Origin of the sequence: Pseudomonas donghuensis (genome assembly GCF_000696345.2) — a bacterium.
In the GTDB taxonomy this organism is placed as follows: Bacteria; Pseudomonadota; Gammaproteobacteria; order Pseudomonadales; family Pseudomonadaceae; genus Aquipseudomonas; species Aquipseudomonas donghuensis.
Genome location: NZ_CP071706.1, coordinates 1525318 through 1581542, shown reverse-complemented (window position 1 = coordinate 1581542; position 56225 = coordinate 1525318). Strand labels below are relative to the sequence as shown.

Sequence of the window (56225 nt, the reverse complement as noted above, 5' to 3'; positions counted from 1 at the left end):
TCAGCCGTGGCTGCAAATCAGCGGCCATGGCAGGTTGCAGGCTGGCACAGATCAATACCGCAATGATCGCGTAACGCATGCACAGGCTCCTTGAGGGTCCTGGCTACAGGCTACTCCCACCGCGCACGGTTTGCCTGTCCGAATTGCCCGCCATCGGGCTAAACTTCAAGGCATAACCGTAACAAGCCCGAGAAAAGGTAATCCCATGAGTTCGTCATCCTCTGCCGCCGCCACCGCACGGCTAGACCGCATCCTCGCCGACGCCAAGCGCGACAAGGAAATGGGCTACCGTGACAAGGCCCTGCGCATGTACCCGCACGTGTGTGGCCGCTGCGCCCGCGAGTTCGCCGGCAAGCGCCTGAGCGAGCTGACCGTGCACCACCGTGACCACAACCACGACAACAACCCCCAGGACGGCTCCAACTGGGAGCTGCTGTGCCTGTACTGTCACGACAACGAACACGCCCGCTACACCGACCAGCAGTACTTCAGCGAAGGCTCGACCAGCAGCCCGACCATCGCCAAGGCCACCCACAACCCGTTCGCGGGCCTGGCCGGCATGCTGAAAAAGGACTGACTGCCCAAGCGCGCCCCCACAGGTGCCGGCAAGCCCGTATAATCGCGTCTTTTTTGCGAAGGGCCCCGGCACGTGGCGAACAAACGGTACAGCTGCATTGGTCTGTTCAACCCCAAGTCAGCAGAGAACGTAGGTTCGGTGATGCGCGCTGCGGGTTGCTACGGCGTCAACTCGGTGTTCTACACCGGCAAGCGCTATGAGCGCGCCCGCGACTTCGTCACCGACACCAAGCGTGTGCACTACGACATCCCGCTGATCGGCATCGACGACCTGCAGAAGATCATCCCCCTGGGCTGCACGCCGGTGGCGGTGGAGCTGGTCGACGGCGCCCGGCCGCTGCCCGAGTACACCCACCCGGACCGCGCGATCTATATCTTCGGCCCTGAAGACGGCTCCCTCGACCCGAGCGTGCGTGCCTGGTGCGAAGAGACCATCTACATCCCGACCAACGGTTGCATGAACCTGGCCGCCACCGTCAACGTGGTGCTCTATGACCGCCTGGCCAAAGGCCTGAACACCCGCTCCGGGCCGAAGTTCAAGTAACTCGACTGAACAGCCCGGCCTGCCCGGCGGTCTGCTGTAGACCATCGCCCCTACTGGAGAATGACCATGTCCGAGAAACAGACGCTTATCCCGGCCAACTCAGCGCAGATGGCCAGTGAACATAACGTCCACGGCTGGGAACGCGCAGGTTCCGTCGCCACCGGGGTAATCATGGTCGGCAAGGGCCTGCGCCGTGGTGGCTTGCTGGGGATGATTCAGGTGGCGGTCGGCGGGGTTGCCCTGGCCCGTGGCATTACCGGCCACAGCTCGGTGAAAAGCCTGATCGAGCGCGGCCGCAGCGATCTGGACAACCTCCGCGCCAAGGTCGAACGCAGCGGTGCCGAGCTGCAAGCACTCAAGGCCAACGCCGCAGCCGCCCCCCGTGGCACCACGGTGACCGGCAACGACGCCCTGAAAGACCCCAGGCCTTAACGCAACAGCGGGCTCTGCAGCACCTCGGAGGATTTGCCCAGCACGCTTTCGCTGAGCTGGATGAACTCCGCGGTGCTAACGCTGTTCAGGCGCATCATCGCCCGGGTGACATCATCCAGTGAACGCTGGTTGTGGGTGTGCAGGCGGATTTCCTGGTCCAGCGCCCGCAACAGCAGCACGCCACGGGCGATCACCGCGCTGTCGACCTGCTCGCCGCGCAAACTGCTGACCTTCTTGCCACTGCGCTCAAGGCTCGCCTGCTGGGCCTGATAGCGCTCCTCGGTCATGCCACCGGCACGGCGCAGCAGTTCGCTGGCGTAATACTCGGCCAGGCTCTCGCCAATCCAGTCGCTGTCCTCGCGGTCGTTGATCTGCGCAAACACATGCACCAGTTCGCGCAGCACCGGGCTTGAGCCGTTCTCGCCAACCAGCGGGCGGCTGCTGTGCAGGTAAATGGAGTGATGCCCGGCGCGGGCGCCACGCCACAGCTCATCCCGGGCGCCGACCAGCAACAGCTTGGGCGGATTGCGCGGGAACACCGCCTGCAGCTGCGGCCAGACAAAGGTCAGCAAGGTCAGGTTGTCCAGGCGGCGCATGGCCTGGCCTTGCGGCGCGGCGACGCTGACGTCGGTTTCGCCCAGGCGCGCGCGACGGGTACCGATGGTGCCGGCGAGCATCCAGCCGGTCGGGCGGTCGAACAGCCGCGAGACGTTGTCGATGCGAAAACGGTGCTTGCCAATGCGCGGCCACGGCGTCTCGACGCTTTTCCAGCCCTTGGGCAGCTCGAAACTCAGGCGCGCCACCAGTTCGGTACCGTCGTGCTGGTCCAGGCGCGCCGGCGGCACCAGGTCGTCACCGCGAAACAGCGCCCAGCCCGGGGTCATGCGGGTTTCATAGGCGCCGCCCTTGAGCCGCTGGCTCAGGCGCACCTTATAGCTCAGCTGGCTCTTGCCTGGCGCCGGTTGCCAGTGGCCGCGCTGATCGCCGCCCTGCAACTGCCATTGGCCGTCGGCCTTGAAGTCGCTGTAGGCGCCGTCCTTGCCCAGGTCGAAGTCCAGGCTGCGCACGCTGGCGCCGTCTGCCAGGGTCAGGCGCACTTCGGCCTGCTCGCTTTGTGGCAGCAAGCGCACGTGGTAATCCAGATCGACTTTTTTCGCCCAGGCCGGCGAACTGGCCAGCAGGCCCAGCACCAGCCACCCATGGCAACGCACACGCATACAGAAACTCCTCGTTCCCCCAAACGCGATCCCCGACAAGCCTCTGCAGCTCAACCGGCGCGGAAAATCAGATAGTCTTCCCAGTCGTCCTCATCGACGCTGTCTTCGCTGAGCATGCGCCCGGATTGTGAAATCCGTTGCTTGTGCACCTGCTCACGGTCACCACACACCAGGTGGTGCCAGTCGGGCAGGTCCTTGCCCTCGCTGACCAGGCGGTAGCCGCAAGTGGTGGGCAGCCATTTGAACTGATCGGCCTTGCCCGGCGTCAGCTGGATGCAGTCAGGCACGATCTGCATCCGCTTCGGGTAGTTGCTGCACTGGCAGGTCTTCATGTCCAGAAGTTTGCAGGCGATACGCGTGTAATAGACGCTGTTGTCGTCTTCATCTTCAAGCTTTTGCAGGCAGCACAAGCCACAGCCGTCACACAGCGACTCCCACTCCTGCGGGTCGAGTTGCTCGAGGGTTTTACGCATCCAGAATGGAGCGGCGTTGGCAGTCATGTAGCGGGTGTCCTGTTTCAATTCGTGCGCGGCGGCGCGGCGGCGCCAGTCTAGGGCCTGTCACCGGCCATTGCCAGACCGCTTGTCAGCGCTCATATGACACAGTAGTTTGACCAGCGGTCACCACCCCAACCCTCAGGAACTCAAGATGAGTGCAAATCCTCGCGTTGCCGATCACGCCATCAACGAACAGTTCATCCAGCGCTGGTCGCCGCGCGCCTTCACCGGCGAGCCGATCGACCAGGCCACCCTGCTGAGCTTCCTTGAAGCCGCACGCTGGGCCCCTTCGGCCTACAACTCGCAGCCCTGGCGCTTTCTCTACGCCCGCCGCGACACGCCGAACTGGGAACGCTTCCTCGGCTTGCTCAACGAATTCAACCGCAGTTGGGCCCAGCACGCTTCGGCGCTGGTGATCATCATGTCCAAGACCACCTTCACCGCGCCTGGTGCCAGCGAAGAAACCCCGGCGTTGTGGCACACCTTCGACACCGGCTCGGCCTGGGGCCACCTGGCGTTGCAGGCCAGCCTGAGCGGCTGGCACACCCACGGCATGGCCGGTTTCGACCAGGAACTGACCCGCAGGGAGCTGAAGATTCCTGAAGGCTATGCCCTGCACGCGGCGGTGGCGATCGGCAAGCTGGGCGACAAGTCGACCCTCGCTGAAGGCCTGCAGGCGCGGGAAGTGCCAAGCCCGCGGCGGCCATTGAGCGAGTTGGCGGCGGAGGGTGATTTCAGCCTTTGATTTTCAGGGCTGCTCTGCAGCCCATCGCTGGCAAGGCCAGCTCCCACAGGGTCAGCGGTGCCTACAAAACCTGTGGGAGCCGGCGACGCTTTTAATAGCCGCGCTGAAAGTCCACTTCCCCGCGTAACGCTTCACCCGCCTGATACGCTCGCAGATTCTCGACAAACACGCGCACCATCGCCGCCGGCGAGGTCGGTGCCGAGCTGTGCCCGGTCAACAGCAAGCCCCAGGCGGTCCAGAACGGATGGCGCTGGGGCAACGGTTCCTGGCGGCAGACATCGATCACCGCGCCGGCCAGATGGCCCTTCTTCAAGGCTTCGACCAGGTCGGCATCGACCACCGCGACGCCGCGCCCGGCATTGATGAACAAGGCCTCGGGGTTGAAGCGCTGGAACAGCGCGGCGTCATACAGGTCATGGGTCGCCGGGGTGTCGGGCAGCAGGTTGATGACATAATCGACCTGCCCGACCAGACGGCCAAGGTCCTCAAGGCCTGCCACTTCGATAAACGGCGCCTGCTCGCGCGCTTGGCTGGCAATGCCGTACAACTGTACGCCAAACGGCAGCAGGAACTCCGCCACCCGCTGACCGATATCGCCGGTGCCGACGATCAGCGCCCGGCGCCCTTCCAGGCTGCGCCCGGGGCGGTCATCCCACTTGCGCTCGACCTGGCTGACCAGCCGTGCCAGCACCTCGCGCTCGTGGCCAAGCATGTAGGTAAGCACGTACTCGGCCATGACCTGGCCAAAGATCCCCACCGCCCGGGTCAGGCGATAATTGCGCTGCAGGCCGTCAGCCAGCAACGGCGTGATCCCGGCCCAGGTCGATTGCAACCACTGGGGCTGATGGCCCTGGCGCAACAAGGTCGCCAAGAGGTCCGGCTGGCCCAGCCATACCGGGCTGTCAGCGGCCAGCCGCGCAAGTTCCGCCGAGTCGCCACTGTTCAGGACCTCCAGGTCCGGTGCCGCTTCGCGCAACAGGCGAGCGTAGAGGGCATGATCCTGTTCAGCGATCAAAACACGCATGTTCATAACAACCTTGGGTAACGGCGAAAGCCGCCAGGGGCTGGCGGCGTATCAGATAGGGAGGTCAGACCGGATCGTTGCGGCGCAGCAGCTCTTCGGGCAGGTGCTCGATGTACTCGTCCTCGGCGGGCGGCATCTGCAGGTGGTAACCCTGCTGCTCGAGGTTTTCCAGAACCTTGGCGATATCTTCGCGGGCCAGCTTGCGCTCCGGGCTCAGCACCAGGTCGAAGGCATGCACTGGGGTACCGAAGAACGGCAGCAGGCCTTCGGGCACACGCTCCAGGCCGTCAGCCTTGAGCACGTACAGATACATTTCGTTCTTGCGGGGGCTCTTGTAGATCGAGCAGATACGTTTCATGAAGGGTCTCCGGCGCCCGCCAGGCAATCGAGCAGCGCCTGCCCCATGCGCTCACGGCGCCAGCCGCGCAGCGACTCGGGGAGTTGATAGGGTCCGTTGGGGTAACCGCTCTTGAGCAGCAGTTCCAGGGGTTTCTTGCGCAGCATCAGCTCGGGGGCGATGCTCAGGCGTTCGGCCTCGGCCTGGCCGATGGCGCGCAGTTGCTTGAGCAGCGCCGAGGCTTCGATCGGCAGCGGCTCGGGCACCGCTGGCGGCCATTGCTCCGGCGGCAGGCTGGCAGCCTGCTTGATCAGGCCGAGCAGGAACTCGCCATCCTGACGGATGGTGCGCGGGTGCATGTCTTCGATCTTGGCCAGCGCCGACAGCGAATCCGGCTGGGTGCGGGCCATGGGCCACAAGGCGTTTTCGCGGACGATGCGGTTACGCGGCAGGTCGCGGGCACGGGCTTCGCGTTCGCGCCAGGCGCACAGCTCGCGCAGTACCGCCAGTTGCGCGCGCGACAGCTTCCAGGCCAGCTTGGCCTCGCGGTACAGCTCGTACGGGTCGGTTTCGCGGCGCAACTGGGCAACCAGCTCGGCACCGTCCTCGAGGACCCAGGCGTGTTTGTCGGCGGACAGCTGCGGGCGCAGGCGCTCGTACAGTTCGGCCAGGTGCACGGCGTCTTCGGCAGCGTAGCTGACCTGGGTTTCCGACAACGGGCGTTGCAGCCAGTCGGAACGGGTTTCGCCCTTGGGCAGGTCGATGCCGAGCACCTCCTGAACCAGGCGCGAATAGCCCATGGAGAAACCCAGGTTGAGGTAACCGGCGGCCAGCTGGGTGTCGAACAATGGCGCCGGCAGGCTGCCGGTCAGGCGCGACAGCACTTCGAGGTCTTCGCTGCAGGCATGCAGGACCTTGATCACCTGCGGATCTTCAAGCAGTCCGGCCAGCGGCTGCCAGTCGCCGATCCGCAGCGGGTCGATCAGGTAGGCCCGCGCCCCGTCACCGACCTGGATCAAACCGGCTTTCGGATAGAAGGTATCGACCCGCATGAACTCGGTGTCGAGTGCCACGAAGGGCAGCGTGCGCCACTGCTGGCAATGCTCTGCCAGGCTGCGGTCGTCACAAATCCAGTGAATATCGATGGCCACAAGGCTCTCCCACAAACAATGGCGCGCAGTATATACGGCGCAGGCCATCGTCGGGAAACCACTCGACCGCTATCCCTGCCGCCGTTACCGCGCCTGTGATCAGTGTCTGGCCAGCATTGGCCGACAGCTGGCGAACAGGTCCAGCTGCGGCTTGTACAGGGCGGTGTGCACCTGCAGCAGGCCGAGCATGGAGTGGAACAGGTTGTCCTGGCTCAACGGCGCATTGCGGGCCTTTTGCAGGCAGTCGCTATCGACGCCGAAGCTGGCCTTGTAGCTGTCGGAAAACCACGCCAGCAGCGGCACGTGCTTCTGCTGCTCCGGTGCCAGCATGTAGGGCGTGCCGTGCAGGAACAGGTTGTATTCCCCAAGGGATTCGCCATGGTCGGACAGGTACAGCATGGCGGTGTCGACCTTGTCCTGCTTGCTGCGCAGGATGTCGATCAGCGACGCCAGGACATGGTCGGTATACACCAGGGTGTTGTCGTAGGCATTGACGATGCTGTCCTGGCTGCACTGGTTCAGGGCATTGCTGCGGCATACCGGGGTGAAGCGCTCGTATTCTTTCGGGTAACGTTTGTAGTAGTCCGGGCCGTGGCTGCCCATCTGGTGCAGCACCAGCACGGTGTCCTGTTGCAGGTTGTCGATGAAGCTGTCCAGGCCCTTGAGGAGGATGTCGTCGCGGCACTCGTCATCGGCGCACAGTGCCGGGTCCTTGACGTTGCTGACATTCTCGAACACAACCCGGTCGCAAGTGCCCTTGCAGCCGGATTGGTTGTCGCGCCAGCGCACCGCCAGCCCGGCCCGCTGCAGCACATCGAGCAGGCCTTCCTGGTTTTTGGCGGTGCTGGCGTCGTAATCCTTGCGGGTGAAGCCAGAGAACATGCACGGCACCGACACGGCGGTTTCGGTGCCACAGGAGTGCACGTCGGTGAAGGCGATCAGGCCCTTTTCCTTGCTCAGCTGTGGGGTGGTATCGCGCCCATAGCCGAGCACCCCGAAGTTCGGCGCGCGGGCGCTCTCGCCGACCACCAGCACGGTCAGCGACTTGCGCGTGCGTTGTTGCCAGGCCACGTCCAGTTTCGCGTCCTCGCCGATCTTGCGAAACGGCTTGGCGGCGCTGCCGACCCGCTCGCCCACATACCCCAGGGAAGCGCCGACGACATTGCTCGGCACCAGCAACAGGCGGATTTCATGGTGGTTGCGAAACAGCGAAGCCAAGCCTTGATAGTTCACCAACGCCACCGCCGCCAACACGACAATGCAGGCAACGCTGACGAGCAACTTGCCGACTAACTCACGCACCCAGTTACGGTACAGAACCGGGGTGCTATACAACAATAAAGAAGGCAATACACCTAACACTACGATATATAAAAAAAGTTTCATCGAGAGCAGGTCACGTACTTCCGTGGCATTGGTCTCCATGGCATTACGGAGCATGCCCACATCAACCATCACGCCGTACTGGCTCATGAAGTAAGCCACCCCGGCGCTGACCATGAACAGGCTGATCAACAGCGGTTTGAGCACGGGCCTGAAGGCCAGCAGGGTCAACACCAGGTTGAACGCACAGAGGATCAACACGCCAAACGCCACGCGCAGCAGCAGGCCATGGCCATCGTTGGAAAGCACCGACGCCAGGTGTTGCCACAATAATGAGTTGAAGCCGATCAACAGGTACAGGCTGGCAAGCAACGTGACCCATTCGGCCCGCAGGGGTTTGACCTTGAACATGATAATTCGCTTAGTTAAACGTCGGGAACAGTGCCCTTGCGGCACGGCCTGGAAACTGCCCGAACTGTAAGTAGCGAGTCATCAATTTTTTGTGAAAAAGACGCCAACAATTAGTCGACTGGCGTCTATTTAATACGCCTGTTCAGCCTGTGTTCAGCCCGGCGTCTGTTTACCCCGGCAGATGCACTTTTGAATAAGAATCGCGATCAATATCGATCACCTCGACGCACAGCTGGATGTCCAGCCCCGGGGCGCCCGGCAGCGCGTCCTTGAGCACCTCCAGCAGGCTCGCCGACAACTGGCGTTTGATCTCGGCCGAGCGGCCGCTGAGGATCGCCAGCTTGATGTGGGCGAACCCGCGTTCCACCGGCGCCACGCCGACGCGAAAGCTGGCCAGGGCCACGGCGCGGCTCTTGATGTCGAGCTCTTCAGCAAACTGGCCGCTGCCCACCAGGGCATGGTTAAGACGCAGCAGCAGGCGATCGACCTCAAGGTTTTTCAGGTTGTCGCTGTATTCCACATGAAGGTGAGGCATTGCACAAAGTCCTGGGGTGGGCAAATGTTGCAACAGACTACCCCAGCCGCGAAACCCGGCAAAGACGACTATCCTCTAAGTTCATGACTTCCACCCCACACCCCCGGAGAGGTGAAGAAATGCCGGTCAAGCACGATTTACTCGCAGACCTGAATCTGACCAAGGATCAATTTCTCGCGAAGAAACAAAGTGACCCGCGGCTGAGTCAGCTGCATGAAGAGTACAACCGCAAAGACGCCGAAGTCGTCGATGCCGAGAACAAAAGCGCCGCCGATGACACGGTCACCCGGCTACGCAAGGAACGCCTGAAGATCAAGGACGAGATCGTCGCCCACCTGAAGTAGCCCCTGTGGGAGCGGGCTTGACCCGCGATTGCGATCTACCTGCCCCATCGCATCGCGAGGCAAGCTCGCTCCTACGGGCAGCCCTTATGGCTGCGCCCACACCACCGGAAACCAGTCCTCGCGCATGCGATCGCCGGTCTTCAGGTCAATCCCCGGAAACGGCGGCGAGGTCCGCCCAGGGCGCTGGATATAGCGCACATCATCGCCCATGAAACGGGTCGAGAAGGCTCGCCGGCGATTGCTGCCGATGTTGCCGGCGGCGCCATGCACGGTACGAAAATCGAACACCACCGCGTCCCCCGGTTCCAGCTCCGGCGAGAGGATCTGGTACTCGCCGTTCTCTACATCCGGCATGTCCATGAACAGGCTTTCCCCGGACCCTGCATCGCTGGCGCCATAAAAATCCTTGTTGCTGGCCCAGCTCTTGGGCCGCACCGGCTTGGGCCAGCGATGGGAGCCAAGCACCACGCTCAGGGTGTTGTGGCGGGTGACCGGATCCAGCGGTATCCAGTAGCTGGCGGTCTGCAGGCCGTCGACGCAGTAGTACGGCAGGTCCTGGTGCCAGGGCGTGGGCTTGGAGGTGCCCGGCTCCTTGACCAGAATGTGTTCATGGAACACCTGCACTTGCCGTGACTGCATCAACGCTCCGGCAATCGCCGCCGCCGGCGAATTGAGCACGAAATCCTTGAACGCCGGGATGCGCTGCCAGTTGCAGTAATCCTCGAAAAAGCGCCCGCCTTCACCACTGCCGACGTTCTCGATGGCAAAGGCACTGGGCGCGGCCAGGTTCTGTTCAAAACCTTCGCGCAGCGGTTCGATCCAGTCACGGAACACACCACGCAGCACCACGGCACCGTCACGCTGGAACTGTTCGATATCGGCCTTCATCGCGATCACCCTCTCTTGTTGTAATGAACAAAAGTATTGGGCGGCCCCACGCAGCCGGTAAACCACAGATTACCTATTCGCCACTATAGGCAATCTGTATGGCGCGCGGGTTGTCAGCCTCCTGCCTTTGGCCGGTTAATGGCCCTGCCTGTGTCCTACGGCGCCTTGCTATCCAAGAATAAGAACAACGAGGAGTTACCTGGGATGAACGAAAACAGCACCGCCATGCGGCGCGGTCTGAGTACCCGCCACATTCGCTTCATGGCGCTCGGTTCTGCCATCGGCACCGGGCTTTTCTATGGTTCGGCAGCGGCCATCAAACTGGCCGGCCCGTCGGTGTTACTCGCCTACCTGATCGGTGGCGCGGCGATCTACATGATGATGCGCGCCCTGGGTGAAATGGCCGTGCGCAACCCGGTGTCCGGCTCCTTCGGGCAATACGCCAGCCAGTACCTGGGGCGCTTCGCCGGTTTTCTCACCGGCTGGAGCTACGCCTTCTCGATGCTGGTGGTGTGCCTGGCGGATGTCACCGCCTTCGGCGTCTACATGAGCTTCTGGTTCCCCGATACGCCGCGCTGGATCTGGGTGCTGGGCATCGTCTTCTTCATTGGCGCCCTGAACCTGTGCAGCGTGCGGGTGTTTGGCGAACTGGAGTTCTGGCTGTCGCTGCTGAAAGTCACCGCCATCGTCTCGATGATCCTCGCAGGTGCCGCCGTGCTGATGTTCGGTATCCAGCTGGGCGGCGCCGGCGAGCCGCTGGCGGCAGTGAGCAACCTGTGGAGCCATGGCGGCTTCTTCCCCAATGGCGTGGGCGGCATGATCGCTTCGTTCACCGTGGTGATGTTCGCCTTCGGCGGCGTCGAGATGATCGGTATCACCGCCGGCGAAGCCAAGGACCCGCAACGGGTGATTCCCCGGGCGATCAATTCGGTGCCGCTGCGCATCCTGCTGTTCTATGTGTTCACCCTGTTGGTGCTGATGTCGATCTATCCCTGGACGAAGATCGGCAGCGAAGGCAGCCCCTTCGTGCAGATCTTCAGCGGCCTGGGGATCGGCTCGGCAGCCACACTGCTGAACATCGTGGTGATCTCGGCGGCCGTGTCGGCGATCAACAGTGACATCTTCAGCGCCGGGCGGATGATGTACGGCATGGCCCACAACGGCCAGGCGCCCGCCAGCTTTGCCCAGCTGTCGCGCTTTGGCGTGCCGTGGATGACTGTAGTGGTAATGGCCGTCGCCCTGCTGCTGGGGGTGGTGCTCAACTACCTGGCCCCGGACAACCTGTTCCTGATCCTCGCCGCCGTGGTGACCTTCTCGATCGTCTGGGTGTGGCTGATGATCCTTCTGTCGCAGATCGTCATGCGCCGTGGCATGAGCGCCGACGAGGTCGCCAGGCTGCACTTCCCGGTACCGTTCTGGCCGGTCGGCCCGGCGTGTGCGGTGGTGTTCATGCTGTTCATCTTCGGCGTGCTGGCCTGGTTCCCGGACACACGCATGGCCCTGTACGTGGGCATCGGCTGGCTGGCCTTGCTGTCGTTGGGCTACTGGCTGTTCGTCGCCCGCCAACCGCTGGCAACCCTGGCAGATCCGGTCAGCCGCTGATCAGGCCGGAAACTGCTCGCTGGCCCAATCGAGGAACGCCTGCGCCGCAGGCGACGGGCGCATGGCGCTGGACTGGGCCAGCACCACCGGCTGCGGGCTGACCGTTTCCAGCAGCGGCCTGCAAGCCAGGGGTTGGCCGTCGTAGCTGCAATCGGCCACCGGCCGGGTACAGGACAGCGCCACGCCATAGCCATGGGCGACCAGCCCGCGCTGCATCTCGAAGGTCTGGGTCAGTTGCAGGCTTGCCGGTTGCAGGTCATGGGCCCAGAACAACGACAGGAAATATTCGCGGGTCCGGGCGATGTCTTCGAGGATCAGGCATTCATTGGCCAGGTCCACCAGTGAGACCCGCTCCTGCAGCGCCAGTGGATGGTCGGCCGGTAGCAAGGCATAAGGCGTCAACTGCGCCAGCACGCGTTTTTCGATCGGCGCATCGAGCCCCACGTCATAGGTCAGCGCCAACTCCGCCTTGCCATCGGCCAGACGTCGATTGACCTCGGCAAGGTCAGCCTCGAACAGGGTGATAGTGACTTCCGGATGGCGCCGGCGAAAGCCGCTCAGCAGCCGTGGCGCGTAATACGGCCCCAGGTCCTGGAAGCAGATCAGGCTCAAGGCCCCGCGCACCACCTGTTGCTCTTCGCCCTTGCCGCTGATTGCCGAGGCCAGGTTGAGCATCTCCCGCGCCTGCTCCAGCAAGGTGCGCCCGGCCGGAGTCAGCTCCAGGCCACGGCTGACCTGGCGATGAAAGAGCTTCTCGCCCAGACTCGCCTCCAGCTGCGACAGCGCCAGCGATACCGACGGCTGGGAAATATGCTTGGTGCGCGCCGCCGCACTGACGCTGCCCTGCTCGGCGGCAGCGACGAAATACTCCAACTGGCGAAAGGTGAAGCCGATCATCGCAATGCCCCTCTGGAATGCTGAAACCAACAGTCGCGCAGTTACCCCGCCAGCGCCGGGCTCAACGCCGCGGGCGTATGCCAGGGGATATCGGCCCAGGCACCGCTGCCGGGGGCCAGCAACTGGCGCAGATGCTGCTCGTGGAACGCTTCGCCCAGCGAGTCGACGCGAAACGCCGCGACCCACTGCTCGCGCCCCAGCTTATAGGCTTTGCCGAAATCTTCCCAACTGTCGAAACAGTCTTGCGCCCGCTGCGCATTGAGCAGCAGCACACGCCAGGCAAGATCAGGTTCGAGCCAGCGCATCAGCAGCGCGCAACGGGCCACAAACGCCACCCGCGCACAGGCAAAGGCCATCGCCGCACGCGGCTCATCGCTGGCCGTCAGCGCCTGCAGGTCGAGGCTGTACCATTGCTGTTCGAGGGTCGCGCTGAAGTGCGCGCGCACCGCCTCATCATCGCAGTTGCTGCGAACCCCGGCCTGGTGCAGCAACGCTGCCCGCACGATCTTCTGCGCTTGCTCGTTGAAGTGATCGCAGGCCGGCGAGTAGAAGCCCTCGACGCCCATCGCATCGGCCATGGGCCTGGCCAGCAACAGCGACCAGTGCTTGCGCTGACTGAACAACGGCGCGGCGCGCGGTCGCAACGCCCGCCACAACAACCAGGCTGAAACAACCGCCGCGATCAGTAAAAACATGCGCTTCTCCTTACCTTGCCCGGGCTTGCCAGGCCTGGATTTCCTCGCCCTCGGCCGGCGTCATGTCCGGCCACGGCACACCTTCGGTCTGATACAGAGGATCATTGAGCTGACGCTCAGCGCGCTTGCTGAGGATATGCCGGGTGGCGTACTTGACCGACACCGCTTGCGGGGCAGCCTGCAAGAACTGCTGCGGCTGACGCCCGGCCACCAGCCACTCGACCATGGCCGACGGTGCATCGAGGCGCTCGTACAGTTGCGGGTAGCGGGCTACCAGACGGGTCTGGGCGGTAGCATCAGTGACCTCTTCGATACGCAGCCAGGCGGACTCGGTGCGCACGATGCCGATGGCGAGACAGTCAGCGGGGGTCTGCTGGTCGGTGCCCAGAGCATTCAGGCACTGCAGCAGGTCCTGGTAGTAACGCTCGACCGGCGGCCGGTTCTGCTTGCCCTTGACCTGCTCGACCGTCAAGGTGCCGTCGGCCTGGACAATCAGGCTGATGGTGATGTGCGGCTGGCCCTGGCCGTCGCGAAAACTGAGCACACGCATGCGCCGCTGTTCCACCGCTTCGGCATAGCGCTCGCCGTAGCCACCGCTCAGGGCGCGGCGGTCGGCGAACTGGCCGAGGCAATGGCGCATCACATAGCTTTCAAAGGCCATTTCGGCGCGCAACAACGGGCTGTCGGGCCGCAGCTCCTGCAATACATGTTCGCCGGTAGTCACGACCGTGGCCAAGGCCTCAGGCTGGCTCTGACGCCAGCCCTGGTCAACCCGCGCGGCCATCTGCGCGTGTTCTTTTTCCCACAGCGCCAGCGCCTGCGGGCAGTTGATCCGATCAAGCTTGCCGGCCAGCGCAGTGCCCTGGCGCGAGGTGAGAAACTCCACCAGCAAGGCCTCCTGCGCCAGCAGTGAGGCTTGCTCCGGGTCGACCCATACCAGGGGGGCAAGCACCTGCTGCGACACTTTACCGACGTCGCTCAAGTGCCTGGCCACCCATGGCGGTGGCTCCGTTCCCAGTACCTCGACGGCCTGCTCCAGGGTCAGGATCCGGCGCGCCGGCTCGAAGTTGCCGACCAGATGACGGTAGAAATGGTTGAGCAACCATTTACTCACCTCTGGGGCATCACTGCGGGCCTTGCTGCGCTCGGCAATACCGCGTTTGAGCTGATCGGCATTGAGCGCATTGCGCGGGGCGTAACCGGACTGTCGCAGCTCCGGTGTCACTTCCATATCTGCCACCAGGCCTTGCCTGCCGGTTTTTGCGGTGCCTGCAGCTCGGCGATCATCTCGTTGAAGACTTTATTGTTTCTCTGGTCGACGGCGTTGTCCGGATCGCTGCGCAGGATGGCGCGCTGATAATAGGCCAGGGCCTCTTCCTTGCGCCCAAGGTCCTTGAGCACATCGCCAGCGCAGCCCAGCAGCGAGCTTTCGTCCCTTTCGTTGACCTGCGACGCGTAACGCTGCCACAGGCCGGTGGCCGCCTCAGGCAGGCTGTGAGCCAGGTACATGGCGACTTTCAGCCGGGCGAACAGCGGCGAGTATTCCAGGTCCTTGTCACTGACCCCGCGCTCTTCCTGCCACTTCAAGATACGTTCCAGCCAGATCAACATTTCCCGGTCGCGATCCAGGCGATACAGCGCAAACGTGACGTCTTGCAGGTAGTCATCCGGCTCATGGCGGCTGTAGCCGTAATCCGCCGCGTAGTGCCAGAGTTGCTCCGCCGCCTCAGCGATAGCCGCGTAATCCTTCTGGCAGATACGTGCATTGAGCACGCCGTGATAGTGCTCGGCAAACGAACTGGCGGCGATGCCGCAAGCGTGCAGTTCAAGGGCCTGGTCATACATCTGCTGGTCGTTGTAGCAGCGGTAGTTGATTGCCAGGTTGTTGCACAGCATCGAGTACAGGTGGGCGCAGCCGTCATACCGGTGGCCGCTGCCACTGGCAAAGCACTGTTCCATGCGCACCCGGCCCTGCTCGTAGGCAGCCCGCTGCAGGAAGCGCAGCAGCGACCAGGCTTCGTTGGTGGTGGCTTCATCGAGGCTTTTGACCTGCTCTTCCACCTTGTCCTCGACATACCCGGCGTACTCGTAACAGTACATGCCACTGGCCAGTTGCGGCATCGGCTGCTTGAGGGCATCGATGACGCCGAAGGCTTTGACGTGCGCGCAGAACACACTGTAGGCACTACGTCGATCCTGCAGGCCGCCGGCTTTTACGGCGTCCTGCAACATGGCCAGCTCAGTCTTGGCGTCGATCAGGCCGGCATCGCCCTCTCGCACCGCAACCAGGCGGGTGATCCATGGGTGATTCGGCGCACGGCGCTGGGCTTCTTCGCGCGCCTGGGCAAACAGCGCGTCGCGCAGTTCGGGGTTCTCCCGGGTCGCGTGCAGCGCTTCGAGCAACGGGTTCAAGGCCGGTGTCGCCTCGCTGCGCTCGGGCAGGCAGGCAACAAAGCGCTCCAGCAAAGCGGCGTTGTCGCAGGCGCGCATCACGCACAGCGGCCACCACACCGAGTTGTCCTCGGCCTCGAGCAACCGGTCGTGAATCCAGAATGGCGTGCCGGGCCACATCTGCTCGAGCATTTCATAGACATCCATGAACGCCCGTTGCCCAGCCTCCTCGATCCGCCCGCTTTCGAGCAACCAGGGCAATTCGAAATTAATGAAGTTATCGCCACCATCCGAGTCCAGGCTGCGGCTCGCCACTTCACAGATCTTCAGGGCCCCGGGCAGGTCGCCCTGGGCCTGCAATGCACGGGCGGCCAGCCGCGCCAGGCGCACTTCCCACTCACGGCGCCGGGGCAGCGACAACTCGGCGATCGACTGCACGACGGGCTGCTCGAACATCGCCAGGCGCAGCGGCACGATTTCGATCAGCCCGTCGCCCAGCCACAGCCAGTCGTTAGCGTCGACGTCCTGATCCTCGCCTGCGGTGCGCAAGGCGGCAATCGCACTCAAGGCGGCTTCGCGGGCCTGCTCGTCTTGCTCGTGGGCGGCCAGCACCCGGGCCCGGCGCCGGTGCTGGTCGGCATCGTCCCAGGCCCGCAGGGCGTGGCGCCCGGGGTTGATCAGCGCCAGGGTGTGGCGCACCTCGATGGCCTTGAGCGCGACGTCGAGCGTGGTGTGTTCGAGCTCGTCGAAGATGCGATAGCGCCGGTATTGCTCGACGTCGAAGTCGAGCCGCTCGTTGCTCAGTTGCTGCAGGCTGTCGAGCCCCTGCAGCAGGCCCTCCTCGTCTTTGAGGTAGTTGGCCAGGCGCAGCTGGTAAACCAGCAGGTTGAGTTTGAGTTCGTTGCGCGCGTCGTCAGCGCAGGCCTCGAGCAGCGCCTGACCGTCTTCGGCCAGTACCGCCCTGGCGGCATCGACGTCACCGGCGTTGACCCACAGCACGTGCAGGCGGTCGATCGATTCCAGCGAAGCAGCCTTCAGCGGCTGGCCGCGCAGCTGGCTCAGCAGGTAATCGGCACCGTGTTCCTGATGCTCGACCTCAAGACGGTCCATGAATTGATCCAGCTGAATGCCGGACAGCACGGTGCTGTTTTGCGTCATTGTGAACTCCCTTTGCGAATGACTGTGCATCGCCCGATGCGTCCTGCGCCGGCGCCCTTGATGGGCCAACGGATACCCGCGTACGTCTGCCCTGGGCAGGCAACGATGGCGAAAGGGATCGGGCAATACAGCGAGGTGCTGCACGCTACCAGTTGGCGTTTGAAAAAAAAAGGGCGTGCGGGGGAGCGGGATCAGTGATTAACGTGCAAACAGCGGATCGACACTGTGCAGGCATCGTTTGATGGAATCGAAGTCCGGTGCCTGTGACAGGCACAGTTGAATCCTGCCATTGACGGGCACCGACACCTGCGAAGAGTCGGCGCGCTGCCCTTCATAGATAAGCGCATGACGGATGCGCGGGTTGTCGTGGCAGAACTTCAACAGGTTGAACTGCCGGGAAGGCACCAGCACCGTGTTGACGATCAACAGGTCGAAGGGGGTGCCCTGCGTCCGGGTAGCCGCCTGCAACGCTTGAAAGCTACTCAAGTGGGCAACGCGGCAATACCCCAGGCGGTTGAGCATGTTCTCTATCTTGCTGCGCTGATCCTGCTGCCGATCAGCGATGACGATGCGCAATGCTGTGTTTGACATTCGGTAAACCTGACAGATGGGCTCCGCGAGTCTTTATAGACACTGCGACTCGCTGAAGTATTGGCAAGGTTACCGTTGGTCGTGGGCGCAGACTCTAAGACAATTCTCAAACGCCCTTACGCCGAAGGCTTAAGGCGTGGTCAGGGTGATCAGGTAGGCGCCGGAACTGACCGCCTTGCCGGCAGCATCCACCAGCGCGTACTGCTGGTGATAATAGCGCCCGGCCTTGCCGCTATCGGCCACCAGCCTGACGTTGACCGGGGTTTGATCGGGCGCACTGACCGACGCTTGCGAGTCAACCCGCTGCAGGCCGATACGGGTACCCCGCACCTGCGCCGGGCAATCGTTGAGGTTGAAGGCACCGGCCTGGGTCGAAGGCGTGCACGGCGACTCGACAATACTGCCGGTGAAATTGATCACCCCTTGGGCGACCGGCGTGGCGGCCACACAGGCCCCGTTCAGGCCGAACAGCAACCCTGCAGCGATAGCAACATACTTCCCGTTCATGCCGACACTCCTGCGATAGCGGTTGATACCTTGAGTGTCGACCAGACGGCGCATTGTTTAAGGATTGTCTGATAGTCAAAGCCGCACTTTGCCAAGCAGGTCGCAGAACCGGGTAAATGAGCGGCACCTGGCTGGCCAACAGGGTCGACAACGCCTATGTTTAAGGATCGTCTGATGTCTGTAGCGCACGCGACTCACTAGAGTCCGCGGATGAGATTAAAAAGCTACCTGCTGCAAATCAGCCCCCTTCTTTCCAGCCCCGAAGCCGCCCGCCGCTTGCTGCGCTTGTTCGCCGTGGTGTTGCTGATCGGCATTCTCAGCGGCGTGTACAACTTTCTGTTGTTCACCTTCAACAACGACATCTCCCAGCGTCGCGGCTACATGAGCAGCGCGATTGCCGAAGCGCACACCTTCTTCACCAATCGCGAAGCCTTGCTGGAAAGCCTGAGCCTGTCGGCGGTGCGCAAGTCGAAGCAGGCCAAGCCCCTGGTCTACCTGCCATCGACCGAAGAAGTGCACCTGCAACTGGGCAGCACCACCGACAACCGCTGGAGCATCTGGCTGACCCAGCGCATGCGCGACTACATGAAGGACAAGCAGGTCAGCCTGCTGTATGTCGACACCGGGCCGAACGCGCAAGTCAGGCGCTTGTACAACTCCGCCCCCGGCGTGCCCGGGTTCTCGCCGCGCATGCTCGAACAGTTGCAGGCGCTCAAGGACAACAACCCGTCACCCAGCGCCGAGCTGTGGCTGACCGACCAGACCGAGCAACGTTCGTACCTGTACATCTTCATCCGGCTTGATGAACGTGACGTCGAGTCGGGCTGGCTGGGCCTGGAGATGGACAGCCGCGAAGTGTCCACTGCGCTCAGTGACCAGAGCGCCGGCGAGTTCATGATGCTCAACTCCGAAGGCATGCTGGTGTTCACCAACAGCCACGACACACGATTGGGACAGATGCTGCTCAACTCGAAGGGCGAAAACTTTTTCGGCTTTGTCGGCGACGGCTGGATACCCGACCACCTGGTGATCCGCAAACACCTGCAATCGTCGGACTGGCAATTGGTGTACTCGATTGACCTGCTGGCAGTGATGACCGGGCTGTGGCAGCAACTGGTCGGCTCGCTGCTGTTCTGCCTGTTCACCGTGACCCTGGTCCTGCTGTTGATGCGCCGCATCGAGCATCGTTTCATTGCCCCGGCGATCAACCGCATCCAGGCCCTGATCGAAAGCGAGGCGTTCAGCCGCGATGTCATCCAGACCGCGCCCGTGGCCTTGTGCGTACTGCGCCGTACCGACGGCAAGGTGGTGCTGGAAAACACCCTGGCACAACAATGGCTGGGGGACGGCCTGGAGCGCGATGTGCTGTGTGCCGGTTGGATCAACCAGGCCTTCGCCAGCCAGCAACCTGAACGCACTGACTACTTTGCCACCGCCGATGGCCGTCACTTGTACCTGAGCAGCGCCCCAACCCGCTACAACGGTGAAGACGTGCTGTTTTGCGCCTTCAGCGACATCAGTGCGCGCAAGCAGGTGGAAGCGGCGCTGGAAGAGGCGCGGCAATCGGCCGATGCCGCCAACGAGGCCAAGACCCTGTTCCTGGCGACCATGAGCCATGAGATCCGCACCCCGCTGTACGGCGTACTGGGCACCCTGGAACTGTTGGCGCGGACCCAGCTCGATGCCCAGCAGCGCGACTACCTGCATGCCATTGAGGGCTCCTCGGCGACCCTGTTGCAGTTGATCTGCGACGTACTGGATGTGTCGAAGATCGAAGCCGGGCAACTGGCGTTGGAACTGAGCGAATTCTCGCCGCTGGAGCTGGTTCACGAAGTCATCCAGGGCTACAGCGCCGCAGCATTGGGCAAAGACCTGCAACTGTATGCCTGCTTCGATCCACAACTGCCGGAACGGCTGATCGGCGATGTGACGCGGATCCGGCAGATTCTCAACAACCTGCTGAGCAACGCGGTCAAGTTCACCGACAGTGGCCGGGTGGTGCTGCGGGTCAAGCTGATCAACCGTGATGGCGAACGCTCGAGCCTGATGTGGCAAGTGTCGGACACCGGCAAGGGCATCGCCGAAGAAGACCATGCGTACATTTTCGAGCCGTTCTACCAGACCGAAGGCAACACCAATGTGGTGGCCGGTACCGGCCTGGGCCTGCCCATCTGCCAGCGCCTGACCCAATTGATGAACGGCCAGTTGCGCATGGTCAGTGAATTGGGCCTGGGCAGCAGCTTCACCCTGACCCTGCCGCTGGAAGAAGCGTCGGCCAGCACCGACCTGCCCGCCCAGGGCGGCCTGTTGCCCGAGACGATCTATGTGCTCTCGCCGATTCGCGAACTGGCGCAGTCGATCAGCGGCTGGCTGCGCCGCTGGGGCGCACGTGCCCAGGTCGGGCGGCCGACGCCCGCGGACTCAGCCAGCGGCTGCCTGCTGCTGGAGCTGCACCCTGGCAGCGCCGAACAGCCGCTGGTGGCCGACTGGACCGGCCCGCTGATCCTGGCCAGCGCCCACGGTTGCTGCGAGCCACAGCTCGAAGACGGTCGCTGGCAGGTCAATCTCAACCACCTGAGCGCCTTATACCAGGCCGTCAGACAAGCCCAGGGACTGTGGATCGCCCGCACCGATAACCCGCAAAAGCGCGAAATACAGAAGCTCGACCTGCACATCCTGGTGGCCGAAGACAACATCATCAACCAACTCATCCTGCGTGATCAGCTTGAGGAGCTCGGCTGCACCGTCGAGTTGGCGGGGGACGGCAACGAAGCCCTGCAGTTGTGGAAAAACGGGCACTTCGATGTGGTCCTGACCGATGTGAACATGCCCAAACTCAATGGCTATGAACTGGCCAGAGAGCTGCGCCGCCAAGGCTGTTCGATCCCGATCATCGGGGCGACGGCCAATGCCATGCGCGGCGAAGCAGAACTGTGCCTTGCTGCCGGAATGAACCATTGCCTGGTCAAACCTTTCGCGTTGCGGGCCCTGTTCAACTATCTGGCGCCTTATCAAGAGACCTCCCATGAAGCCCTATAACATCTTGATCGTCGAGGACCACCCGTTCCAGCACATGTACCTGCAGCACCTGTTCAGCGAATTGGGCGATTTCCATTTCGAAGCGGCCCAGGACGGCAAGGAAGCGCTGGAACACCTGCAGCGGCGTGACTTCGACCTGGTGCTCACCGACCTGCTGATGCCGGGCATGGACGGCGTGCAATTCATCCAGGGCCTGGCCAGGCTGCGCAGCAAGCCGGACCTGGCGATCATGAGCGCCGCCTCCAAGCGCATGCTGATGGCCGCAAGCCTGGTGGCCAAGAACCTCGGCGTAGAAGTGATCGGTTTGATCTCCAAGCCGGTCAAGCCGGCCGCCCTGCGCAACCTCACCGAACAGCTCGGCGGCAAGAACCGCAGTGCGCCGCAGGTACCGCCGGCAGTGGCGCAGTTCGACTACCAGGCGCTGATTCACGGCCTGAGCAACGGCCAGTTCCAGGCCTGGTTCCAGCCGAAAAAATCCCTCAGCAATGGCCGCATCGTCGCCGCCGAAGCCCTGGTGCGCTGGATGCACCCCGAGCAAGGCGTGCTGTTGCCTGGCTCGTTCCTGCCGGCCTTCAAGACCTTCGAGCTGGAAGAGCGCCTGTTGTGGCTGATGCTCAAGCAGGCCATCCACGCCCAGGCGCGCTGGCGCCAGCAGGGTTACGACATTCCGGTATCGATCAACCTGCCAACCCACCTGCTCAACAGCCATGACCTGGCTGACCGCCTGCTGGAGTTCGTCCTGCATCACCAGGGCATCCCGGGCAAGATCTGCTTCGAGCTGATGGAGTGCTCGGTGCCCCAGGACATCAGCAACTTCTACGCCGGTGCCTGCCGCCTGCGCATCAAGGGCTTCGGCCTGTCGCAGGATGATTTCGGCAAGGGCTACAGCTCGTACATGAACCTGGTCTCCACGCCCTTCACAGAACTGAAGATCGACCGCGCCCTGGTTCAGGGCTGCCATGAAAACGAAGGCATGACCTCGGCGCTGACCAGCATCGTCGCCCTGGGCCGCAAGCTGGGGCTGACCGTGGTCGCCGAAGGCGTCGAGACACCCCAGGAGCTTGCCCTGTTGCGCAAGATCGACTGTACCCAGGCCCAGGGCTTTCTGATTTCACATGCGGTGTCGTCCGAGCAGTTCCAGCAACTGCTGAACCATGACGGGCCGGCAACCTTCTATTGATGTGCCGCGCAGCCTTTAATTGCCAGCAGAGGTAAACTCCATCCAGCCACCTACATTACCGTTATTGCGGAAGTTCCTGATGAAGCACGACAACGCCCTGCTGGACAAACTCACCCGCAGCTCGTTGCGCCTGAACAAAGGGATGATGGTGCTGCTCGGGCTGGCATTGTTGTTGGTGGGCACCAGCTATTGGTCGTTTCAGCGCCTGGTCGAAGAGGAGCACGACACCGTGCGCTTTCATTTTGCCCGGCTGATGGAAAACATCCGCGAGCAGGAAGTGTTCTTGCGCAACCTGGCGCAACGCAGCCACCAGGGCGAGTTGCTCAAGGGCGAGAATGCCGAAGTTCGCTTGTTGAAAGCCTTGCCGGAAGAAGGCCCGAATATTTATCAGGGCCAGGCGTTTTCTTACTCCATGCCCTTCAGCGCAAAAATCGACCCGCAAAAAATCGCCGCCAGCGAACATGCCAAGATCTTTTCCCTCGGCGTGCACCTGGCGACGTTCTACAGTGCCTTCTGGTCGACTTCACATTACCAGTCGCCGCATGTATTTCTGTTCAACCAGCACGGCAACTTCGACATTACTGTGCCGGCCGCCGGCCATTCACGGACCAAGACCGTACCGCTCAATGAAACCTTCATCGACATGGTCAAGACCGTGGTCGACCGCCTGCCGCGCGATCATCAGTTGCTCAACGAGGGGGAGGTCTGCTGGCAGCATTATGGCCCGAGCGCCGAGAGCCCTGGCCCGGCGCGCCTGCTGGCGTATATCGGCATCGAGCTGGCCGCAGACGAGATACACATCAAAGGCGCCGACACCCAGGTGATGATCGCCAGCGTGCTAGACCTGTCCCAGGCCAATGATTACGAACGCACCATGGAATGGTCGATCTATGACCACTTCACCCTGGTGGCGCCTTCCGGCCAGGTGCTGATTGGATCGCTGTGGCCGCAATCGCCGCTGCATGAAGGGATCAACTTCAAGCCCGAAGGCCTGGTGTTCAAGCTGGTCAACCACGCGGGCCCGGGCTGGACCGCCATTTATGCCCTCAACTACAGCAGCTTTTTCCGCTATGCCCTGTGGCCACTGGCAAGCCTTGGTGCCTTGTTGTTCGGGGTCATCGCCATGGGCTGGGGTGCCAACCGCTGGTACCGCCGGCAAGTGATCCTGCCGGCCCGCCAGGCCCATGCCAGTATCGCCGAAAGCGAAGCCTTCAGCCGCGTGGTCATCGATACCGCGCCCACCGGATTATGCGTGGTGCGCCGCACCGATAACCAGGTACTGGTGGAAAACCAGCGTGCCCAGCAATCGCCGGGCAGCGCCAAGCTGATCAATGCCCTGGAACACCGCCACGACCAGGGTGAAACGGGCGAAACCCACCTGGAAATCGACGGCCGTCACCTGCAGGTGGGCTTTGTCTCGACCCGCTACCAGGGCCAGGACGTACGCCTGTACGCCTTCAACGACATCACTCGGCACATCGAGGATGCCACCGCCCTGGAAGAAGCCCGACGCGCCGCCGATGCCGCCAACGAAGCCAAGACCCTGTTCCTGGCGACCATGAGCCATGAAATCCGCACCCCGCTGTACGGCGTACTCGGGACCCTCGAACTGCTCGGCCTGACCCGCCTGGAGCCACGCCAGCAGGAATACCTGCAGACCATCCAGCGCTCCTCGGCGACCCTGTTCCAACTGATCAGCGACGTACTTGACGTGTCGAAGATCGAGTCCGGGCAGATGGCCATCGAGGCCATCGAGTTCTGCCCCCTGGACCTGATCGAAGATACCCTGCACACCTATGCCGCCTTCGCCCAGCGCAAGGGCCTGCAGCTCTATGCCTGCACCGACGCCACCCTGCCCGAGCGCCTGCTGGGCGACCCGATGCGCATCCGCCAGATCCTCAACAACCTGGTGAGCAATGCCATCAAGTTCACCGACACCGGGCGCGTGGTGTTGCGCACCCGGGTGCTGGCCCACGAAGACGCCAGTGTCAGCCTGGAGTGGCAGGTCACCGATACCGGCATCGGCATCTCCACGGCGCAGCAGGCCAAGCTGTTCGAGCTGTTCTATCAGGTCCAGGATGCCTGCAGCGAAGGCGGTGCCGGGCTGGGCCTGCCGATCTGCTGGTGGCTCAGCGAAATGATGGGCGGGCAGTTGAAAGTGGTCAGCGAACCCGGGTTGGGCAGCAGTTTTGCCCTGCGCATGAGCTTGCCGGTGCTGCCAGCCGAAGCGACCGCCAGTACGCCAGGCGCAACCTACACAGTGCCGGTATATGTGCGCGCGCCGGTACAGGAGCTGGCGCAATCATTGCTCGACTGGCTTGTCCGCCTGGGCGTCCCTGCCACGCTGGCGCCGCAGCCGCTGGAAGCCAAACATGCGCCGGCAATTCTGGTCGATGCACTGCCGGCCGCCGCCGAGCAGGCCTGGCCCGGGCCACGGGTGCTGTGCACTGCGGGCGGGCGCAACCCGCCTGAATACAGCGCGCAGGGCTGGGACGTCGACCTGCACAGCGTGCGCGCAATCGCCGCGGCGGTCGCCCTGGCCCGGCAAGGCAAGCCGCTGGCTGAGCAGCAAACCCCGGAACAACCGGCCGACAACCTGCAACTGCGCATCCTGGTGGCCGAAGACAACCCGATCAACCAGGCCATCATCAAGGAGCAACTCGAGGCCCTGGGCTGCACCGCGGTGGTGGCCAGCAATGGTGAACAGGCGCTGCACCTGTGGCAACCCGAGGTCTTTGACCTGGTGCTGACTGACGTCAACATGCCCGTCATGAACGGCTATGAACTGGCCCGCACCCTGCGCGAGCATGACCCGCAATTGCCGATTGTCGGTGTTACCGCCAATGCCATGCGCGAAGAAGGCATGCGCTGCATTGCCGTGGGCATGAACGCCTGGATCGTCAAACCGCTGAGCCTGCAAACCCTGCGCGGCCATCTGCTCAAGCTCTGTCGCCCGGCCTTGCACAGCGCCGCCGCGAGGGTCGAGCCGGATACCCTCACCGCCCCCGCAGCCGTCCAGGCCAGTGATAACCTGCAGCTTTCCGAGAAGATGCGCCCGCTGTTTATCAGCACCATGCGCGATGACTTGCAACTGATCCGCTGCGCGCTGGAACAAAGTGACGGTAGAATCGTTGCCCAAAGGCTGCACAGCATCGCCGGTGCCCTGGGCGCGGTACAGGCCATCAACCTGGCCGAACACTGCACGGCGCTGGAGTGTCAGCTGGCGGGCGGGGTGCTCGATGCATCCCTGAACCTGAAAGTGCAGCAGATACTGAGCCGACTTGCCGCTGTTGTGGATGCGCTCGAGTAACAACAATCAGGCTTACCTGCGGCCGTATGGACACCCTCTAACCCTCTATACCGGTACTACGGACGGCCTTTATGGACAAACTCAAAGTCATCATCGCGGACGATCACCCTATCGTGCTGCTTGGCGTGCGCGAACTGGTAGAACGTGACGAGCGTTTTTGCGTGGTCGGCGAGGCCGTGTGCTCGAAAGGGCTGATCGAACTGCTTGAGCAACAACCGGTGGACCTGGTGATCACTGACTACAACATGCCGGCCGATTCACCTTACGGCGACGGCCTGAAGTTGGTCGATTACCTGAAACGGCACTTTCCGCAGTTGCAGGTGCTGATTCTGACGATGATCTCCAACCACCTGATTCTCACCCGCCTGCATGAGCTGGGCGTGGTCGGGGTAATCCAGAAGAGCCAGCTGCACACGGAAATCCAGCTGGCACTCAAGGCCGTTGCCCAACAGAGCCAGTATCGCAGCCTGGAGCCGGCGAAAACCTCGGTCATCGAAACCACGGCGGCGATCGAGGATCGGTTCGCCACCCTGTCACCCAAGGAGTTCGAAATACTGCGCCTGTTTGTTGCCGGTAAAAGTGTTAGCGATATTGCCCGCAGCCAGAACCGAAGTGCCAAAACCATCAGCGCGCAAAAGATTTCGGCCATGCGCAAACTGGAGGTTAATAGTGATCAGGATTTACTGACTTATTGTTTGGAGCGCAGCATCTTCAACTAACCGGTATGGCAACAACGTCATCCGTCGACAATGGCTTTGTTGCGCAAGTAGCCGCCACTTCTTCAGCACAGACCTTATAAGAATCGTCTGATGTTCGGCAAACACCCCGCGACCTATTGTGTATTGGCATTTTCATGCAGCACTTTCCAACCAATACAAATGGACATCACCATGAAGAAGTTCTCACTGGCCCTTATCACCCTGTCCGTCATTGCCGCCTCCGGCAGTGCCCTGGCTGCCGATCCGACCCCTGTTCAAGGTGGCAGCGGCAAGATCACCTTCACCGGCGTGATCAACAACGACGCCTGCTCGGTTGACGGCGCCAACGCCGACCGAGTGATTTCCGTCGATATGGGCACTGTGTCGATCAAGGACATGGGCACCGCCGAAAGCCCATCCTCGGGCCGTGTGACCGGTAAAGACTTCAACCTCAACGTCAACTGCAACCTGGGCACCAAAGTCTCGATGATCTTTGACGCTGCCAGCGGCGGTTCGGGCCTGGTCACCGGCAAGAAAGTCCTGGCCCTGACCAAAGGCACCGGCACTGCAGCCAACGTCGGTATCGCCCTGCTCGACAGCAACGGCGCGCTGATCGACCTGAGCTCGAAAACCACCGCCAAGATCCAGAGCGACATGCACGGTACCAGTGCTGCCGGTGGCGACGCGATCCTCAACTTCTCCGCCGCCTACGTCACCACTGGCGCAGCCGGCACCGCCACTGCCGGTCGCGGTGACGCCACCCTGCCGTTCATCCTGCAATACGAATAACGCGTAGCGCCTGAACTGCTATGTGCGAGGCCGCCCGGCCTCGCCATTGACGCTGAATCAAAAGCCCTGAATCAAACGGTACACACCATGTTGCGTCGTTCTATTCCCGCATGCCTGGGGTTGCTCGGCATGCTCATGGCCGGCCAGGCCATGGCCAGTATTTCATTGAGTGCCACGCGTATTGTCTTTGATGGCAACCACAAGGAAGCCAACGTCACCGTGCGCAATGGCAACCAGGATGTGCTGATTCAATCCTGGGTCGACGACAACGATACCCAGCGCAGCGTGCCCTTTGCCGTCACCCCGCCACTGGCACGGGTGTTCGCCCGTGAACAGCAATTGCTGCGGGTGTTGTACGAAGGCACGGGCATGCCCGCCGACAAAGAGTCGGTGGTCTGGCTCAACGTACAGGAAATCCCTCAGGCTGCGGCGGCGGCCAACACCTTGCAGTTGGCTGTGCGCCAGCGCATCAAGATTTTCTTCCGCCCCGCCGGCTTGCCAGGCAATGCCCTGCTGGCGCCGACCGAACTGCAATGGCAACTGCTTCGCCAAAGCGGCAAGACCCTGTTGCAGGTCAATAATCCGAGCCTGTATCACGTGTCGATGGCGGATATAAAACTTGAGGCGGGCAAACACAGCGAGCTGGCCGTGGATTCGACCATGGTGGCGCCCGGTGAAGTAAAAACGTTCCCGGTTAAATCGCTAAGCGCCGACAACAACGTGCGCCTGATGTTCTCCAGCATCAATGACTACGGTGCGCAAAGTCAGTACACCGCGACACTGTCCAGCGGCCACGCCAGTACTGCTGCCGAAGCGCCGACGAAACAATAACGATTGAGGCCAAGGCTTTAATCCTGCGCGTGATTGCGCCCCTCGCCGCGCCCAGTCGTCATTGACGATGATACAGGTTCCTTTGCATGTCTTTTTCTTCCGGTAACAGGCCAACTCATTGCGCCGGCCAACGCCTGCGCGCCCACACTGCAACTGCCAGCCTGTTGAAGTTGAGCGCCCTGTCGCTGGCGGTAGTTGCCGCGCTGCCGGCCCTGGCCGAACAGCACGCCAGCGATGCGCAACAACTGGAAGCCTTCAACACCACCTTTTTGCAAGGCGCGCCGTCGTCGGTTGACCTGCAACTGTTGCTGTCGGCCAACAGCGTACTGCCGGGCAATTACCGGGTTGACCTGTACAGCAACGAAGTGCTGGTGGGCCGGCGTGACGTCGACTTCAACCGCAACCCGGCCACCGGCCGCGTCGAGCCCTGCCTGACCCTGGAACTGCTGCAACAGCTGGGCATCGACATGAACAAGCTGCAGGCCCAAGGCAAGTTCGACCCAAACGCCCCGCAAAGCTGCTACGACCTGCCCGCCATGATCGAACAGGCCAGCCTGCGTTATGACGCCGCCCGCCTGCAGTTGGCGGCCAGCGTACCGCAAGTGGCGATGCAGCGTGGTATTCGCGGTTACGTCGACCCCGCGTTGTGGGACGACGGCGTGCCTGCGGCGTTTATCAACTACCAGTTCAACAGCAGCCGCAGCGCCGGCGAGACCGACACCCGCATCGCCAACAACCTGGGCCTGCGTAACGGCATCAACCTCGGTGCCTGGCGTTTTCGCAACGAGTCGAACTTCACCAGCAGCACCGGCCGCCCGAGCACCTTCAAGAGCAACCGCAGCTACCTGCAACATGACGTAACGGCGATCAAGGGCCAGTTCAGCGCCGGTGATATCTTCAGCGACACCGACCTGTTCGACAGCGTGCGCTACCGTGGCGTGAAGCTTGCGTCCGACGAAGGCATGCGCGCCGACAGCGAACGCGGCTACGCGCCGATCATCCGTGGCGTGGCGCAGACCAACGCCACTGTCGAGATCCGCCAGAACAATTACATCCTCTATACCGCCAGCGTGCCACCGGGGCCGTTCGAGATCAGCGATATCTACCCGTCCGGCTCCAACGGCGACCTGCAGATCACCATCATCGAAGCCGACGGTCGCCGCCGGGTGACCACCCAGGCGTTCTCCAGCCTGCCGATCATGGTCCGTGAAGGCCAGGTGAAATACAGCGTCTCGGCCGGCCAATACAACAGCAACACCGACGGCATGGCCACGCCGAACATTCTCAGCAGCACCCTGGCCTACGGCATCAGCAGCAACCTCACCGGCATCATCGGTGTACAGGCCAGCGACAACTACAAGGCGCTGTCGCTGGGCGCCGGCAAGAACACTGCGCTGGGCGCCGTGTCATTCGACGTCACCCACTCGAGCAGCCGCGCACAGGGGCAAACCACCCAGGGTAATAGTGTGCGCGCCCTGTACGCCAAGACCTTCACCGGCACCGACACCAACTTCACGCTGGCCGCGTACCGCTACTCCACCGAAGGTTTCCGCACCCTGACCGACCACGTCCAGGACTTGAGCAGCGACCTCGAACGGCGCCCGGGCAACTCCAAGACCCGCACCGACCTGACCATCAACCAGAGCATGGGCCGCAACCGCGAACTGGGCAGCCTGTACGTCAACGCCAGCGACCAGCGCTACTGGAACCGCGGCGGCTCGCAGAGCTTTTCGGCCGGCTACAGCAACAATTGGGGCGAAGCCAGCTACAACATCGGCGTCACCCGCAGCAAAGACCTGGGCGATGGTTTTGGCGGCTCAAGCAGCGATACCCAGCTCAACCTGTCAGTGTCCTTCCCACTGGGCAGCCGCGCCCGCGCGCCGCGTGCATTCATCACCACCAGCACGCAAAAAGGCGGCGACAGCACCCAGGTCGGCGTCAACGGCTACCTGTCCGAGACCAGCGACACGTTCTATTCGGTACAGGGCGGCAACAGCAGCTCCGGCGGCAACTCCGCGTCGGCCAACCTCAACACCCGCACCTCGGTGGCCGACATTACCCTGGGCTACAGCCAGGGCCGCGGCTACGACTCGCAGAACCTCAACGTTGCCGGATCCGTGGTCGCCCACGAAGGCGGCATCAACCTGGGCCAGACCGTCGGCGAAACCTTCGCCCTGGCCCAGGTGCCAGGGGTCAAAGGCGCCAAGATCAGCAGCTACAGCGGCGTCGAAACCGGGCGCAACGGCTACGCGGTGATCCCCAGCGCGCAACCTTACCGGGTCAACTGGATCAGCCTGGACACCCGCGAGCTGGGCGGTGACATCGAAATCGACAACGCCACCCAGCAACTGGTGCCACGCCGTGGCGCCGTGGTGGTGGCCCGCTACACCGGCAAGAGCGGGCGGCGGGTACAGTTCGAGCTGTTCGACGAACAGGGCGGGATGATCCCGTTCGGCGCTTCACTGGAAGATGCCAGCGGCAAACAACTGGCGATTTCCGACCCCAACGGCAAGGCGCTGGTACTACTGGAAGAAGACCAGGGCAGCCTGACAATCAAGTGGGGGGAGCGCCAGTGCAGCGCACCATACAACTTGCCTGAGCGCGACAAGGCGTTGAACTATGAGCGACAGCGCCTGGTGTGCCAGCCCTGAGCACGGCACACCCGCCTGGATCGATTACATGCGTTGAAGCACGTAACTGTTCTCGAAGCCATGCACACAGCCCAGTACATGGAAGCCGTTGAAGTAGCCCGTGGCCCTGAGCAGGTCAACAGCCGGTCCGACCTCGGGCGAATGCTGGAAATCACCATAGTCATCGAACACGATAAAGCCGCCAGGCACCACGCTCGGTGAGTACAGCAGGAAGTCCAGCAACACGTTGCGGCCGGCATGACCACCGTCGATATGCAACAGCGCGACCTTGGGTGCGAGGCTGTAGAAGCGCTCGGCACACAGCTCCGAGAAACCGCGGATCACTTCGGCATTAGGCAACATCAGTTGCTTGTAGTGGCTGAACTCTTCGAACTGGTTTGGCAGCGCGAACGGGTCGATACCAATGATGCGGCGCTCGCGGTTGCACACCTCATTCATCAGCACCAGCGACTTGCCCTTCCACACGCCGATTTCCACCACATCACCCGGCACCTCGGCAATCAGCAGAGACAGATAGCCCAGCAGGCGCACATGATCATGAAAGGACAATTCGCGGCGCGGCATTGCCTGCTCGGCCGGCAGGGTCGCCTGCGCTTGTTCGAAGTGCTGGCCGATCAAGGCCCAGACCTGCCCGATACTGTCATTCAATTCCGGATTGCTGATGAAGTCGTTGAGCTCTTGGATGGTAATCATGTTTTCTCTGATTGCTTCGAACGAATAAAGGCACGTGCGCTGCAAAGCACGCTGAATTCAGGCCTGGGCCAATGGTGGTTGATAGTATTCTGGCGTCAGAAAAAGTAAAGCGCGGCGTAGTGGCACAATTGCCCTACCTCAAACAGCAGAAACGAAAAGCCCCTGAATCTTGCGATTCAAGGGCTTTTTCATGCATGGCAACGTTTTGCTACGCCAGCCTGTCGGCAAAACGCTAGGGCCCAAGAGTCCTGGCTGTCAGGTCCATGGCCGCTGCTGTACCGGGCTCACCTTCAAACGCTTGTTGCGGTACCGCCGCCGGACGTACGCGCAACAGACGACAGGTCATCCACCAGCAAAGCGCAACGAAGACGTTGTACGGGAAGAACACCAACCAGAGAGGCATCAGCCACCATTTCTTGCCCTGCTCTTCCCCCGGCTCTCCCGTGCGCCAAGGCACGTAATGACACAATGCCTGACGGGGTGTCAGGCAGATTGCGTTATGCGGTACAGACCACCAGTGGGGTTCTTCAGGAACGGGCAGTGTATCCGGGCCATGGGCCATGAACTGACGAATGTATTCCCACACCTGAGCAACGAAGATCGGCCGTGGATCGCTGGGTTCATTGCTGTCTATACAGATGCTATAGGTGGGTGCCCAGGATTTGGCATTCTGCCGGGCTTGCAGGCTGTCTTGATGGCTATCGAATGCATTCAGGATTAATGAAGTAGTACTACTGAACGACCGGCCGGAAAACTCGGTTCGCCCGATTATGCCGGCGTTGACATTCCCCCAGTCACCGACAAGCAGTGTCTTGCCCTTGAGGTAGTAGATTTTCTGGGTGTGGCGATTGAAATAGAAGTTCGATTGACTGCTGATCAAGTGGATTCGGTAGAAAAGGAACAACGAAACGCCCAGCGGCATGAGCAGGGGAATGAAAAGCACCCAGACTTCAGCGGATGGCGTGTCATTGATCACGGCACAGAACATCCATACCCACAGCAGTAGCGTAATGACTATCGTGGCAGAGAACATCTTTGCCATGAACGCTGAATCCGCCGGCATGGGATTGCGCAGGCACAAAACGTTTCCGTCCATGGAAATGTACTGATCACCAATAGACGGTACCGCCTCGGCCTTGTCTTTTGCTGTCCACGTCCAACTGATGGTCATGTGTACCTCCCTGGTCGACCCGCTCACATCTTAACGTGGCGACGCTGGTTGTATCACTGCCTTGGTCGGGGCTGGTTGAGCGTGCAGACCGTCAATTCATGACAATCGAAAAACAAAAAACCCCTGAAACCATTGGTTTCAGGGGCTTTCGTATGTATGGCGGAGAGATAGGGATTTGAACCCTAGGTACTGTTGCCAGTACAACGGATTTCGAATCCGTCCCGTTCGGCCACTCCGGCATCTCTCCAGTGGCGCGCATGATACCAGCAGTTTGCCGAAAGGCAAAGCCTGTTTGCGAAAAAAATTCGCGTGGTATCAGGCGCTTGCGTGAACTTGTCGCTTACAGCGGCACGCCCAGGCGTTTGGCAACTTCTTCGTAGGCTTCGATAACGTCGCCCAGACCCTGGCGGAAGCGGTCCTTGTCCATCTTCTTGCGGGTCTCTTTGTCCCACAGGCGGCAGCCGTCCGGGCTGAACTCGTCGCCCAGGACGATCTCGCCGTGGAATACGCCGAACTCAAGCTTGAAGTCGACCAGCAGCAGGCCGGCGTCGTCAAACAGCTTGCTCAGCACTTCGTTGACCTTGAGCGACAGGGCTTTCATCTTCACCAACTGCTCCGCGGTACCCCAGCCGAAGGCAACCACGTGGGATTCGTTGATGAACGGGTCGCCCTTCTCGTCGTTCTTGAGGAACAGTTCGAAGGTCGAAGGCTCGAGCTTGATGCCTTCTTCGACGCCCAGGCGCTTGACCAGGCTGCCGGCAGCATAGTTACGCACGACGCATTCGACCGGGATCATGTCGAGCTTCTTGACCAGGCACTCGTTGTCACCCAGCAGCTTGTCGAACTGGGTCGGGATGCCGGCTTCTTCAAGCTTTTGCATGATGAAGGCGTTGAACTTGTTGTTCACCATGCCCTTGCGGTCGAGCTGTTCGATGCGCTTGCCGTCGAACGCCGAGGTGTCGTTGCGAAACAGCAGGATCAAGCGGTCAGCGTCGTCGGTCTTGTAAACCGACTTGGCTTTGCCGCGGTAGAGTTCTTCACGTTTTTCCATGATGGGCTCCGCTTGCTAAATGATGGGCTAGGCGATTTCACGCCAGTCGAGCCCGGAATCCTGATTGGCCACTTGTAGCCAGTCCGGGTCGCAGCCGAGGGTATCGACGAAGCATTGCCGGGCCAGCTGTGGCTGGTTGTTCTTGCTGCTGAGATGGGCCAGCACCAGGTGTTGCAGGTTCTGCCAGTCCAGCTCCGACACCAGGCGCGCGGCCTGATGGTTGTTCAAATGTCCGTAGTCGCCGCCCACCCGCTGCTTTAAAAACATCGGGTAAGGCCCGCGTCCGAGCAGGTCGCGACAGTGGTTGGCCTCGATCAGCAGGGCATCCAGGCCCTGGTAGCTGCTGAGCAGGGCCGCGTCATACGAGCCCAGGTCGGTCAGCACACCAAAGCGCCGGCGACCATCACCAAATACGTACTGCAGCGGCTCCAGCGCGTCGTGGGTGACGCCGACGGCAGTAACGCTCAAGTCGCCCAGCTGCAACGTGTCATTGGCGGCCAGAAAGCCTGCGGCCTCGACCGGCTTGCGCATGCCGCGCAAGGTGCCACGGCTGAGGTAGACCGGTACATTGTAGCGCCGCGACAGCAAACCGACCCCATGCACGTGGTCGGCATGTTCGTGGGTGACCAGCACCGCGCTCAATTGCGCCGCAGAAACGCCGAGCAGCGCCAGGCGCCGCTCGGTTTCACGCAGGGAAAAGCCGCAATCGACCAGGAGCAAGGTGTTGCCACTGGCGATCAGCGTGCCATTTCCCTGGCTTCCACTTCCAAGTACGGCGAAGCGCACTTAACCCAGGTTGTCCTGAATCACGCTCAGCACGCGGCGGGCGACGTCTGCCGGGGCCACGGTGTTGATGTTCTTCTCGACGGTCACCTGGACGCTTTCGCCCACCTTGCTCAGGCGAACCTGATAGCGCTCGGCACGGGCTTCACGCTCTTCCTTGCTCGGTGCGCTGCCGAACAGGCGGCTGAAGAAGCCTGGCTGCTCCTTGGTCTCGGCCTTCTCGGCGAGGTTGATGTAGTACAGGCCCAGGCTGCGGTTGATGTCCTCGACGCGCCAATCACCCTGTTCCAGGGCACGGCCGACGCTGGACCAGGCGCGATCGAGGTCGGCGCCCAGGTTCAGCACCGGGTTGCCGCTGCCGTCTTCGCTGAGGCTGACGCGGCTCGGGGCGTCGAAGTCGCGAGCGGCGAGCAACGATACCGAACCACCCTTCTCGGCGCTGCGGGTCATGCTGGCGAGCATTTCGTCGACCAGGATGGCGTCGACACCGGTGTTGGCCGAACGCGCCGGGAAGTCCTGCTCGGCCGTGCTGCCGGCCGGACGCTCGACGGTAACGATGTAGACCTCACTGGTGTTGCGCTGCACGCCCGGCTCGATGCGGATGCGTGCACGGACTTCGTTGTCGCTGCTGCTCGAAGCACTGCCCAGGCGCTTGGCCATGGACGCCGAGAGCTCGTCGAAACGCTGCCAGGTGGTGTTGAATTCGCCGGTTTGTGGACGCTCTTCGGCAATCCGGAAGCCATTGTCTTCGAAGAACTGACGGGCAACCGGCCAGACTTCAGCCGGCGAACGCTGGGCCAGGACCCAACGCGCGCTGCCGCTCTTCTGCAGGCTGAAATCGCTGATGTCGGCGCCCGCGCTCAGCGGCTGCGGACGTGGCACTTCGAACTCGCCCTTGACGTTGTCGTCGGCGACGTTGCGCGGGATCGGCAGCAGCGGATCGAGCCGCTTGGCGCTGCTGACGTCCGGTGGCAGCTGCATCGGCGGCTTCTGGGTGGCCTCCAGATAATCGCTGCCGCGGTCACGGAAGTAACCCTCTTCGCCCCAGAGCCAGCCACAACCGCTGGTACTGGAGATGATCAAGGCAAGGGCGGAAAGACCAGCCAATCGCTTCATGCGGTGTACGTCCTCAATTAAAACTGCAGGCCGCACTGGCGCATCGCCTGGCGTACCGTATCGTGACAGGATTCGCTCAGCCAGGTCAGTGGCAGGCGGATGCCTTGCTGCATCAGGCCCATTTCGACCAAAGCCCACTTCACCGGAATCGGGTTGGCTTCGATGAACAGGTTCTTGTGCAGCGGCATGAGTTTTTCGTTGATCGCGCGAGCCTTCTCGGCATTGCCCTCAAGGGCGGCTTCGCACAGATCGGCCATTTCCCGCGGGGCGACGTTGGCGGTCACGGAGATGTTGCCTTTACCGCCCATCAGGATCAGCTCAACGGCGGTCGGATCGTCGCCGGACAGGACGATGAAGTCCTTGCTGACGCCATCGAGGATGGCCTTGGCGCGCGTAACGTCGCCGGTGGCTTCCTTGATGCCGATGATGTTCGCCACGGTCGACAGGCGAATCACGGTCTCGGCCTGCATGTCGCAGGCGGTGCGGCCGGGTACGTTGTAGAGGATCTGCGGGATGTCGACGGCTTCGGCAATGTGCTTGAAGTGCTGGTACAGGCCTTCCTGGGTCGGCTTGTTGTAGTACGGCACCACCAGCAGGCAGGCATCGGCGCCGGCTTTTTTGGCGTTGCGGGTCAGGTGCACCGCTTCGCTGGTGGAGTTGGCGCCGGTACCGGCGATCACCGGGATGCGGCCGGCAACGCGCTTGACCACGAACTCGATGACCTTGATGTGTTCATCGACGTCCAGGGTGGCGGACTCGCCGGTGGTACCGACGGCGACGATGGCATGGGTGCCCTTCTCCAGGTGGAAGTCCACGAGTTTGCCGAGGCTGTCCCAATCAAGACGCCCTTGTGCATCCATGGGTGTGACCAATGCCACCATACTGCCCGCAATCATGAATCTGCTCCTGCCGGAAAAAGAGAGCGGTAATGGTACTGGCGCCATCGGCCTTGCACAAGCGAAGCAGGCGGGCGGAGCATTCCCCTCGGCGGCCATTTTCGCTACCCTTCTGTCTTTGATCGGTACATAGTGGCCCGCCGGGCTGCCGACAACGCGCGTAGCCAGCGCCCGAAGCCTCGATCCTGAGCCCCGGGCTCTTGCCTGCCGGCCTTTTTGCCACGTCAGGTACCGACCGCTCATCGCTTTAGGAATGCTGCATGTCCACCCCCACCGTTCGCGAACAATTCCTTGTCATCAGCGCCCTGGGTGCCAATCCCATGGAGCTGACCAACATCCTGTGCCGGGCCAGCAACGACAATCGCTGCTCGGTCGTCACCTCGCGCCTGACCCGCCACGGCGAGTGCAGCGCCCTGGTGCTGCAGGTCACCGGCAGCTGGGACGCCCTGGCGCGCTTCGAAGCCGCCCTGCCGGGCCTGGCCAAGAAGCACACCTTCACCGTCAACGTGGTGCGCAGCGCCGAGCTGGAGGTACGCCCGCTGTCGCTGCCGTACGTGGCCTATGTCAGCGCCGCCTATCGCCCGGACATCATCAACGAGCTGTGCCAGTTCTTCATCGACCACCACGTGGAGCTGGAGAACCTGACCTGCGACACCTACCAGGCGCCGCAGACCGGCGGCACCATGCTCAACGCCACCTTTACCGTGACCTTGCCGGCCGGTACCCAGATCAGCTGGCTGCGTGACCAGTTCCTGGACTTCTCCGATGCGCTGAACCTGGATGCGCTGATCGAACCGTGGCGCCCACAGAACCCGATGTAAGGAAGCTTTCATGGCCGTTGAACTCGACCAACCCGTCGCCGATTTCCAGGCCCTGGCCACCAGCGGCCAGAGCATCAGCCTGGCTGAGCTCAAGGGCAAGCAGGTGGTGCTGTACTTCTACCCCAAGGACAGCACCCCGGGCTGCACCACCGAAGGCCAGGGTTTCCGTGACCAGCATGCGGCATTCGACGCGGCCAACACTCTGGTGTTTGGCGTTTCGCGCGATGGCATCAAGTCCCACGAGAACTTCAAGGCCAAGCAGGCCTTCCCCTTCGAGCTGATCAGCGACAAGGACGAGGCCCTGTGCCAGCTGTTCGACGTGATCAAGCTGAAGAAGCTCTATGGCAAGGAATACCTGGGCGTGGACCGCAGCACCTTCCTGATCGACAAGGACGGCGTGCTGCGCAAGGCCTGGCGTGGGGTGAAGGTGCCCGGGCATGTCGATGCCGTACTGGCGCAAGCGCAGGCGCTTAACAAGGCCTGATAGCGCTTTACCTGTGGGAGCTGGCTTGCCAGCGATTGCATCACCGCGCTAGCCGCAAGGGCCAATGCGCCTGTATCGCTGGCAAGCCAGCTCCCAAAAAAGCTCACAGCAGCGGCGCCACCATCGGCTCGCGCCGCGGCCAGGCATCCAGCACGGCCTTGAACAAGGTCGCCAGCGGGATCGCAAAGAAAATCCCCCAGAACCCCCACAAGCCGCCAAACAGTAGCACCGCGCAGATGATCGCCACCGGGTGCAGGCTCACCGCCTCGGAGAACAGCAACGGCACCAGCACGTTGCCATCCAGGGCCTGAATGATCGCGTACACCGCCATCAGGTAGATGAACTGATCGCCCCAGCCCCACTGGAACAGCGCAATCAAGGTCACCGGCACGGTCACCACCACCGCGCCGACATAGGGCACCACCACCGACAGGCCGACCAGCAGGGCCAGCAACGCCGCATAGTTGAGGCCCAGGCTGATGAAGGCGATGTAGGTGGCCACACCACAGATCAGGATCTCGATGCCCTTGCCGCGGATGTAATTGGCAATCTGCCGGTTCATCTCTTCGGCCACCCGGGTCATCAGCGCCCGCTCCTTGGGCAGGTAACCGCTGACCCAGTGGGCGATCTGCTCGCGGTCCTTGAGGAAGAAGAACACCAGGATCGGCACCAGCACCAGGTAGATCATGATGTTGACCAGCAGCGGCAGGCTCGACAACGAGAAGGTCAGCGCCCACTGGCCGAACTTGCCGATCTCGCCGCGCATCACCTCGATGGCCTGCAGCACTTGTTCGTCAGAGACCAGGTGCGGGTAGCGCTCGGGCAACAGCAGCAACAGCGACTGCCACTTGCCGAGCATGCCCGGCAGCTCGTTGAACAGGGTGATCAACTGGTGCCAGAGCAGCGGCACCAGCACCAGCAGGAACACCGCCAGGGCGCCCATGAACAACGTGAACACCAGCGCCACCGCGTATCGGGTCGGCACCCGCAGGCGCTCCAGGGCATTGACCAGGCCCTGCATCAAGAACGCCAGGACCATCCCCGCCAGCACCGGGGCAAGCATGCCGCCCAGGGTCAGGACGGCGGTGAACGCCAGAAACAGCAAGACCGCCAATACCACCGCTTCTTCATCGGAGAAGTAGCGCTGCATCCAGTCGCGAAGCACCTTGAACATTGACGATCCTTTAACAGAGAAAACTCAGGCTTTCTTCAACCAGTAGGTGTACACACCGGCCTCGGCCTCTTCGAGCAGCAGCGTATGACCGGCCAACTTGGCAAAAGTGCGAAAATCGCGCTGGGAACCGGCGTCGGTGGCAATCACCTTGAGCACTGCGCCACTGTCCAGGCGGTTGAGCTCCATCTTCGCCTTGAGCAGCGGCAGCGGGCAGTTCAGCCCGCTGGCGTCGAGTTCGGCGTCATGGGTCGGGGTAGCGCTCATGGGGTTCTCCAGGCAGGAATGCGGGCACAGGTAGCATTTTGAACAAGCCCGGTAGGATACCGCCACTGGTCGCCAACGTGTGAGCGGGCTACAGTAAGGTTCTTTGTCGACCAGAGCTTCGTGCATGAATTTTCTGCGCCCTACCCTGCTGACGCTGGCCTGTTTGATGGCGCTCCCCAGCCATGCCGACGACCTGCCGTCACTCGGCGACGCCAGTTCTGCCATTGTCTCCCCGCAACAGGAACACCAGCTGGGCCGCGCCTGGCTCAGCCTGCTGCGGGGCAATGTCAACCAACTGAACGATCCCCAGCTCAAGGATTACGTCGAAACCAGCGTCTACCGCCTGGCCGAGACCAGCCAGCTACAGGACCGGCGCCTGGAGTTCATCCTCATCGACAGCCGCGAACTCAACGCCTTCGCCGCCCCCGGCGGGATCGTCGGGGTCAACGGCGGGCTGTTCCTCAATGCCCAGACCGAGGGCGAGTACGTCTCGGTATTGGCCCACGAACTGGCGCACTTGTCCCAGCGCCACTTCGCCCGGGGCGTCGAGGCCCAGCAACGCATGCAACTGCCGATGATGGGCGCGCTGCTGATCGGTATCGTCGCCGCCGCAGCAGGGGCCGGTGATGCCGGTATTGCCGCGATCGCCGGCACCCAGGCCGCAGCCATCCAGGAACAGCGGCGCTTCTCCCGGCAGAACGAACAGGAAGCCGACCGCATCGGTATCCTCAACCTCGAGAAGGCCGGCTACGATCCGCGCAACATGCCGACCATGTTCGAGCGCCTGATGCGCCAATACCGTTATGACGCCAAGCCGCCGGAATTCCTCCTGACTCACCCGGTCACCGAATCGCGGATCGCCGATACCCGTAACCGCGCCGAACAGGCGCCCAAGGGCGGCACTGAAGACAGCAAGCGTTATCAACTGATTCGTGCGCGGGTGGCATTGATCTACGAAGGCACCCCAGGGCTTGCGGCCAAGCGCTTCCAGGCGCAGCTCGACGAAAACCCGCAACAGGACGCCGCCCGCTACGGCCTGGCCCTGGCCCAGATCAAGGGCGGGCGCCTGAACGAGGCGCGCGAGAACCTCAAGCCGCTGCTGGCCAAGGCGCCCAACGACATCACCTACAACCTGGCGCAGATCGACCTGGACATCACCAACAACCGCTTGCCCGATGCCCAGCAGCGCGTCGAACGGATGCGTGGCCTGTACCCGGGCAACTACCCGTTGCAACAGGCGCGCATTGACCTGCTGCTCAAGCAGAACCGCCCCGCCGAGGCGGAAAAGGCGCTGGATGCGCTGCTCAAGAATCGCCCGCAAGACCCGGATGTCTGGTATGACGTGGCGGAAGTGCGCGGGTTGTCCGGCAACACCATTGGCCTGCACCAGGCCCGCGCCGAGTACTTCGCCTTGGTGGGCGACTTCGACCAGGCCTTGCAACAGCTCGATTACGCTAAACAGCGGGCCGGCAACAACTTTGTCCTGGCGTCGAAGATCGATGCGCGTCAGCGCGAGCTGATGGAGCAGCAGCGGATGGTCAAGGACATGATGCGCTAACACCGCAAAAAGCATCGCGGGGCAAGCCCGCTCCTACGGTAGGAGCGGGCTTGCCCCGCGAAGGCGTCGTCAGGCGTTACCGGACAACTTCATCCGCGCCGCCTGGGTAAAGTCGAGCATACGCTTGAGCGGCTTGATCGCCTGGGGGATCAGCGCTGGCTCGACGAAGATCTCGTTGCTGCCCTCACGCAGGCACTGCAAGGTGCGCTCCAGGGTATTCATCGCCATCCACGGGCAATGCGCGCAACTGCGGCAGGCCGCGCCGTTACCGGCGGTGGGGGCTTCGATGAAGACCTTGTCGGGGCACAACTGCTGCATCTTGTAGAAGATGCCGCGGTCGGTGGCGACGATAAAGGTCTTGTTCGGCAGGGTTTGCGCCGCAGCAATCAGCTGGCTGGTGGAACCCACCGCATCGGCCAGGTCAATCACTGCCTCAGGCGACTCGGGGTGCACCAGGATCGCCGCATCCGGGTACAGCGCCTTCATGTCGGCGAGCTGACGCGACTTGAACTCTTCGTGAACGATGCAGGCACCGTCCCACAGCAGCATGTCGGCACCGGTCTGCTTCTGGATGTAGCGGCCCAGGTGCTGGTCCGGCCCCCAGATGATGGTCTCGCCGTTGTCCATCAGGCTTTCGACGATTTCCAGCGCGCAACTGGAGGTCACCACCCAGTCAGCCCGGGCCTTGACCGCCGCCGAGGTGTTGGCATACACCACCACGGTGCGCTCGGGGTGCTTGTCGCAGAACGCCGAGAACTCTTCTACCGGGCAGCCGAGATCGAGCGAGCAAGTCGCCTCGAGGGTCGGCATCAGCACGCGCTTTTCCGGAGTGAGGATCTTGGCCGTCTCGCCCATGAAGCGCACACCGGCCACCACCACGGTCGTGGCCGCGTGGTTCTTGCCAAAGCGGGCCATTTCCAGCGAGTCGGACACGCAGCCGCCGGTTTCTTCGGCCAGGGCCTGGATCACCGGGTCGCAATAGTAATGGGCAACCAGCACCGCATTTTGTGCCTTGAGTTCGGCAGCGATGGCGGCGCGGTAGTCGGCCTCTTGCTCGGGCGTCAGCGGCTTGGGCTGCTTGGCATCGAGGTGGGCCTGGACGAGAAGGCGTTCGGAAATCTGGGTCATGATCGCTGGACCTGCAGGCGCTTGAGCGCGTAAGTCGAGTGTATCACCGAGCCCTGGCAAATCGGCTACAGGCTCCGCAGGCAGGGCAACTCAGCCTTGCACACAGAACCACGGACCAGCTGCGGCCTCGGGTTTTTATAGGATGCCGAAGGCTACAGATAATCGGATGAATTCAAAAGGTTTTTTTAGTGAAACAAGCCCGGGGCGGGCGCCCCGGGCCTGAACATCAACCGCCTGTCGCCTGCATTGCGCTGGCGTTGGCCATGATCACGCTGGCGAACTGCTCAACGGTCATCTTCTGGCCGTTGAAGTCGACCATGCCATCGGCATAATGCAGCGTGGTAACGATGTCGTTGCCCTCGACCTTGGCCATCTGGCTTTGCACCGCCATCATGCTGACCATTTCCCCGGCCTGAGCCGCTTGCTGGGAGACGATGGCAGCATCGGTCTGGCCTTCGAACTGCGCCTGCAGGGTCGCCAGGTCACCGATCATCGGCTTGGACAGCGACAGCTTGCTCTGCAGCTGGGTGATCAACTGCTTGTACAGCTCCTGCGGTGGCAACTCCAGAGAACTCGGGTTGGCCAGGTCAACGCTGAAGTTGAAACGGCTTTCGCCATTGGCAGTCTTGAACGACAGGTTCTCCAGGGCGATCTGCGGCTTGGCCGCCAGCAGACGCTGCACATCGCTGCGCACCTGGGCCGTTTCGGCCTCGGTCATCGCCAGGTCCGGCATGCCTTCACCTTCGGCAGCGGCCTTTTGGAACTCCGGCAGGCGGCTCTGGTACCAGCCGATCAGCGCTTGCATGGCCGGGATGTCGAGACGCTTGAGGCTCCAGACCATCTCGCCGGCACCGATGGCCTTGCCGTCGAAGTTGATGTCGGCAACCTTGTATTCCATGCGCACCGAGAGCTTGTCACCGTCGTTCTTGTACTCGTTGTTCTGCGCCAGGCCCTTGAGCACCAGGACCTTCTGCTCGTCGCCGAAGGTCGCGACCGTGTCAGCCACGGCCATGTCCATCTTGCCGACATAGAAGCCGAACGGCGTCTTGGTCATGTCGCCGGTCAGGCTCAGGCCCTTGATCTCGACTTTCAGCACTTTGCTGTCGGGGTCGACCAGGTTCAGGCTCAGGCCGGCCGACTGGCCGGTGAGTTGCACATGTTCGGCGCCTTCGTTGCCGTGGCCACTGACTTCAAACCCGGAGAACTTCAGCGACGAGCCGTCCTTGCTCCACTCGATCGGCGCCACCTGGAAAGCACTGTCCATCGAGCGATCGTAGCCGTAGGCGACCTGGCCTTGCAGCGGCGAAACGTCCTTGGTCAGGGCGAACCAGTCAGCGGTGGCAGCGTCTTTTTCCAGGGCGTAGTGGCTTGCAGCCATGACCGGCATCAGCTTCAGTGCCTTGACCCGCGACAGCGGAAACGGCCCGTGTTCGATCTGGTCGACAAAATTCAGCTCGAAACTTTTGCTTTCTTCACCAACCTGCAGGTTCTGCACCTTGAGGCGGTATTTGGCGGTACTGCTGAACAGACGGCTGTCCAGCGATACCAGTTGCAGCTCCATAGTGGTTTCCATGCCCAGCAGCGCCTGCTTGGTCTGGGCATTGGATTCGGCGATGGTGGTTTCGAGCACGCCGGGCAATTGCTTGCCGGTGTACCAGGCACCCGCGGTGCATGCCGCTGCCACTACCACTGCGAGGCCGAGTACGCCTGTAGATTTCTTCATGAATTGTTTCGCTTCCATTTGTAGAGAGTTGTTGCTTTGGTTAAGCCTTGTGGCTTATTCGTTGACATCCATGTACTCACGGGCCCAGACGATGTAGTCGCCCGGTACGGTGTAAGTATGGGTGAGTTCGGTGGCGCTCAGGTCCGAAGCGCTGCTGGTGATCCGCCGCTGTTCGCGCAGGCAGTCGTAGGTGGCCTTGATCGCGGCAAAGTAGGCGCCATGACCATCGACGGCGATACGCACGCCAAGCTCGGCCAGGCGCGCATCGTCGTGCAGCTGCGGGTTGCCGTAGGTCACCAGCATCAGCGGCACGCTCAGGTGCGCGGCGATCTGTTCAAGGTGGTCGAAGTCGCGGATACCGACCATGCACAGCGCGTCGGCGCCGGCGTTCTGGTAGGCCACGGTGCGGGCGATGACTTCTTCGGTCGGGATCAGCGCCGCGTTGGTGCGGGCAATGATCGACAGCTCCGGGTCGACCCGTGCCTCCAGTGCCGCGCGGATCTTGCCGACGCCTTCGGCGATGCTGACCAGGTCGGTGGACTTGCGCCCGAACTGGGCAGGCAGCAAGGTGTCCTCGATGGTCAGCGCGGCAATCCCGGCACGCTCAAGCTCGGTCACCGTGCGCATCACGTTGAGCGCATTGCCATAACCATGGTCGGCGTCGGCAATCACCGGTAACTGGGCCACCCGGCCGATCCGCGTTGCCTGCTCGGCGAATTCGCTGAGGGTGATCAGGGCAAAGTCAGGTGCGGCCAGCACCTGCAAGGATGCCACCGAGCCCCCCAGGATGCCCACCTCAAAGCCTAAATCGGTGGCAATGCGCGCCGACATCGGGTCGAATACGGAGGCGGTGTGGTAGCAGGCAGGTGAGGCAAGCAGTTGGCGGAACGCGCGACGCAGGTCTTGGTGGGAGGCTCTTGGCATGGTCTTTCCAGGCTATCGACTTCATTTAGTAGGTCGAACATTACCACTGCTGGCTATCTGACTGACAGCGCCGCGCGTTTGAGGGTCTCGCTGGGCAGCTCCCTGAACAGCTTGCGGTAGCTGTCGGAAAACCGTCCTAGGTGCCAGAACGACCAGTGCATGGCCACCTCGGCCACGGTGGTGTCGCTAGGCCCGCTACTGAGCAGTTCACGCCGGGCACTGTTGAGCCGGCGCAGGCGTAGCCACTGTGCCGGGGCCATGCCGGTGAAGGCCTTGAAGGCGTGCTGCAACTGGCGCAAGGACACCCCGGCGACCTGCGACAGCTCCAGCAGATTAAGCGTTTCTTCCGGGCAATCGGCCGCCCATTCGCCGACCTTTCGCATGATCGCGCGCTCTTCGGTACGCCGCCACAACGCCCCGCGATCGAGGCAGATGCACGCGTTATCGAGAATGAACAGACAGTCTTCGAGCAGTTGCCCGGCCAGCGCATCCTGGCTTGGCGGGTCGATGGTCTGCGAGATGCGCGTGAGCGTCCCGCTCAGCCAGCGGCTGAACAGCTCGTTCTGCATCGAGTTCAGCGGCGCCATGAACAGCCCGTCGAGGCGGGCGATGTCCAGGCCGTGGCGCTGGACGAATTCCGGGCCGAACACCACGGCTACTTCCTGGTAGTTCTCCGGGGTGATCCAGATGTTGCGGCTTTCGCCATTGAGCACGTAGAGGCTGTGGTCGCTGCGGTCGAAGCAAAACGCCAGAGAGCCGGCCGGCGCACTGAAATTCTGCTCGATCCGGGTGTTCATGCACTCTTCGTAGATCTCCACGCCCTGCAGGTCAAGGCAGCGCAACTGGCCGGCGAAATGCCCGGGAGACATCTGTTGGTAATGCTGGGTCCAGCCTGGGGTGGCGCGGACCTGTTCGGTGACATCGGCGGTGTTGAAAGCCTGGACCCGCAAAGGCGTTGACGCTGTCATGAGCTGCTCTTTATGCACTCTTTTGGTGCATTTTAGTCTTGCTGAAAGTGGATAGATCGAATGCGCACGCGTCACCCAAGATAGACCTCAACGCGCTACAGGGGAAGCCGCTCGGGTGGCAAGCCGGTCGCAACTGCCGGTCCTGGCGTGGATAAAACCAACAACGAGGTCTTTATGAATGCCCCTTTCGATCAGCTGTCTGCGTGGCTGAAAGAGCACAAGATTACCGAAGTCGAGTGCGTGGTCAGTGACCTGACCGGTATCGCCCGCGGCAAGATCGCACCGACCAACAAGTTCCTGCATGAACGAGGCATGCGCCTGCCGGAAAGTGTGCTTCTGCAAACGGTAACCGGGGACTTTGTCGACGACGATATCTACTACGACCTGCTCGATCCCGCCGACATCGACATGGTCTGCCGCCCGGATTCGGCCGCGGTGTATGTGGTGCCGTGGGCCATCGAGCCAACCGCCGTGGTCATTCACGACACCTTCGACAAACAGGGCAAGCCGATCGAACTGTCGCCGCGCAACGTGCTCAAGAAAGTCCTCAAGCTCTACACCGACAAGGGCTGGCAGCCGATCGTCGCCCCGGAGATGGAGTTCTACCTGACCCAGCGCTGCGAAGACCCGGACTTGCCGCTGCAAGCACCGCTGGGCCGCTCGGGCCGGGCCGAAAGCGGTCGGCAGTCGTTCTCGATCGATGCCGCCAACGAATTCGATCCGCTGTTTGAAGACGTCTACGACTGGTGCGAAGCCCAGGGCCTGGACCTCGACACGCTGATCCATGAAGACGGCCCGGCGCAGATGGAAATCAACTTCCGTCACGGCGACGCCCTGGACCTGGCCGACCAGATCACCGTGTTCAAGCGCACCATGCGCGAGGCGGCGCTCAAGCACAACGTCACCGCCACCTTCATGGCCAAGCCTGTGGGGGACGTACCGGGCAGCGCCATGCACCTGCACCAGAGCGTGGTCGATATCGCCACCGGCAAGCCGATCTTCGTCGACGCCGACGGGGAGATGAGCGAGCTGTTTCTGCACCACATCGGTGGCCTGCAGAAGTACATCCCCAAAGTGCTGCCGATGTTCGCACCCAACGTCAACTCGTTCCGCCGTTTCCTGCCCGACACCTCGGCGCCGGTCAACGTCGAATGGGGCGAAGAGAACCGCACCGTGGGCCTGCGCGTACCGACCTCGAGCCCCGAGGCCATGCGCGTGGAAAACCGCCTGCCAGGCGCCGACGCCAACCCCTACCTGGCGATTGCCGCCAGCCTTTTGTGCGGTTACCTGGGCATGGTCGAAAAGATCAACCCCAGCGCGCCGGTGCAGGGCCGCGCTTATGAGCGGCGCAACCTGCGCCTGCCCATCACCATCGAAGACGCCCTGGCGCACATGGAGGACTGCCCGACCATCGAGCAGTACCTGGGCAGCAAGTTCGTGCGTGGCTATGTGGCGGTCAAGCGTGCCGAGCACGAGAACTTCAAACGAGTGATCAGCTCCTGGGAGCGTGAGTTCCTGCTGCTCAGCGTTTGAGCTCGACCTTGTAACAAGTATCGAAAACAACAATTCGAAAAGGTGTCGATATGCGTCCCATGAAAACAGTCGTTACTGCAACCCTGGCGCTGCTGGTCAGCGCCGCGGCCCAGGCCCAGCCCAGTGTCAGCGTGTACAACTGGACCGACTACATCGGTGAAACCACCCTGGCGGACTTTCAGGGCAGCACCGGTATCAAGGTCATCTACGACGTGTTCGACTCCAACGAAACCCTGGAAGGCAAGTTGCTGGCCGGTCGCACCGGCTACGACGTGGTGGTGCCGTCCAACCACTTTCTGGCCCGCCAGGTCAAAGCCGGGGCCTTTGTGAAACTGGACCGCGAGCAGTTGCCGAACTGGAAGAACCTCGACCCGGTACTGCTCAAGGCCCTGCAAGAGAACGACGCCGACAACCAGCATTCGGTGCCCTACCTGTGGGGCACCAACGGCATCGGCTACAACGTCGACAAGGTCAAGCAGGTGCTGGGCGTCGATCACGTCGATTCCTGGGCAGTGATGTTCGAGCCTGAGAACCTGAAAAAACTCAGCCAGTGTGGCGTGTCGTTCATGGATTCGGCCGACGAGCTGTTCCCGGCCATCCTCAACTACATGGGCATGGACCCACGCAGCAATAACCCTGAAGACTACAAGAAGGCGGAGGCGAAACTGCTGACCCTGCGCCCCTATATCACCTATTTCCACTCCTCCAAATACGTCTCGGACCTGGCCAACGGTGATATCTGCGTGGCCTTCGGTTACTCAGGCGACGTGTTCCAGGCCGCCAATCGCGCCAAGGAAGCCAAGAACGGTGTCAACATCGCCTACGCCATTCCCAAGGAAGGCAGCAACCTGTGGTTCGACCTGCTGGCCATCCCCTCCGACGCCAGCAACCGCAAAGAGGCCTATGCCTTCATCAACTACCTGCTCGACCCGCAAGTGATCGCCAAGGTCAGCGGCGTGGTCGGCTACGCCAACGCCAACCCGCCGGCCAAGCAGTACATGGATGCCGAACTGGTCAACAACCCCGAGGTGTACCCGCCGCAAGAGGTGCTGGACAAGCTGTATGTCTCCACCACCCCGACGCCGGCGATCATGCGCCTGATGACCCGCTCCTGGAGCAAAGTGAAGTCGAACAAATGAACCAGCACACCTATGAACACGTCCGCTCCTATTACAGCGCCACGGCCCACAACCTGGCGGCTTACCCTGCCCTGGGCGCCGAACTGCAGGCCGATGTCTGCGTGATCGGCGGCGGCTTTACCGGGGTCAACTGCGCCATCGAACTGGCCCAGCGCGGGCTCTCGGTGATCCTCCTCGAAGCCCGGCACATCGGCTGGGGCGCCAGCGGTCGCAACGGCGGCCAGCTGATTCGCGGTATCGGCCACGAGGTCGAGGGCTTTGCCCGCTACGTCGGCCAGGACGGGGTGAAGTACCTGCAACGCGCCGGCATCGAATCGGTCGAAGTAGTGGCCGAGCGCATCCGCGCGCACGGCATCGATTGCGACCTGCGCTGGGGCTTTTGCGAACTGGCCAACACCCCGGCGCAGTTTGTCGCCTTCCGTGCCGAGCAGCAGAGCCTGGCCGAGCTGAACTATCGCCATGAAACGCAATTGGTCGGACCCGAGCAAATGCACCAGGTGGTCGCCTCCGACGTCTATGCCGGCGGCCTGATCGATCGCGGTTCGGGCCATCTGCATCCGCTCAACCTGGTGCTTGGCGAGGCGCGCGTGGCCGCGTCCCTCGGCGTACGCCTCTTCGAACAGAGCCCGGTGGTGGAAATCAGCCATGGCGCCACCGTGCAGGTAAAAACCACCCACGGCACGGTGCGCGCCGGCAGCCTGGTGCTGGCCTGCAACGCCCACCTGGAGGAACTGGAGCCGCGCCTGAGCGGCAAGGTGCTGCCCGCCGGCAGCTACATCATCGCCACCGAGCCGTTGTCACAGGCGCAGGCTGAGCAATTGATCCCGCAGAACCTGTCGCTGTGCGACCAGAAGGTCGGTCTGGACTACTATCGGCTGTCTGCCGACCGGCGTCTGCTGTTCGGTGGCGCCTGCCACTACTCCGGGCGCGACCCCGTGGATATCGCCGCCTACATGAAGCCGAAGATGCTCAAGGTATTCCCGCAACTGGCGCACACCCGCATCGACTTTCAATGGGGTGGCAAGATCGGCATCACCGCCAATCGCTTCCCCCAGGTCGGCCGCCTGCAACAGCACCCGAACGTGTTCTACGCCCAGGGCTACAGCGGCCATGGCCTGAACGTCAGCCATTGGACCGCGCGGCTATTGGCCGAGGCCATTCATGCCGGGCACAGCCAGGGCCTGGATGTGTTCAGCGCCGTACCGCACCTGACCTTCCCCGGTGGCAAGGCCCTGCGCTCGCCACTGCTGGCCCTGGGGATGTTCTGGTACCGCCTGCGTGAGGTGCTGGGCTGACTCAGCCGGCCGCCGGCAACACGCTCAGCGGATCGATCGGCTTGCCGTTCTGGCGGATCTCGAAGTACAGCTGCACCCGGTCGGTATCCAGGTCGCCGGCTTCGGCGATCTTCTGGCCCTTGCTGACGGTCTGGCCTTCCTTGACCAGCAACTTGCTGTTGTGACCGTAGACGCTGGCATGGGAGGTGCCGTGCTGGAGGATAATCAGGTTGCCGTAACCACGGATGTTCGTCGCGAACGCTACCTTGCCGCCGAGGCTGGCGTACACCGGCTGGCCCGGTGTGGCGGCGATGCGGATGCCCTTGTTGAGCTTGTCGGCGGACGAGTAGCGGCGGATCACCGTGCCCTGCAGCGGCCACGCCCACCCGCGCAAGGTGACCTTGGTGGCGGGCGCCACGGGTCTTGCCTTGCTGGCGCTAGCGGTGCTCGTGGTGGTCCGTGTGGCGGTTCTTGCACCGCCAAAGCGGATGGTCTGGCCGACATTCACCGCATAGGGCGCGCTGATGCCGTTGTAACGCGCCAACTCCTTGAAGCTCCAGCCATGACGCGAAGCGATCGAATACAGGGTATCGCCGCGCTTGACCTTGTAGGTGCCGGCCACGACTTTGTTGGCAGAAGGACCGGGGCTTGGGGAATGCGAACTGCATGCGGACATCGCCAGCATTACGGCGATCAGAACAAACCTGAAAAACACACCACTTCCTTTTCCCGGAGACGCCATTGACGAGGGCGCTACTATAAATCAGTCGGCGACATTACGCGGCAAAGTCCGTGCAAGTTCGATAAAGGCGCGGGTCGCTGGCGAGATGATTCGCTCATCGACCACCGCCAGCCCCACCGTGCGCCTGACCTGCGGATCGAGCGGGCGTTGCACGTACTCCAGGGTCGTGCTCAGCGGCAGGGACGCCTGGGCCACGATGCTCAAGCCTTCACCGCTGGCGACCATCTCCAGGGTGCTGAGCAGTTGTGAGGTGCGGTAGCGAATGCGTGGTTGCAGCCTGGCGCTGAGAAACAGGCGCGAGACGATCTCGGCGGACCCGGCCTCGGTCAGCACGAAGGGATCGCGGCAAAGCTGCTGGAGGGTCACCGCCGGTTGCTGCGCCAGCGCATGATCAACAGGCAGCAGCGCGACCATCTGGTCTTCCAGCAACGGATAGGTGTCGAGCTGCTCTTCAGGCAGCACCACGAAACCGATATCGATGCGCCGCTCCTGCAACCATTGCAACACCTGGCGATCCGGGCCCTCGTCGACATGCACTTCGATGCCAGGGTAGGCCTGGCGGTAAGCCTTGAGTATCGCCGGCAACAAACGCACCGACGCCGTCGGCCCGAACGAACCGATGCGCAGCGTGCCCTGCTTCATCCCTCGCGCATCCAGGGCCTCCTGGCGCATGGTTTCGGCCAGGCCAAGCATCGCTTGCGCCCGTTGCAGCAAGCGGCTGCCAATATCTGTCAGTTCGATCCGGCCCTGCTGGCGTTCGAACAAGGCCACGCCCAGCTCCTGCTCCAGGGCGCGAATAGCGTGGGAAACACCGGATTGCGAGATGTTCAGTTGCGCCGCCGCGAGGGTAAAGCCTTTACGCGCCGCCACCACGGCGAAAATTTCCAGCTGGGTCAAGGTCATCGGTAGCAGCCCCATGAGCGTTTGCTCATTTCCCTATGAGTTGGCATTCGATCAAGTATGGCGTATCGACGCCACATCGTCAGCCAGGGCCGCCCATGCCAACTCACGCTTGCACCTTTCTGAAACTCGCACTGGTCGCGATGATCTGGGGCGGCACCTTCGTCGCCGGACGCGCCCTTGCCAGCGGTATCGACCCGCTGTTTCTCGGCAGCCTGCGCTTCATCCTCGCTAGTGCGGTGCTGGTGCTCATCCTGATGGTTTCGAAACAAGGCTTGGTGCGGGTCAACACAGCGCAGCTCGTGCACATCGTGGGGCTGGGCTTTTTCGGGATCTATGCCTATACCCTGTTCTTCTTCCACGGCTTGCAGTACACGGACGCCTCCAGAGCCTCACTGATCGTTGCGACCAATCCTGCCGTCATGGCGATCGTCGCCTACCTGTGCTTCAGGCAACGCCTGGGCAGGGCCCAACTGCTGGGCGTCGCCCTGTGCCTGCTGGGCGCCGGCTGGGTGGTGCTGGCCCGAGCCCCCGGGGCGCTCGGCCAGGGCAACGGGATCGGCGATGGATTGATTTTCGGCTGTGTACTGAGCTGGGTGATCTTCAGTGTCTTCTGCACCCGCGTGGTGACACAGATCGGTGCGCTGCACACCGTGACCTATGCAGTGTTCGCCGGGGCGGCGATGCTCAGTGTGCACGCTACGCTCAACGGCAGCATGAGCATCGCGTCGCTACGCGCGCTGACGGCGCGCGACCTCCTCTGCCTGGCCTATCTCGGGGCTGTGGGTTCCGCGCTGGCATACGTGATGTACTACGATGCCATCGCTAAAATCGGTCCGACCCGGGCCGGCAGCTTCATCGCCCTCAACCCGCTGACCGCCGTGGTCGCCGGCGCCTTGCTGCTGGGTGAGCAACTGACCGGTGCCATGCTGGCCGGCGGCACCCTAGTGATCCTTGGCATACTGCTGGCCAACCGGGTGCCGGCGCCGCTCAGTTTACCTGGTTCCAGTGCAGGTTCACCTTGCCAGTCTGGCCCGGAACAAGGGTGACTGTGCTCAACTGCTGCTCGCCATTACGCGAGGCGACCAGGTTGTATCTGCCCGGCGGCAGCTTGACGTAGACCATCGGCCCAACCTGATTCAGTTGCAGCAGGGCTTGCCCCTGCCCCCCTTGAATCGTCAGGTCGACGTCCGGCGCATACTCGTTCTGCGGGCCGGTCGAGAAGGTCAGATGCAGGTTGTAGCCCTGGACCTGCTGAATAGCCCGAGACTCATCAAGACCAATACCGCCGGTGAGGTAGCTCACGCCATTCTGCTCTTGAGGCTGCAGGTTGACCCCGGACGTGTCAATCGGCTCCTGGTACTGCGCAGCCTGCAATTGCAGAGCAGGCCAGCCCTGCAGTACCGCGGCCAGTGCAGTGATTAACGCAAGTGTGCTGAAGGATTTCATTGCCATGACTCCTGCGCTACAGCGTCGATACCATTTTACCCCGCTCATCCGTGGCGTTTAGATCGATTCGGCGTGACGGACGCGGGCAATACAATGACGGTTTAATAGCGTGCTAGAGTCTGCGGCCCAATCTGAAGGTGGACCACGAATGGACCTCTCCCCCGCCGAACGTCAGCTGTTGCAGGACCACCATCTGGCCCTGTTCGAGGGTTGCGTGATCTTCGACACTCAACCGCCCATTGACGCAGCCAACCTGGCCCGACTCGAAACCCACCTGAACGGCCCAGTGCCTGAGCAACTGCTGCGATTGTGGCAAACCTGCTTTGGCGGTCGCGTGGGCTATGACCTGGAGGTGGTCTACAACGGCCACCGTCATCCGTTTTCCTTCAGCGAACTGTTCTATCCGGGCAGCGACGGTTATCGCGACCTTTGGGGCTGGATCGAGCACGAACTGGAGCAGGCCGAAGAAGCCGCCCGCGCAGCGGGGCACCCATGGAGCGGCAAGCTGGACTACCTGCCGTTCGGTGGTTTCGAGTACCTGGAACGCCTGTACGTGTGCGTCACCCCAGGGCCCGAGTACGGCGCAGTGATTGCCTGGAGCCGTGGACTGCCGCCAGCCTGGGCCGGCAGCCTGCACCAGGACAGCCTTGCCCGCATCGCCGATGACGTCGGCGCGCTGTTGCGCCTGCTGGCCTACGAAGCAGATCCCTTCGACCCAGAGACTGAATACAGCAGCGCCAGCGAACTGCTTGAAGCGCTGGATGAACTGGACAATGACGGCGAAGCGGGCATGGCGCTCAAGGCCCGACTGGCGGCATTGCTGCGTCAACGGGTGCTGGACTGGCGCCCGGCACTGGCTGACGGCAGCCTCGCCAACCAGCCCCGCTTGCGCCAACTGGCGATGCTCGATGCCGCCGAACACGGCGACATCGAGCGTCTGGACGCCCTGCGCAAAGCCGGCTGCGACCTGAGCGAGGCGCTGCGCGGGCACGCCGCCAGCCTGGAGTGCTGCCTGCAGCACGGGCACCTGGCAGCGGCCAACTGGTTGCTCGACCAGGGCATCCCGGTGCAAGCCGACACGCTCTTGGTGGCGGCTGCCCAGGTGACTCCGGCATTGGCTTGCCGCTTGCTGGACATGGGTGCCTTGAGCGACCCCAACGCCGTGCTGAGCGCCGTTGCCCAGGGCCACATGGAAAGCGCCGAAGTCATGGCCCGACCACTGCTTGAAGCATCGCAGGCCAGTGCCGACGCGTTGCGCAAAGCGCTGGTCGAGCGCGCCGAGCAGCAGCGTCGCGACGCCAAGCGGATCAAGGCTGGCAAGCTGTACAGCAATCTCGGTTTCGAACAGTACCTGGCCGAAGCTGAACGCATGGAAACATTTCTGCGCCAGCACGTGCACTGAGGCCTTGAACGGGCCCGCGACAGCTGAAGGTCGTGGGCAGCCGTTTTTTGAAATTATTTGTTACAACTGAGCGTGAAACTGAAGCTTCAAGGGCGCTTATCATAAAAACGTATCTGTTAATAATTCTCATAAACAACAGCGTTTTTATTTGTGTAGGTAGCTCCGCCCATGACACGCGAACTCACCCCCGGTCGTTCCTCCCGCCCCTTCATGGCTTCGGCAATCGGCCTGGCTGTCGCCTCGGTCTCAAGCTATGCCGTCGCCGACAAAGCACCGTCCTCCCCCCTACAGCTGGACAACATCAACGTCGACGCCCAGGCTGGCGGTGACTACAAGACCGAACATTCGGCCTCGAGCAAGTACGCCACATCACTGCTCGACACGCCACAAACCATCACCGTGGTGCCTTCCCAGGTCATCAAGGAGCAGCAGGCCCTGAGCCTGCGCCAGGTGCTGTCCAACGTCTCCGGCATCACCTTCAACGCTGGCGAAGGCGGCGGTGGTTCGGGCGACAGCATCAACATCCGCGGCTTCTCGGCCAACAGCAACATCCAGATCGACGGCCTGCGCGACAGTGCGCAGACCAACCGCACCGACACCTTCAACATCGAGCAGGTCGAAGTCATCAAGGGCCCCAACTCGGTGTTCGGCGGTGCCGGCACTACCGGCGGTAGCATCAACATCATCAGCAAGCAGCCCCAGAACCAGGCATTTACCCGCCTGGGCGGCAGCGTCGGTACCGACAACTACTACCGCATGACCCTGGACAGCAACCAGCCGCTGGAAGGCGTGGGGCAAGACAGCGCATTTCGCATCAACCTCATGGGCCACCAGAACGATGTCGCCGGTCGCGAGCAGATCGACCGGGAACGCTGGGGTGTCGCGCCGTCCCTGCGCCTGGGCCTGAGCGAGTCCACGCGCCTGACCCTGAGCGCCTTCCACCAGGTCGATGACAACCTGCCTGACTACGGCGTACCGGCCCTGGACGGCAAACGCCTGGCAGGGGTTAACCGCGACGACTATTTCGGCTGGAGGAACCTCGACAAGGAAGAGATCGAGCAGAGCTCGCTGACCGCCAACTTCGAGCATGATTTCAACGACAACCTGCGCCTGCAGAACCTCACGCGCTACAGCCATATCGCCCGCGATACCACGGTATCCGCTTCCCACGTCAATACCACCGGCGTCCCCCCGGGCCGTTACCGCCCCGCAGGCCCGCAAGGCTATGGCCGCGACGCGACCACCGAAATGTGGATCAACCAGACCAACCTGATCAGCAACTTCAACTTGCTGGGCATGCGTCACGACCTGGTCAGCGGCATTGAAGTGTCACGTGAAACCCTGGACCTGAAAACCTACGGCTATGGGCTGAGCAACGCCCTGTACCCTGCCAACGGCTACGACCTGAGCAACCCGCCGGGGTACTGGTCGGGGCCGGCCAACAAGGCCACCAGCGGCTACACCGAGACCGAGCTGAACAACCAGGCGCTATACGTGTTCGACACGATTGCCCTGCATGAGCAATGGGACCTGAACCTGGGGCTGCGCTACGACATGTTCAAAGGCGAGGCCCAGGGGTACGACGCCGCCCGTGTGCGCACCTCCGACTTCGAATCGAGCGACGAGAAACTCAGTGGCCGCGCCGGGCTGGTCTACAAGCCGACTGAGAATGGGCGCATCTACCTGGCTTGGGGCAACTCCTTCAACCCCTCCGCCGAAAGCCTGGCCTCCACCGGTGGCGGCCTGAGTGCTACCACTGAAAACCTCGCCCCGGAGAAAAACCAGACCTGGGAACTGGGCACCAAATGGGAGTTGCTCGACAAACGCCTGGAGCTGGACGCCGCCCTGTTTCGCGTCGAGAAGACCAACGCGCGCGAAACCATGGCCGACGGCTCGACCCAACTGGCCGGCAAGCAGCGCGTACAGGGCGTGGAAGTCGGCGTGACCGGGCACATCACTGAACAGTGGGATGTGTTCGCCAACTACACCTTCCTCGACAGTGAAACCCTCAAGGCCGCCGACACCGCAGCCGGTATTGCCCGTGAAGGCCAGGCGCTGGGCAACACCCCGCCACGCTCGCTCAACCTGTGGACCACCTACGAGCTGCCTGCTGGCTGGACCCTGGGCTATGGCGCGCGCTACGTCAGCGAACGCAACGTGACCTCCAGCACCAGCGCCAAGCTTGACGCCTATTGGCTGCACAATGCGATGGTGGCGTACCGGGTCAACGAGGACCTGGATCTGCAGCTGAACGTCAACAACCTGTTCAACAAGGACTATGTCGAACGTGTTCGTCAGCAAAACGGTACCGGGGCACGTTCTTCGGCAATCGAGTATGGCGATGCGCGTTCGGCGATTCTCTCGGCGACCTACGCGTTCTGATTGGTAGGAGCGAGGGTGCAACCTGCCTCGCGATTGCGTATGTCCTTCATATCGCAATCGCGGGGCAAGCCCGCTCCCACAGAAACGAAAAAGCCCGCGACCTTTGCAGGACGCGGGCTTTCTCTTACAGCGTATGGTGGGTCGTGTAGGATTCGAACCTACGACCAATTGGTTAAAAGCCAACTGCTCTACCAACTGAGCTAACGACCCGTTGGATGGCGCGTATAATACTGATTTCTAACAGGAAATCAACACCCCATCGCAAAATAATTTAAAAATATCGGGTC

Annotated in this window: 53 protein-coding genes and 2 tRNA genes (2 of these 55 only partly in view); 22 read left to right on the top strand and 33 right to left on the bottom strand. The window is 62.3% G+C overall.

What is annotated here, in order from left to right; all coding sequences use genetic code 11:
• On the bottom strand, positions 1-79 hold the start of the coding sequence (locus BV82_RS07260; protein ID WP_010223123.1) for a hypothetical protein. Its footprint begins 194 nt before the window's first position; only the first 79 of its 273 coding nucleotides appear in the window; its start codon is at positions 77-79; the stop codon falls past the left edge of the window.
• A 126-nt stretch (positions 80-205) separates the two neighbouring features.
• Here BV82_RS07260 and BV82_RS07255 point away from each other — a divergent pair, with 126 nt between their 5' ends.
• The 3 genes from BV82_RS07255 (at position 206) to BV82_RS07245 (ending at position 1552) form a co-directional block, all read left to right on the top strand.
• On the top strand, positions 206-577 hold the full coding sequence (locus BV82_RS07255; protein WP_010223124.1) for a YajD family HNH nuclease: 372 nt from the start codon (positions 206-208) through the stop codon (positions 575-577).
• Between the two features lie 72 nt (positions 578-649).
• Complete coding sequence (locus tag BV82_RS07250; RefSeq protein WP_010223125.1) at positions 650-1120, top strand: RNA methyltransferase; 471 nt, start codon at positions 650-652, stop codon at positions 1118-1120.
• A gap of 66 nt (positions 1121-1186) precedes the next feature.
• Positions 1187-1552, top strand: a complete 366-nt coding sequence (locus BV82_RS07245) for a YgaP family membrane protein (RefSeq protein ID WP_010223126.1) — start codon at positions 1187-1189, stop codon at positions 1550-1552.
• On the opposite strand, the gene BV82_RS07240 is transcribed toward BV82_RS07245, so the two are convergent.
• Both BV82_RS07240 and BV82_RS07235 read right to left on the bottom strand, forming a co-directional pair.
• Positions 1549-2763: a hypothetical protein gene (locus BV82_RS07240; RefSeq protein WP_036994290.1), complete on the bottom strand. Its 1215-nt coding sequence runs from the start codon at positions 2761-2763 to the stop codon at positions 1549-1551. The two genes, BV82_RS07245 and BV82_RS07240, sit on opposite strands and share 4 nt — an antisense overlap.
• A gap of 56 nt (positions 2764-2819) precedes the next feature.
• The gene (locus BV82_RS07235) at positions 2820-3269 is read right to left on the bottom strand and encodes a YcgN family cysteine cluster protein (protein ID WP_010223128.1); all 450 of its coding nucleotides are present in this window, start codon (positions 3267-3269) and stop codon (positions 2820-2822) included.
• Between the two features lie 148 nt (positions 3270-3417).
• Here BV82_RS07235 and BV82_RS07230 point away from each other — a divergent pair, with 148 nt between their 5' ends.
• Positions 3418-4011, top strand: a complete 594-nt coding sequence (locus BV82_RS07230; RefSeq protein WP_010223129.1) for a nitroreductase family protein — start codon at positions 3418-3420, stop codon at positions 4009-4011.
• 91 nt (positions 4012-4102) lie between these two features.
• Here the strand turns inward: BV82_RS07230 and BV82_RS07225 are convergent, their stop codons facing one another.
• The 5 genes from BV82_RS07225 to BV82_RS07205 all read right to left on the bottom strand — a co-directional run bounded on the left by BV82_RS07225 (position 4103) and on the right by BV82_RS07205 (position 8792).
• Entirely contained in the window at positions 4103-5035 is a 933-nt protein-coding gene (locus BV82_RS07225; RefSeq protein ID WP_010223130.1) for a D-2-hydroxyacid dehydrogenase, read from the bottom strand.
• A 64-nt stretch (positions 5036-5099) separates the two neighbouring features.
• The gene (locus BV82_RS07220; RefSeq protein ID WP_010223131.1) at positions 5100-5393 is read right to left on the bottom strand and encodes a YcgL domain-containing protein; all 294 of its coding nucleotides are present in this window, start codon (positions 5391-5393) and stop codon (positions 5100-5102) included.
• On the bottom strand, positions 5390-6523 hold the full coding sequence (gene rnd, locus BV82_RS07215; RefSeq protein WP_036994177.1) for a ribonuclease D: 1134 nt from the start codon (positions 6521-6523) through the stop codon (positions 5390-5392). The genes BV82_RS07220 and rnd overlap by 4 nt, the downstream gene beginning before the upstream one ends.
• A gap of 99 nt (positions 6524-6622) precedes the next feature.
• Complete coding sequence (locus tag BV82_RS07210; protein WP_010223133.1) at positions 6623-8257, bottom strand: phosphoethanolamine transferase; 1635 nt, start codon at positions 8255-8257, stop codon at positions 6623-6625.
• Positions 8258-8426: 169 nt separating this feature from the next.
• Positions 8427-8792: a 5-carboxymethyl-2-hydroxymuconate Delta-isomerase gene (locus BV82_RS07205; RefSeq protein WP_010223134.1), complete on the bottom strand. Its 366-nt coding sequence runs from the start codon at positions 8790-8792 to the stop codon at positions 8427-8429.
• A 119-nt stretch (positions 8793-8911) separates the two neighbouring features.
• On the opposite strand from BV82_RS07205, the gene BV82_RS07200 reads away from it, so the two are divergent.
• On the top strand, positions 8912-9136 hold the full coding sequence (locus BV82_RS07200) for an HP1242/YdcH family protein (protein ID WP_010223135.1): 225 nt from the start codon (positions 8912-8914) through the stop codon (positions 9134-9136).
• An 84-nt stretch (positions 9137-9220) separates the two neighbouring features.
• Here the strand turns inward: BV82_RS07200 and BV82_RS07195 are convergent, their stop codons facing one another.
• Positions 9221-10024: a phytanoyl-CoA dioxygenase family protein gene (locus BV82_RS07195; protein WP_036994176.1), complete on the bottom strand. Its 804-nt coding sequence runs from the start codon at positions 10022-10024 to the stop codon at positions 9221-9223.
• Positions 10025-10228: 204 nt separating this feature from the next.
• Between BV82_RS07195 and BV82_RS07190 the strand changes: the two genes are divergently transcribed.
• Positions 10229-11626, top strand: coding sequence for an amino acid permease (locus BV82_RS07190; protein WP_036994174.1), 1398 nt, complete (start codon positions 10229-10231; stop codon positions 11624-11626).
• Here BV82_RS07190 and BV82_RS07185 read toward each other — a convergent pair whose 3' ends face one another.
• From BV82_RS07185 to BV82_RS07160, 6 genes are all read right to left on the bottom strand, one after another.
• Positions 11627-12523 (bottom strand): LysR substrate-binding domain-containing protein, encoded by an 897-nt coding sequence (locus tag BV82_RS07185; RefSeq protein WP_010223140.1) that lies wholly within the window; start codon positions 12521-12523, stop codon positions 11627-11629. It lies immediately after the preceding gene.
• Positions 12524-12564: 41 nt separating this feature from the next.
• Positions 12565-13218, bottom strand: a complete 654-nt coding sequence (locus tag BV82_RS07180) for a DUF1266 domain-containing protein (RefSeq protein ID WP_010223141.1) — start codon at positions 13216-13218, stop codon at positions 12565-12567.
• 10 nt (positions 13219-13228) lie between these two features.
• On the bottom strand, positions 13229-14449 hold the full coding sequence (locus BV82_RS07175) for a hypothetical protein (protein WP_036994171.1): 1221 nt from the start codon (positions 14447-14449) through the stop codon (positions 13229-13231).
• Positions 14440-16767 carry a tetratricopeptide repeat protein gene (locus BV82_RS07170; protein ID WP_036994168.1) on the bottom strand — a complete coding sequence of 776 codons (2328 nt, stop codon included), beginning with the start codon at positions 16765-16767 and terminating at the stop codon, positions 14440-14442. Before BV82_RS07170 ends, BV82_RS07175 begins: the two co-directional genes overlap by 10 nt.
• Positions 16768-16965: 198 nt before the next feature.
• Positions 16966-17358, bottom strand: a complete 393-nt coding sequence (locus BV82_RS07165; RefSeq protein ID WP_010223145.1) for an ANTAR domain-containing protein — start codon at positions 17356-17358, stop codon at positions 16966-16968.
• A gap of 129 nt (positions 17359-17487) precedes the next feature.
• Positions 17488-17865, bottom strand: coding sequence for a hypothetical protein (locus BV82_RS07160; protein WP_010223146.1), 378 nt, complete (start codon positions 17863-17865; stop codon positions 17488-17490).
• Between the two features lie 210 nt (positions 17866-18075).
• Here BV82_RS07160 and BV82_RS07155 point away from each other — a divergent pair, with 210 nt between their 5' ends.
• The 7 genes from BV82_RS07155 to BV82_RS07125 all read left to right on the top strand — a co-directional run bounded on the left by BV82_RS07155 (position 18076) and on the right by BV82_RS07125 (position 30363).
• Positions 18076-20904, top strand: a complete 2829-nt coding sequence (locus tag BV82_RS07155; protein WP_036994167.1) for an ATP-binding protein — start codon at positions 18076-18078, stop codon at positions 20902-20904.
• On the top strand, positions 20891-22084 hold the full coding sequence (gene pvrR / locus BV82_RS07150; RefSeq protein ID WP_010223148.1) for a response regulator cyclic di-GMP phosphodiesterase PvrR: 1194 nt from the start codon (positions 20891-20893) through the stop codon (positions 22082-22084). Before BV82_RS07155 ends, pvrR begins: the two co-directional genes overlap by 14 nt.
• Positions 22085-22163: 79 nt before the next feature.
• Positions 22164-25394, top strand: a complete 3231-nt coding sequence (locus BV82_RS07145; RefSeq protein WP_036994165.1) for a hybrid sensor histidine kinase/response regulator — start codon at positions 22164-22166, stop codon at positions 25392-25394.
• Positions 25395-25465: 71 nt separating this feature from the next.
• The gene (locus tag BV82_RS07140; protein ID WP_010223150.1) at positions 25466-26113 is read left to right on the top strand and encodes a response regulator; all 648 of its coding nucleotides are present in this window, start codon (positions 25466-25468) and stop codon (positions 26111-26113) included.
• 171 nt (positions 26114-26284) lie between these two features.
• Entirely contained in the window at positions 26285-26881 is a 597-nt protein-coding gene (locus BV82_RS07135; protein WP_026001321.1) for a fimbrial protein, read from the top strand.
• An 87-nt stretch (positions 26882-26968) separates the two neighbouring features.
• Positions 26969-27712, top strand: coding sequence for a fimbrial biogenesis chaperone (locus tag BV82_RS07130; protein ID WP_026001322.1), 744 nt, complete (start codon positions 26969-26971; stop codon positions 27710-27712).
• 86 nt (positions 27713-27798) lie between these two features.
• Positions 27799-30363: a fimbria/pilus outer membrane usher protein gene (locus BV82_RS07125; protein ID WP_081492794.1), complete on the top strand. Its 2565-nt coding sequence runs from the start codon at positions 27799-27801 to the stop codon at positions 30361-30363.
• Between the two features lie 24 nt (positions 30364-30387).
• Here the strand turns inward: BV82_RS07125 and BV82_RS07120 are convergent, their stop codons facing one another.
• The 7 genes from BV82_RS07120 to dapA form a co-directional block, all read right to left on the bottom strand.
• Positions 30388-31056: a class I SAM-dependent methyltransferase gene (locus BV82_RS07120; protein WP_010223154.1), complete on the bottom strand. Its 669-nt coding sequence runs from the start codon at positions 31054-31056 to the stop codon at positions 30388-30390.
• 232 nt (positions 31057-31288) lie between these two features.
• Positions 31289-32227, bottom strand: a complete 939-nt coding sequence (locus tag BV82_RS07115; protein WP_036994163.1) for a hypothetical protein — start codon at positions 32225-32227, stop codon at positions 31289-31291.
• A 157-nt stretch (positions 32228-32384) separates the two neighbouring features.
• Positions 32385-32474: transfer RNA gene (locus BV82_RS07110), tRNA-Ser, on the bottom strand.
• Positions 32475-32567: 93 nt separating this feature from the next.
• Positions 32568-33278, bottom strand: a complete 711-nt coding sequence (purC, locus tag BV82_RS07105) for a phosphoribosylaminoimidazolesuccinocarboxamide synthase (protein WP_010223163.1) — start codon at positions 33276-33278, stop codon at positions 32568-32570.
• Between the two features lie 27 nt (positions 33279-33305).
• Positions 33306-34064, bottom strand: coding sequence for an MBL fold metallo-hydrolase (locus BV82_RS07100; protein ID WP_010223164.1), 759 nt, complete (start codon positions 34062-34064; stop codon positions 33306-33308).
• Positions 34065-35177: an outer membrane protein assembly factor BamC gene (gene bamC, locus BV82_RS07095; RefSeq protein WP_010223165.1), complete on the bottom strand. Its 1113-nt coding sequence runs from the start codon at positions 35175-35177 to the stop codon at positions 34065-34067. It abuts the gene before it with no gap.
• A gap of 17 nt (positions 35178-35194) precedes the next feature.
• Complete coding sequence (dapA, locus tag BV82_RS07090) at positions 35195-36073, bottom strand: 4-hydroxy-tetrahydrodipicolinate synthase (protein ID WP_036994162.1); 879 nt, start codon at positions 36071-36073, stop codon at positions 35195-35197.
• Between the two features lie 260 nt (positions 36074-36333).
• On the opposite strand from dapA, the gene BV82_RS07085 reads away from it, so the two are divergent.
• Together BV82_RS07085 and BV82_RS07080 are read left to right on the top strand one after the other, a co-directional pair.
• Positions 36334-36894: a glycine cleavage system transcriptional repressor gene (locus BV82_RS07085; protein ID WP_010223167.1), complete on the top strand. Its 561-nt coding sequence runs from the start codon at positions 36334-36336 to the stop codon at positions 36892-36894.
• Between the two features lie 10 nt (positions 36895-36904).
• Positions 36905-37378, top strand: coding sequence for a peroxiredoxin (locus BV82_RS07080; RefSeq protein ID WP_010223168.1), 474 nt, complete (start codon positions 36905-36907; stop codon positions 37376-37378).
• A gap of 103 nt (positions 37379-37481) precedes the next feature.
• On the opposite strand, the gene BV82_RS07075 is transcribed toward BV82_RS07080, so the two are convergent.
• Complete coding sequence (locus tag BV82_RS07075; protein WP_010223169.1) at positions 37482-38552, bottom strand: AI-2E family transporter; 1071 nt, start codon at positions 38550-38552, stop codon at positions 37482-37484.
• A 24-nt stretch (positions 38553-38576) separates the two neighbouring features.
• Positions 38577-38816, bottom strand: coding sequence for a sulfurtransferase TusA family protein (locus BV82_RS07070; protein ID WP_010223170.1), 240 nt, complete (start codon positions 38814-38816; stop codon positions 38577-38579).
• A 124-nt stretch (positions 38817-38940) separates the two neighbouring features.
• On the opposite strand from BV82_RS07070, the gene BV82_RS07065 reads away from it, so the two are divergent.
• Positions 38941-40374: a M48 family metalloprotease gene (locus tag BV82_RS07065; RefSeq protein WP_036994159.1), complete on the top strand. Its 1434-nt coding sequence runs from the start codon at positions 38941-38943 to the stop codon at positions 40372-40374.
• A gap of 69 nt (positions 40375-40443) precedes the next feature.
• Here BV82_RS07065 and nadA read toward each other — a convergent pair whose 3' ends face one another.
• From nadA to BV82_RS07045, 4 genes are all read right to left on the bottom strand, one after another.
• Entirely contained in the window at positions 40444-41502 is a 1059-nt protein-coding gene (nadA, locus tag BV82_RS07060) for a quinolinate synthase NadA (protein WP_036994156.1), read from the bottom strand.
• 226 nt (positions 41503-41728) lie between these two features.
• Entirely contained in the window at positions 41729-43225 is a 1497-nt protein-coding gene (locus BV82_RS07055; RefSeq protein ID WP_036994153.1) for a YdgA family protein, read from the bottom strand.
• Positions 43226-43279: 54 nt separating this feature from the next.
• Positions 43280-44149, bottom strand: coding sequence for an isocitrate lyase/PEP mutase family protein (locus BV82_RS07050; protein ID WP_036994152.1), 870 nt, complete (start codon positions 44147-44149; stop codon positions 43280-43282).
• Positions 44150-44202: 53 nt separating this feature from the next.
• A complete protein-coding gene (locus BV82_RS07045) occupies positions 44203-45117 on the bottom strand; it encodes a helix-turn-helix domain-containing protein (RefSeq protein ID WP_010223175.1) in 915 nt (304 codons plus the stop codon).
• Between the two features lie 174 nt (positions 45118-45291).
• On the opposite strand from BV82_RS07045, the gene BV82_RS07040 reads away from it, so the two are divergent.
• Genes BV82_RS07040 through BV82_RS07030 form a run of 3 tightly spaced genes read left to right on the top strand, consistent with a single transcriptional unit; the run spans position 45292 to position 49084 of the window.
• Entirely contained in the window at positions 45292-46650 is a 1359-nt protein-coding gene (locus BV82_RS07040) for a glutamine synthetase family protein (protein WP_036994150.1), read from the top strand.
• Positions 46651-46700: 50 nt separating this feature from the next.
• Positions 46701-47789: a polyamine ABC transporter substrate-binding protein gene (locus BV82_RS07035; protein WP_010223177.1), complete on the top strand. Its 1089-nt coding sequence runs from the start codon at positions 46701-46703 to the stop codon at positions 47787-47789.
• Entirely contained in the window at positions 47786-49084 is a 1299-nt protein-coding gene (locus BV82_RS07030; protein ID WP_036994149.1) for an NAD(P)/FAD-dependent oxidoreductase, read from the top strand. Before BV82_RS07035 ends, BV82_RS07030 begins: the two co-directional genes overlap by 4 nt.
• Before the next feature lies 1 nt (position 49085).
• On the opposite strand, the gene BV82_RS07025 is transcribed toward BV82_RS07030, so the two are convergent.
• Both BV82_RS07025 and BV82_RS07020 read right to left on the bottom strand, forming a co-directional pair.
• The gene (locus BV82_RS07025) at positions 49086-49778 is read right to left on the bottom strand and encodes a peptidoglycan DD-metalloendopeptidase family protein (RefSeq protein ID WP_010223179.1); all 693 of its coding nucleotides are present in this window, start codon (positions 49776-49778) and stop codon (positions 49086-49088) included.
• Positions 49779-49826: 48 nt separating this feature from the next.
• Positions 49827-50708, bottom strand: coding sequence for a LysR family transcriptional regulator (locus BV82_RS07020; protein WP_026001325.1), 882 nt, complete (start codon positions 50706-50708; stop codon positions 49827-49829).
• Between the two features lie 95 nt (positions 50709-50803).
• Between BV82_RS07020 and BV82_RS07015 the strand changes: the two genes are divergently transcribed.
• Positions 50804-51754 carry a DMT family transporter gene (locus tag BV82_RS07015; RefSeq protein WP_051636702.1) on the top strand — a complete coding sequence of 317 codons (951 nt, stop codon included), beginning with the start codon at positions 50804-50806 and terminating at the stop codon, positions 51752-51754.
• Here the strand turns inward: BV82_RS07015 and BV82_RS07010 are convergent.
• Positions 51696-52154: a hypothetical protein gene (locus BV82_RS07010; protein WP_036994147.1), complete on the bottom strand. Its 459-nt coding sequence runs from the start codon at positions 52152-52154 to the stop codon at positions 51696-51698. The two genes, BV82_RS07015 and BV82_RS07010, sit on opposite strands and share 59 nt — an antisense overlap.
• 148 nt (positions 52155-52302) lie before the next feature.
• On the opposite strand from BV82_RS07010, the gene BV82_RS07005 reads away from it, so the two are divergent.
• The gene (locus tag BV82_RS07005; protein ID WP_036994145.1) at positions 52303-53556 is read left to right on the top strand and encodes an SMI1/KNR4 family protein; all 1254 of its coding nucleotides are present in this window, start codon (positions 52303-52305) and stop codon (positions 53554-53556) included.
• A 168-nt stretch (positions 53557-53724) separates the two neighbouring features.
• On the top strand, positions 53725-55938 hold the full coding sequence (locus BV82_RS07000) for a TonB-dependent receptor (protein WP_010223184.1): 2214 nt from the start codon (positions 53725-53727) through the stop codon (positions 55936-55938).
• Positions 55939-56072: 134 nt separating this feature from the next.
• Here BV82_RS07000 and BV82_RS06995 read toward each other — a convergent pair.
• A tRNA-Lys gene (locus tag BV82_RS06995) sits at positions 56073-56148 on the bottom strand.
• A 61-nt stretch (positions 56149-56209) separates the two neighbouring features.
• On the bottom strand, positions 56210-56225 hold the 3' end of the coding sequence (gene queC, locus BV82_RS06990; RefSeq protein WP_010223185.1) for a 7-cyano-7-deazaguanine synthase QueC. The gene runs 659 nt beyond the window's last position; the window shows 16 of its 675 coding nt (coding positions 660-675); its start codon lies off the right edge, out of view — the gene reads right to left on this strand; it ends in the stop codon at positions 56210-56212.

Excerpts from the sequence above, each read along its gene's own strand:
- BV82_RS07255 (WP_010223124.1), top strand. The coding sequence starts at position 206 with ATGAGTTCGTCATCCTCTGCCGCCGCCACCGCACGGCTAGACCGCATC.
- BV82_RS07245 (WP_010223126.1), top strand. The coding sequence starts at position 1,187 with ATGTCCGAGAAACAGACGCTTATCCCGGCCAACTCAGCGCAGATGGCC.
- BV82_RS07235 (WP_010223128.1), bottom strand. The coding sequence starts at position 3,269 with ATGACTGCCAACGCCGCTCCATTCTGGATGCGTAAAACCCTCGAGCAA.
- BV82_RS07230 (WP_010223129.1), top strand. The coding sequence starts at position 3,418 with ATGAGTGCAAATCCTCGCGTTGCCGATCACGCCATCAACGAACAGTTC.
- BV82_RS07225 (WP_010223130.1), bottom strand. The coding sequence starts at position 5,035 with ATGCGTGTTTTGATCGCTGAACAGGATCATGCCCTCTACGCTCGCCTG.
- BV82_RS07220 (WP_010223131.1), bottom strand. The coding sequence starts at position 5,393 with ATGAAACGTATCTGCTCGATCTACAAGAGCCCCCGCAAGAACGAAATG.
- BV82_RS07210 (WP_010223133.1), bottom strand. The coding sequence starts at position 8,257 with ATGTTCAAGGTCAAACCCCTGCGGGCCGAATGGGTCACGTTGCTTGCC.
- BV82_RS07205 (WP_010223134.1), bottom strand. The coding sequence starts at position 8,792 with ATGCCTCACCTTCATGTGGAATACAGCGACAACCTGAAAAACCTTGAG.
- BV82_RS07200 (WP_010223135.1), top strand. The coding sequence starts at position 8,912 with ATGCCGGTCAAGCACGATTTACTCGCAGACCTGAATCTGACCAAGGAT.
- BV82_RS07195 (WP_036994176.1), bottom strand. The coding sequence starts at position 10,024 with ATGAAGGCCGATATCGAACAGTTCCAGCGTGACGGTGCCGTGGTGCTG.
- BV82_RS07190 (WP_036994174.1), top strand. The coding sequence starts at position 10,229 with ATGAACGAAAACAGCACCGCCATGCGGCGCGGTCTGAGTACCCGCCAC.
- BV82_RS07185 (WP_010223140.1), bottom strand. The coding sequence starts at position 12,523 with ATGATCGGCTTCACCTTTCGCCAGTTGGAGTATTTCGTCGCTGCCGCC.
- BV82_RS07180 (WP_010223141.1), bottom strand. The coding sequence starts at position 13,218 with ATGTTTTTACTGATCGCGGCGGTTGTTTCAGCCTGGTTGTTGTGGCGG.
- BV82_RS07175 (WP_036994171.1), bottom strand. The coding sequence starts at position 14,449 with ATGGAAGTGACACCGGAGCTGCGACAGTCCGGTTACGCCCCGCGCAAT.
- BV82_RS07170 (WP_036994168.1), bottom strand. The coding sequence starts at position 16,767 with ATGACGCAAAACAGCACCGTGCTGTCCGGCATTCAGCTGGATCAATTC.
- BV82_RS07165 (WP_010223145.1), bottom strand. The coding sequence starts at position 17,358 with ATGTCAAACACAGCATTGCGCATCGTCATCGCTGATCGGCAGCAGGAT.
- BV82_RS07160 (WP_010223146.1), bottom strand. The coding sequence starts at position 17,865 with ATGAACGGGAAGTATGTTGCTATCGCTGCAGGGTTGCTGTTCGGCCTG.
- BV82_RS07155 (WP_036994167.1), top strand. The coding sequence starts at position 18,076 with ATGAGATTAAAAAGCTACCTGCTGCAAATCAGCCCCCTTCTTTCCAGC.
- pvrR (WP_010223148.1), top strand. The coding sequence starts at position 20,891 with ATGAAGCCCTATAACATCTTGATCGTCGAGGACCACCCGTTCCAGCAC.
- BV82_RS07145 (WP_036994165.1), top strand. The coding sequence starts at position 22,164 with ATGAAGCACGACAACGCCCTGCTGGACAAACTCACCCGCAGCTCGTTG.
- BV82_RS07140 (WP_010223150.1), top strand. The coding sequence starts at position 25,466 with ATGGACAAACTCAAAGTCATCATCGCGGACGATCACCCTATCGTGCTG.
- BV82_RS07135 (WP_026001321.1), top strand. The coding sequence starts at position 26,285 with ATGAAGAAGTTCTCACTGGCCCTTATCACCCTGTCCGTCATTGCCGCC.
- BV82_RS07130 (WP_026001322.1), top strand. The coding sequence starts at position 26,969 with ATGTTGCGTCGTTCTATTCCCGCATGCCTGGGGTTGCTCGGCATGCTC.
- BV82_RS07125 (WP_081492794.1), top strand. The coding sequence starts at position 27,799 with ATGTCTTTTTCTTCCGGTAACAGGCCAACTCATTGCGCCGGCCAACGC.
- BV82_RS07120 (WP_010223154.1), bottom strand. The coding sequence starts at position 31,056 with ATGATTACCATCCAAGAGCTCAACGACTTCATCAGCAATCCGGAATTG.
- BV82_RS07115 (WP_036994163.1), bottom strand. The coding sequence starts at position 32,227 with ATGACCATCAGTTGGACGTGGACAGCAAAAGACAAGGCCGAGGCGGTA.
- purC (WP_010223163.1), bottom strand. The coding sequence starts at position 33,278 with ATGGAAAAACGTGAAGAACTCTACCGCGGCAAAGCCAAGTCGGTTTAC.
- bamC (WP_010223165.1), bottom strand. The coding sequence starts at position 35,177 with ATGAAGCGATTGGCTGGTCTTTCCGCCCTTGCCTTGATCATCTCCAGT.
- dapA (WP_036994162.1), bottom strand. The coding sequence starts at position 36,073 with ATGATTGCGGGCAGTATGGTGGCATTGGTCACACCCATGGATGCACAA.
- BV82_RS07085 (WP_010223167.1), top strand. The coding sequence starts at position 36,334 with ATGTCCACCCCCACCGTTCGCGAACAATTCCTTGTCATCAGCGCCCTG.
- BV82_RS07080 (WP_010223168.1), top strand. The coding sequence starts at position 36,905 with ATGGCCGTTGAACTCGACCAACCCGTCGCCGATTTCCAGGCCCTGGCC.
- BV82_RS07075 (WP_010223169.1), bottom strand. The coding sequence starts at position 38,552 with ATGTTCAAGGTGCTTCGCGACTGGATGCAGCGCTACTTCTCCGATGAA.
- BV82_RS07070 (WP_010223170.1), bottom strand. The coding sequence starts at position 38,816 with ATGAGCGCTACCCCGACCCATGACGCCGAACTCGACGCCAGCGGGCTG.
- BV82_RS07065 (WP_036994159.1), top strand. The coding sequence starts at position 38,941 with ATGAATTTTCTGCGCCCTACCCTGCTGACGCTGGCCTGTTTGATGGCG.
- nadA (WP_036994156.1), bottom strand. The coding sequence starts at position 41,502 with ATGACCCAGATTTCCGAACGCCTTCTCGTCCAGGCCCACCTCGATGCC.
- BV82_RS07055 (WP_036994153.1), bottom strand. The coding sequence starts at position 43,225 with ATGAAGAAATCTACAGGCGTACTCGGCCTCGCAGTGGTAGTGGCAGCG.
- BV82_RS07050 (WP_036994152.1), bottom strand. The coding sequence starts at position 44,149 with ATGCCAAGAGCCTCCCACCAAGACCTGCGTCGCGCGTTCCGCCAACTG.
- BV82_RS07045 (WP_010223175.1), bottom strand. The coding sequence starts at position 45,117 with ATGACAGCGTCAACGCCTTTGCGGGTCCAGGCTTTCAACACCGCCGAT.
- BV82_RS07040 (WP_036994150.1), top strand. The coding sequence starts at position 45,292 with ATGAATGCCCCTTTCGATCAGCTGTCTGCGTGGCTGAAAGAGCACAAG.
- BV82_RS07035 (WP_010223177.1), top strand. The coding sequence starts at position 46,701 with ATGCGTCCCATGAAAACAGTCGTTACTGCAACCCTGGCGCTGCTGGTC.
- BV82_RS07030 (WP_036994149.1), top strand. The coding sequence starts at position 47,786 with ATGAACCAGCACACCTATGAACACGTCCGCTCCTATTACAGCGCCACG.
- BV82_RS07020 (WP_026001325.1), bottom strand. The coding sequence starts at position 50,708 with ATGACCTTGACCCAGCTGGAAATTTTCGCCGTGGTGGCGGCGCGTAAA.
- BV82_RS07015 (WP_051636702.1), top strand. The coding sequence starts at position 50,804 with ATGCCAACTCACGCTTGCACCTTTCTGAAACTCGCACTGGTCGCGATG.
- BV82_RS07010 (WP_036994147.1), bottom strand. The coding sequence starts at position 52,154 with ATGAAATCCTTCAGCACACTTGCGTTAATCACTGCACTGGCCGCGGTA.
- BV82_RS07005 (WP_036994145.1), top strand. The coding sequence starts at position 52,303 with ATGGACCTCTCCCCCGCCGAACGTCAGCTGTTGCAGGACCACCATCTG.
- BV82_RS07000 (WP_010223184.1), top strand. The coding sequence starts at position 53,725 with ATGACACGCGAACTCACCCCCGGTCGTTCCTCCCGCCCCTTCATGGCT.